Source organism: Nocardiopsis sp. CNR-923 (assembly GCF_001942255.1).
Taxonomy (GTDB): Bacteria; Actinomycetota; Actinomycetes; order Streptosporangiales; family Streptosporangiaceae; genus Nocardiopsis.
The window spans coordinates 1-57,671 of sequence record NZ_MKKC01000055.1 but is presented as its reverse complement, the minus strand read 5'-3'; the positions used below and the strand labels follow the sequence as shown (position 1 = coordinate 57,671).

Sequence of the window (57,671 nt, the reverse complement as noted above, 5' to 3'; positions counted from 1 at the left end):
CGTAGTCGCGGCCGTCGACGAAGCCGAAGAGTTCGCGGGCGAAGGGGTTCCAGTACCTGAGCAGGCTGAATCGGTCGATGACGACGATGGCGATCTGCGCCTGGTCCACCACGGCGGCCGTGGAGAGCGCGTCGCTCTCCCGGAAGGGCTCACCCCACCGTGTCATCTAGCCGCCACCTCGCCGTCATGAGCTGCGCACATGCCCGCTCCCGGTACCCCGAACGACCGCACCTTGGGGCGAGCGTAGCAACACCGTCAACGATCCCGCAGCGCATTGAGACAATCCCGATGTGTCACCCATCCGCCGAATGGTTCACGGCTTGGCGACGAAGATGTGTCCGGCGACATCCGCGGGCAGGTCGGCGGATCCGGCCTCGCCGCCCGTCACGCGCACGCCGTCGTCCGTGGAACGAAGGACCACTTCCTGATCCGGTTGCACCCCGGATTTGCGGAGCGTGAGCATGATGTCGGCGTCGGACTGCAACTGCTCGCTGATGCGTCGGACGGTGACGGTGGTGTCGCCGTTGCCCGCGACCTCGACCATGGGGACGATCGAGTCGTCGGTGAACGGCTCCGGCGCGTAGTCCTCCAGACCCAGTTCGTCCAGGCCGGGGATGGGGTTGCCGTGCGGGCACACCGAGGGGGCGTTGAGCAGGGTGACGAGCCGCTCCTCCACCGCCTCGGAGATGACGTGCTCCCAGCGGCAGGCCTCGATGTGGACGTCCTCCCAGGGGAGGCCGATGACGTCGACGAGCAGCCTCTCGGCGAGGCGGTGCTTGCGCATGACGTGGGTGGCCAGGCGGCGGCCCTCCGCCGTCATGACCAGATGACGGTCGTTCTCGACGCGCAGCAGACCGTCGCGCTCCATCCGGGCCACGGTCTGGCTCACCGTGGGGCCGCTCTGGTGCAGGCGCTCGGCGATCCGGGCCCGAAGCGGGACGATCCCCTCCTCTTCGAGCTCGAAGACCGTCCGGAGGTACATCTCCGTGGTGTCGATCAGCCCGTGTGCGGTCAAGTCTCCCCTCCCAAGGCTCTGTGCCCGTCGCGCGGTCACGGTGGGCACGGCAGGTCTCTCACAACACAGGCCGGGGGTACGTGATTCCCAGAGGCCGAGTGGGGACCGGGACGTCCGCGCGACCGCGGGAGCGACCACCGATACCGCAAGCATATCGCGACGTCGACGACGCGATCCTCCGGTCTTACAGCGCGGACGCCTCGCCCTCGTCGCGGGTTCGGTCGGGACCCGGCGCTGGAGGGCGGTCCGCACCCCCTGCGCCGCGGACCCCGCCGATCGGGGGGCACGGGTACCGCTGGAGGGGGTTGGTTGTCGTGGGGCTCGGACGCGGCCCCGGCTCGACCCACGATATACCGAACGGGCGTACGAAGCGCTCCAGGCGGGGCGAGTCGCGGGGATGCGTGCGGGCCGGACACGGGACGCGGCGTGTCAGGGCGCGAGGCGCTCGACCCGCCACCCGCCGTCCCCGTCCGGCGTGTAGCGGAACCGGTCGTGCATGCGGTCGGCGCCGCCCTGCCAGAACTCCACCTCCTCGGGGACCAGCCGGTAGCCACCCCAGTAGGCCGGCCGGGGGATCTCCTCCTCAGCGGCCCACACGTCGTCGAACTCCCGGTAGAGGCGGTCGAGTTGGGCGCGGTCGGCCACCGGTTGGGACTGCCGCTCGCTCGCCCAGGCGCCGATCTGGGATCCGCGCGGCCGGGACGCGAAGTAGCGGTCGTTCTCGGCGTCCGACAGGCGGGTGACGCGGCCGGCGACGAGGACCTGGCGGCGGACGGCGTGCCAGGGGAAGACGGCGCTGGCGCGCGGGTCGGCGTCCAGGGCCCGCCCCTTGCGGGAGGTGAGGTTGGTGAAGAAGCGCAGCCCCCGGCGGTCGTAGCCCTTCATCAGGACGGTACGCGCGCGCGGCATGCCCGTGGGTTCGACCGAGGCGAGCACCATGGCGTTGGGCTCGGCCAGGTGGGAGGCGTAGGCCTCGTCGAACCACCTGTGGAACTGCGTCATGGGGTGGTCGGCCAGGTCGGCCCGGTGCAGGGGTTCACCCATGTACGGTTTCCGCAGTTCGGCAGGGTTTCGGTGGTCCACGATGTGTATCCTCTCGCGCCGCGGGCCGATCGCGCCACCCGCCCCACGACGCGTCGGCCGGACCCGGGGCTCGGCACGGGCGGCGTGTGAGTCCGCGTGCGTCCGTCACGGATGTTCACGCGGCCAACATGCGCCCTGACCGGCCGTGTCGAGGACCTCACCACTACCCTGGTGACCGTGACCGACGACATTCAGATTCCCTCGAACCTGCTGCCCTCCGACGGCCGTTTCGGCAGCGGCCCGTCCAAAGTCCGCCCGGAGCAACTGGAGGCGCTGGCCTCCTCCGGCGCCCGTTACATGGGCACCTCCCACCGCCAGAAGCCGGTGAAGTCCCTGGTGTCCCGGGTGCGCTCGGGTGTGAGCGAGCTCTTCTCCCTCCCCGAGGGGTACGAGGTCGTGCTCGGCAACGGCGGCACGACCGCCTTCTGGGACGTCGCGGCGCACGGTCTGCTCCGCTCGAAGTCGCAGCACCTGGCGTTCGGCGAGTTCTCCGGCAAGTTCGCGAAGGTCGCCCAGGGCGCTCCGTGGCTGGAGGAGCCCTCCGTCATCAGCACCGAACCGGGCAGCCACGGCGAGCCCGTCGCCGAGGCCGGTGTGGACGTGTACGCGCTCACGCACAACGAGACCTCCACGGGCGTGGCCGCACCGATCCGGCGGGTGGCGGGCGCCGACGAGGACGCGCTCGTGCTCGTGGACGCCACCAGCGGCGCCGGGGGCCTGCCGGTCGACATCGCCGAGACGGACGTGTACTACTTCGCGCCGCAGAAGAGCTTCGCCGCCGACGGCGGGCTGTGGATCGCGGTCATGTCGCCCAGGGCGCTGGCGCGTGTGGCGGAGATCGCGGCGGGCGGCCGGTACGTCCCGGAGTTCTTCTCGCTGACCACGGCGGTGGCCAACTCCCGCAAGGACCAGACCTACAACACCCCGGCCGTGGCCACGCTGCTGCTGCTCGCCGAGCAGCTGGAGTGGATGAACGCTCGGGGCGGTCTGGAGTGGACGGTGGCGCGCACGGCCGAGTCGTCGTCGATCCTCTACAACTGGGCCGAGAAGTCGCCGGTCGCCGAGCCCTTCGTCACCGACCCGGCCAAGCGGTCGCGGGTGGTCGGCACGATCGACTTCAGCGACGACGTGGACGCGGCGGCGGTCGCGAAGGTGCTGCGCGCCAACGGCGTGGTGGACACCGAGCCGTACCGCAAGCTCGGCCGCAACCAGCTGCGGGTCGCCATGTTCCCGGCGGTGGAGCCGGGCGACGTCCAGGCGCTCACCGAGTGCGTGGACTTCGTGCTGTCCCGGCTGTCCTGACGGATGTCGGGTGGCGGGGCCGGTCCGCCGCCCGGCGGGTCCGGCCCCGCCGGGCGCCGGGAGGCGCCCGGCGCGGACGGGTGGCGGCCTCGGGGAGAATGGTTCCTCCGACCCCTCCCGCGGGTCGGCCGTGATCCCCCGAGGACTCTGTCGTCTACTCCGCTTCCCAGGACGGTTCGGCTGTGCGCAGGAACAAGAAGGAACTCCCGATCAAGATCATCTCGCACCGGGGGGCGTCGGGCCACCGCCCGGAGCACACCCTGGCCTCCTACGAGCTGGGGGCACGGCACGGGGGCGACTTCATCGAGATGGACCTGGTCGCCACGATGGACGGCGCGCTGATCTGCCGCCACGAGCAGGAGATCGGCCGGACCACGGACGTGGCCGAGCGGCCGGAGTTCGCCGACCGGCGCACCAGGCGGACGATCGACGGGCACGAGGTCGAGGGGTTCTTCGCCCAGGACTTCACCCTGGCCGAGATCAGGACCCTGCGCGCGGTGGAGCGGCTCCAGGACGTGCGAGCGATGAACGCGATGATGGACGGGACCTACGGGATCCCGACCCTGGACGAGGTCGTCAAGCTCGCGTTCGCGCTCACCGAGGAGCTGAGGCGGCCGATCGGGATCTACCCGGAGACCAAGCACCCCTCCTACCACGTGTCCCAGGGCCTGGAGCTGGAGCCGACCCTGATCGCGGCCCTGCGCGAGGCGGGGCTGACCGGACCTGAGCCGAGGGTCCCGGTGTTCCTCCAGTCCTTCGAGGCGGAGAGCCTGCGCAAGCTCGCCGAGACGGAACTCCCCCTCGTCTACCTCATGGGCTCCGAGGAGCACTGGCTGCGCCACACCACCCCGGACGGCTTGGCGGAGGTCGCCGCCTTCGCGCACGCCATCGGACCGCACAAGGGCCTCGTGATCCCGACCACCGAGGACGGCGGGCTGGGTGAGCCCACCGATCTCGTGGAGAACGCGCACGAGGCGGGCCTGCTGGTGCACCCCTACACGTTCCGCAGCGAGAACAGCTTCCTCCCCGAGCAGCTGCGCTCGGACGGCGAACCGGGCGACTACGGGGGCTTCGCCGCCGAGTACGAGGCGTTCTTCGAGGCCGGCGTGGACGGGGTGTTCACCGACTTCTCCCGCCACGCCTTCCTCGTCCGCGAGCACTTCCTCACTCACGAGGCGTAGCCCCGCACGTCACTGGACGTCGAACTCGTTGCCCTCGGGGTCGAGCATGGTGACGTGCGAGGCGCCGGGCTCCTCGACCGTGCGCACGACCGTCGCGCCGAGTGCCTCCAGGGCCTTCACGGTCTCGGCGCGCCGGTCGTGGCCCACGCGCAGATCGAGGTGGAGGCGGTTCTTCACCGTCTTGCCCTCGGGCACGCGCTGGAAGAGCAGGCGTCGGTCCAGTCCGATCCCGGTGTCCTCCTGCACGGGGTCGTCCGGGTGGCGGATCGCGGCGACGGTGACGAACGCCCTGCGCCCGTCCACGACGGTGTAGTCGTCCTTCCCGACCAGTCCCTGGTCCACCAGGCGTCCGATGAGGGCGTCGTTGTCCTCGGGCTCGTACTCCAGCGCCGTCGCCCAGAACCGGGAGAGCGCGATGGGTTCGGCGCAGTCCACGACGAGTTGTACGTTCACGGCCATCGGTGATCCCCTCGACCTCCGGGGGCTGGTCACCCCCTGCGGATTCCAGTTATACTGGTTACATGATGACGAGCGCAACGGGCATGCCGATGCACCCCGCGGACGGAGCGAGCTTCTTGTTCGACCCGGGGGCGCTGTGCCTGGAACTGCTGACCACGGGCGGGCCCGACGAGCTGGCCCGTTGGGAGGTCCTGCACGCGCCCGGCGACCTGGCCGCGTGGGCGCGGGTGTCGCGGCTGCGTCTGGAGGACGTGCGCGCGTCGGAGGCACACGTGACCGACGCGCGCCGCCTGCGCGACGCCGTCCTGCGGGTGACGCGCGCGGCGGCCCGGGGCCGGACGTTCCCCGAGGAGGACGTGGCCGAGATCAACCGGTGCGCGGCGGAGCCGCCTCTGGTCCCGGTGATGGACGCTGCCGGAACCGCGTCCTGGGCCGCGCCCGCCGACGCGCCGCGGGTGCTGTCCACCGTGGCGCGCGACGCCGTCGACCTGTTCACGGGACCCCATGTCGAGCGCGTCCGCGAGTGCGCGGCGCACGACTGCCTGCTGCTCTTCGCCGACACCTCGCGCCCGGGTCGGCGGCGTTGGTGCTCGATGGAGCGCTGCGGGAACCGCGCGAAGGTGAGGGCGCTGCGCGCCCGCCGTGAGAGCCGAAGGTGAGCGGACGCCGTGGCAGAGGTCGGACTGACCCGGGACGCCGGATACCAGATCGGCGTGTCCCGCACCCTGCCGCTGCCCGCCGAGCGGGTCTGGCGGTTCCTGACGGGCGAGGAGGGACTGGCGCTGTGGCTGGGGCCCTCGCCCGCGATCGAGCTGCGGCGGGGAGGCGTGTACGGCACGGCGGACGGATCCGAGGGGGAGGTCCGCGGATTCGGCGACGGCGCACGCGGACCCGCCGCTACCCCCTGCGGGCGAGCAGGACGATCCCGCCCACGGCCAGCGCGGCGACCACGACCCCGCCCAGGATGAACGGCAGCGCGCCTCCCCCGGCGGTGTCCGCCTCACTCTCCCCGCTCGCCTCCGCCGACCGCTCCGGTTCCTCCTCGGCGGATTCGCCGGACAGGTGCCTCTCCTCCAGTGGCACCCGCCAGACGGGGGCGTTCACCCCCTCCGTCCCGGCCATGAGCGCGGTCCCGTCCGGGGTGAAGGCGATCGACTCCCCCTGGTCGGACTCGGGCAGCTCGATCGACCCCAGGGAGGCGCCGGGCACGCCCTCGGTGGCGTCGTAGACGGTGACCCCCCAGTAGGTGCGGATCACGTAGCGACCGCCGTCTGGCGAGAAGGCCGCGTCGGTGGCGAACAGCGGAGCCGAGTCGATCCGCTCCAGGGTGTTCACACCCGCCGGGTCGAGCTCCTCGGGCGCCGCGTACACGCCGCCGGAGAACTCCTTGGACACCACGTACAGGCGGCCGTCGCGGGGGTCGACCATCATCGCCTCCGCGTCGCGCCCGCCGTCGGCGTAGGCGAGGGTGATGTCCTCGGGTTCGACGGTGGCGTCGGCCAGCGCCGCGGGTTCGGGGAACCGGTAGACCGAGACGTCCGGCCAGCTGCCGCCGAAGTTGTCGCCGACGTCGCCCACCAGGACCCGTGGGGTACCGTCCGCGCCCTCCGTGACGGTGATCGCCTCCCAGTCGCGCAGCGGCACGGCCAGGGTGATCGTCGCGAGGGTCGCTCCGCTCTCGTCCACCGCGTACACCTCGGGCGCGATCGGACCGCTGTCGTTGTGCGTCCACCACACGCCCTCGTGCAGCAGGAGGGTGCGATGCCGCTCGACTCGGCGATCCTCGGGTCCTGGAGAGTGAACGCGGTCTCCGACCCCTCCGGTCCCTCGCCTCCGCGCGGGTAGTCCAGGCCACCGGTGCCGTCGTCGTCCGGTTCGGCCGTCGAGGCGGCGGCCGGGACGGCGGAGGCGCGACGAGGAGGGCGGCCACGGCGAGTGCGAGCGGTCGTGTCATGGTCGCCATCCTGCCAGGGCGATCCGGCCCCGGTGCTTGCACCCGCTGGGGAACGGGCACATTCGGCATACGGAGCGCCGTGAGGAGAGCCAGATGAGGATCGTCGCCTGTCTCAACGGAGACCGCCGTCCTGGCGCGCATCCCGCCCTGCCCGTGTCCGTCGACCAGCTCGTCGCGGACGCGCACGCCGTGGTGGAGGCGGGTGCGACCGCGATCCACGTGCACCCGCGCGACCCAGGCGGCGCCGAGTCGCTCGAACCGCAGGTGATCGCGCCCCTGATGGAGAGGCTGCGCGCCGACGGGCCCGAGGTTCCCGTGTCGCTCACCACCTCCCTGTCCGCCGAGTCCGACCCCTGGCGCCGGTACGACCTGGTGCAGAGATGGGCGTCGTCCGCTCTGCCCGACTCGGTGACGGTGAACCTCCACGAGGCGGGTTCGGTCGACCTCGTGCACCTGTTGGACGACCGCCGGGTCGCGGTGGAGGCCGGGGTGTGGACGGTGGAGGCGGCACGCATCCTGGTCGCGACGGGGATCCCGGCGGCGGCGGTCCTGGTCGAGCCGACCCAGGTCACGGTGGCGGACGCGCGCGCGAACGCGACGCGGTGATCTCGCTCCTGGACCGGGCCCGGGTGAGGACGCCCCGGATGCTGCACGGTTCGGACGCGACCGCATGGCCGATGCTGGAGGACGCGGTCGATGCCGGTTACGACGTCCGGATCGGGCTGGAGGACACGATGCGGTTGCCGGACGGCACGGAGGCCCACGACAACGCGGCGCTCGTGGCGCACGCGGCGGGGCTGGTCTCCACCGGGACGTGAGTGGCGCCACCCGGGGTCCGGCTCAGCCGAGGAGCGCTCCGAGCACCACGATGAGCATGATCGAACCGAGCACCACGGGCAGCAGCCAGCGCTGCTTGCGGTTGTTGGTGAGCATGCTCATGGCGTGTCCAGCTCCGGGGGTCGCTCCGAATCGGCTTCCCAGCCTAACGCCCAGGTCTGGACGGTTCGGTAGTGGTCGGCCGAACCGGGACGACTCTCGATGAGGTGCGCGTACCGCGCCCACCAGCGGTTTCCCCGCAGGTCTCCGAGGGCTTCGACGACCTCGGCGAGGTCGCTGGGCGGACGGCTGCGGGCGACCGTGACATGCGGCACGTAGGGTCTGCGCTCCACGTGGATCCTCGCGGCTCGGGCGGCCGACCGCATGCCGTGGGCGAGGGAGTCCAGGGCGTCGAGGTCCCCCGTGACACCCGCCCACAGCACCGACGAACGCCTGCCCCTCGGCGGGAAGCGGCCCCAGCCCTCCAGGGCGAGCGACAGGGGCCGGTGGGCGCGCGCGATCCCACCGATCGCCTCCGTGAGCAGCGGCAGGCGCTCGTCCGCCACCTCGCCCAGGAAGACGAGGGTGAGGTGCCAGCCGTCGCCGCGGGTCCAGCGCAGGGGTGGTCCGTGCGAGCGCCCCCGGTCGACGGCCTCGCCCAGCCCGCGCAGGACCTCGGTCGAAGGGTTGAGCGCGACGAAGAGTCTCATACCGTCCTCCTTCCCCGTGGCCGTCCCTGGCAGGCGACGGCCGGGTCACACCCGGGCGCCGGTCTCCCGCGCGGGGCGCCGGCACGGAGCCGCGCCGTCCCCGCTCGGCGGCGACGCGGTCGCCCCGGCCCCTGCGGGCTCCTCGGTCTCGTCCGCCCCCGCCGCCGCTCCGTCCTCGGTCTCCTCCCCGGCCCCCGTGGCCGTTTCGGCCCGCACGACCGCTTCCCGCTCCAGTGCCCGTGCGGTCTCCGCCGTCCCGGCCGCCTCAGCCACCACCGAGTGCTCGACCGCCGCGTCGGTCTGCCCGGCTCCGACGGCGGCTCCTGACTGCTCGGACTCGGGCCGCACCTCGGTCTCCTCCGTCACGTGCGGACCCTCCGGGCCCGAAATCCTCCCGGTCACCAGGTCCCACGGGCCCACGCCCCTGGCCCGAGCCAGCAGCGCGCCCAGCGTGGACACGACCGCGATCGTCACCAGGCCGCCCGCGGCCAGGCTGGCGCGCGGGCCGAACGCGTCGGCGAGCAGACCGACCACGGGCGCGCCGATCGGCGCCACACCCATGAACACCAGCATGAACATGCTCATCACCCGACCGCGCATCCGGGGGTCGACGCTCAGCTGGAACGTGGCGTTGAGCGTGGTCACGTAGGTCATGAAGACGATGCCCATCGGCACGAGCACCACCACGAACGAGACATAGCCCGGCATGGCGCCCGCCACCACCTGCGACACCCCGAACCCCAGGGATCCAAGCAGCACCAGGCTCAGCCTCGGCCGCTCCCGGCGGGCGGCGAGCAGCGCGCCCGCCAGCGCCCCGACCGCCAGGGCCGCCGCGGCCACGCCGAAGGCGGCGGCGCCCGTCTCGAACACGTTGTTCACCATCAGGGCGATCTGGTTCTGCACGTTGGCCCCGAAGAACTGCACGCACGCGGCCAGCACGAGCAGCAGCACGAGGTCCCGCCTGCCGCTGACGTAGCGCAGGCCCTCGCGGATCCGCCCCTTGCCGCCGGGCACGGGGTCGGCCCTGTGGAGCTCGCCGGTGCGGATCATCAGCAGCGCGACGATCGTGAAGCCGAACGACAGCCCGTTGACCATGAACACCGGCCCGCTGCCGATCCACGCGATGAGCAGTCCCGCGATCGCGGGGCCGGTGACCCGGCCGAGTTGGAAGCTGGCGCTGTTGAGCGCGATGGCGTTGCTCAGGCGCTCCCGGTCGACCATCTCGGGGACGAACGCCTGGCGGCCCGGGTTGTCCAGCACGGTGATCAGTCCGAGCGCGAAGGCGAACAGGTAGACGTGCCACACCTGGGCGGCGCCCACCGTGGCGAGCACGCCCAGCGCGACGGCCAGCAGGCCCATGGAGCCCTGGGTGAGGACCAGCATCCGCCGTTTGTCCACGCGGTCCACGAGCGCCCCGCCCCACAGACCGAACAGGAGCATCGGCAGGAACTGGAGCGCCGTGGTCATGCCCAGTGCGATGCCGCTGCCACCGCTGAGTTGCAGGACCAGCCAGTCCTGGGCGATGCGCTGCATCCAGGTGCCGGGGTTGGACATGAGCTGGCCGAGCGCGTACAGGCGGTAGTTGCGCACGGCCAGGGATCGGAACATCGCCAGACGCGGCATCAGCCCCTCACCGCCCGTCCGGGCTCGTGGCGCGGGGGCGCGCCGGTCGGGAGGAAGACGGCTCCACGTAAGCGTAAACGCGTTGACTCATCAGTGGAGACAACGCCGTTCACGACCGCGGGCATTCCCGTCACGGGAACGCGGCCCGGATCACCGGATGAGGGCGTAGATCGGAACCTCCGCGAAGTGGATGAGGAAAACCACCGAGATGACCCACAGCAGCGGGTGCACCTGGTTGGCCTTGCCCTGCACCAGGCGGACGAACGCGTATCCGAGCAGCCCGAACCCGATGCCGTTGGCGATGGAGTAGGTGAACGGCATCATGATGATCGCCAGGAACGCCCCGATGCCCAGCGCCGGGTCCCGGAAGTCGATGTTGACCACCTGGGTCATCATCATGAAGCCGACCAGCACCAGCACGGGGGTGGCCGCCTCGAACGGCACCAGGCTCACGAGCGGGGTGAAGAAGGTGGCCAGCAGCATCAGGCCGCCGGTGACGATCGGCGCGACACCGGTCCGGGCGCCCTCGCCGACGCCCGCCGCCGACTCGGCGTAGACGGTGCTCACCGACGCCGAGCCGACTCCGCCGAGGACCGTGCCGAGGGCGTCGGCGACGAGGACGCCGCGCGTGTTCTCCATGTTGCCGTCATCGTCGACCAGCCCCGCCTCGTAGGCGACACCGACCATGGTGCCCATGGTGTCGAAGAAGTCGGCGAGCAGCAGGGTGAAGACGAGCATCAGCACCGTGGCGAAGCCGATCTCCTTCCACCGCGCGAGGACGTCGCCGCCGCCCTCGGTGAAGAGGCCGATGAGGCTGAGGTCCGGCAGGGCCACGAGGTCGCCGACCCCGGTGGGCAGGCTCGGGACGGTCAGGCTCCAGCCGAGGCCGTCCGCCTCGCCGTTGCCGAGCACGGTCTCCACGAGGATCGCGACGACGGTCGCCAGGACGATGCCGATGAGCAGCGCGCCCCTCACCTTGCGGACGTACAGCGCGACGCTCACGAGCAGGCCCAGCACGAAGACCACGATCGGCCAGCCGTTGAGCCCCCCGTCGCCCAGCTGGACCGGAGTCCCCTCGCCCGCCTGGACGAACCCGGCGTTGACCAGGCCGATGAGCGCGAGGAACAGACCCACGCCGACCGCGATCGCGGTCTTGATCCCCGGAGGGATCGCGGCGAAGACGGCGGTCCGGAACCCGGTGACCACGAGGACGAGCAGCAGGACGCCCTCGATGATGACCAGCAGGAAGACGTCGGCCCACGGCATGAGCGGGGCGAGCCCGTAGGCGATGACCGCGTTGAGGCCCATCCCAGCCGCGATGGCGAACGGGTAGCGGCTGACGATGCCCATGAGCAGGCAGGAGATCGCCGCGACCAGGGCGGTGACGGCGGCGACCTGGGGAATGCCCAGGGTCTGGCCGTCGACGTCCTCGGCGGTGCCGATGATCAGCGGGTTGAGGACGACGATGTAGGCCATGGCGAAGAAGGTCGCCAGGCCGCCGCGGATCTCGGTCGAGAGGTTCGAGCCGCGTTCGGTGAGGTGGAAGAAGCGGTCCAGGAAGCCCGAGGGGGCCCTGGGCGGCATGGAGGGGGATGTGCGTGGAGTCTTCACGTCAGCCTGACCTGGTCGCGTTACGGGACAACGAGGATTCTGAGCCAGGTTAGTTGCATCTTTGCACAACAGATGTCACATCTGGCACTCGCGTTTCATAGAAAACGCCATATGACAGGATGATCGGCTGTGGGAATGTGACCGAGCGCACCGTGGCCCCCGCCCCTGACCGAACGCGGCGCACCCGCCCGAAGCGGAGGGGCGCCGCCAGCCGCTAGCCTGGGCACGTGCGCACACCCCGCCAGCCCGACCCCGACGTCCACGAGAGCGACTACCGCGTCCCCGCCGGCCTCGGCACTCTGGCGTGGACGGCCGCGCTCATCGTCCTCGTCTTCCTGGGTGACGGTCTCCCCGACGCCGAACGGTGGTGGATCGGCGTCTGCGTGACCGGGATCGTCCTGGGCGTGTTCGGATTCCTCTACATCCCGCGGCTCCTGCGCAAGCGCGCCGAGGCCGCCGAACGCGCGCTCACCGCCACCGACGGCGACTCCGCCGACCCCTCCTGAACCACCCCGCCGGCCAGCGCGCCACCCTTCCGTCTGACCGATAATGGGCGGGTGTCTGAGACAGAATTCCCCCGAGCGCTCGCCGACCGCCTCCGAGGCATCCTCATCGACGCCGACTACACGGTGTCCGGCGTCCGCGACCGGCTCGGCGACGCAGCGGCACGGGCGCTCGCCCGCGAGGAACCGGTGCCGGCGTTGCGCGCCACCGGCGGGGACGAACGCCTCGGACTGCTGCTGCGGCTGTGGTGGCTCCAGGCGGCCATCCCCGAGCGCGCCGCCCGCGCCATCCTGCCCGTCGACGAGCTGGCCGCGGCCGGGCTCGTCACCGTCGACCCCGACGCCCCCGGCGGCCCCGCCGTGCGTTCCCTCGTCCACCTCGGCCCGTGGGAGCTGGAGGAGGGCCGTCCGGGGTTCGTCGTCTCCGACCCCAAGGTCCGCCCTGGCGCCGGGACCGTGCCCCGGCCCGACCACGTGGTGGGTGCCGGGGGCGCGTCGGCGACGCTCTCCCAGCTCATCGTGGACGGCCCGGTCGACCGCGCCCTGGACCTGGGCACGGGATGCGGTGTGCAGGCGCTGCACCTGGCCTCCCGCGCCCGCGAGGTGGTCGCCACCGACCTCAACCCGCGCGCGGTGCGCCTGGCCGGGATCAGCCTGGCGCTGTCCGGCGTCACCGGCGCCCGCCTGGAGCAGGGCTCGATGTTCGACCCGGTCGCGGGCGAGCGCTTCGACCTGATCGTCTCCAACCCGCCGTTCGTCATCACCCCCGAGTCCGCCCGGTTCACCTACCGCGAGTCCGACCTGCCCGGCGACACCGTCTGCGCCGAGCTGGTCCGACACGCTCCCGAGCACCTGACCGACGGCGGCTGGTGCCAGATCCTCGCCAACTGGACGCACTCGGACGGCGACGACTGGGAGGACCGGGTCGGCGGCTGGGTGACCGGCACCGGGTGTTCGGGCTGGGTGGTCCAGCGGGACGTCCAGGACCCAGCGGAGTACGTGGAGCTGTGGCTGCGCGACTCCTGCGAGCACGGCACGCCCGAGTACACGCGTCGCTACGACGCCTGGCTGGACTACTTCGAGCGCGAGGGCATCAAGGGGATCGGCTTCGGCTGGATCTGCCTGCGCAACGACGTCGCGCAGGACGCCACCGTGCGGGTGGAGGAGCTGCGGCACGAGATCGAGCGGCCAGTCGGCCCGTACCTGCCGGACGTGGTGGACGGCGCGATGACCGCGCACCGGCTCACCGACGCCGCGCTGCTCTCCGCACACGTGGCCCTCGCCCCGAACGTGGTGGAGGAGCGCGTGGGCCGACCTGGTGCCCCGGACCCCGAGAAGATCGTCCTGCGCCAGCGCGGCGGTGCGCACCGGGTCGCGCGCATCGGCACGGTCGAGGCCGCGCTGGCCGGGGTGTGCGACGGCACGATGCCCGTCGGCCCCCTCCTGGACGTGATCGCCGAGCTGATGGGCGAGGACCCCGAGGTCATCCGCGAGCGCACCCCCAGCGCCCTGCGCACCCTGATCTCGGAGGGCTTCTTCCGGGTCGCCCGTTAGGGCGTTCCCCGTGGCTGCCGCCCGTCGCGAGCGGCGCATCCGGCGCGGCCCTGCCCCGTCCGCGCCCCGGCGGGGCCCGAACGCGGCCCGATCAGGTCTGGTCTCCCCCACCCGCGTAGGCGGCGATGGTCCGCCCCGCGGCCGCCTCGGCCGTCGCCGCGTCGGTCCCCGAGGCGACATGCGCCGCGCACCAGGCACGCCCGCTCAGCTCGGTGAACCTGCGCGCCTGCGCCGACCGCGCCCACTCCGAGGCCTCCGGGGGCTCCTGGCCGCCCTGCTCCAGATGCAGGGCGAGGCCGAGGAAGCCCATGTCCCACCCGATCCCGACGGCGCCGGGTCCGTACTCGGTCCAGTGCTCGCCGAGCCGCGCGGAGTGCGACAGTTCGAGCCGGGTACGCGACGCGGACTCGGGGACGAACCGCACCTCGATCTCGCTGTACTCCCCACCGAACTCCCAGCTGGCGCGGAAGGAACGCGGCGGGTCGCAGTCCAACACCCGACCATGCGCGTTCCCCTCCAACCGGTAGGAACCGCCCTGGCGCAGGTCGCCGGTGACCGGCAGGAACCAGCGCGCGAGGCGCTCGGCGTCGGTGCAGGCCTCCCAGAGGTCCGCCGGGGTCGTGTCGAAGCTCCTGGCCACGACCACCGCGCCCTCGCGTCCGCCCTCGACATCCCTCGTGCCCACCGCCCGGCTGACCGATTCGATCTGCGCGTCGACGTCCATCGGGTCCCCCTCGTGGTCGATCCGTCGCTGGTCGGTGTGCCCACGGCCCACGGAGCTCACGCCCACGCGGTACCTTCGGCGCATGGCCCGAATCACCGAACTCGTCCACTACCCCGTCAAGGGCTGCGCCGGCACCGCCGTGACCAGCGCGCGGATGACGCCCGCCGGAATCGCGCACGACCGCGCGTTCATGGTGGTCGGCCCCGGGGGAGCCTTCCGCAGCCAACGCGTCGACCCGCGCATGGCGCTCGTGCGGGCGGGCGTCGACGCCGGCGGCGCGAGCCTGAGCCTGAGTCGGGACGGGCTCGAACCCCTCAACCTCAAGATCGACGCCGAGGGCCCGCGGGTCGACGTGACCCTGCACAAACAGCCCTTCGTCGGCGTCGACCAGGGCGACGAGGCGGCCGCGTGGCTGTCCGAGGCGCTCGGATCGGACAGCCGCCTCGTGCGGGTACCCGACGACCACGACCGCAGGACCGGTGGCCTGACCCCCGGGACCAGCGGGTTCGCGGACAGCACCGCCGTGCTCGTGGCCTCGCTGGCCTCCCTCGACCTGCTCAACGAGCGCGTCCTCGCCCGCGGTGGCGAGGCCGTCCCGATGAACCGCTTCCGCCCCAACGTCGTCGTCTCCGGCTGGTCGGAACCGCACACCGAGGACCGTGTCCGCACCGTACGCCTGGGTGACGCGGAACTGGGCTACGCCAAGGTCTGTGTCCGCTGCGCGGTCACCACCGTGGCCCAGGAGCGCGGCGAGAAGGGCGGGCCCGAGCCCCTGCGGACGCTCGCGGGCTACCGCAGGGCCGACTCGGGCGGTGTGGCCTTCGGCGCCAAGTTCGCGGTCACGCGCCCCGGCACGCTGTCCGTGGGCGACCAGGTCGACGTCACGGCCTGGGGCGACCGGGAGGAGGGCCTGGGCGAGCGGCTCGCCGCGGCGCTGACCTGACCGCCTCGCGCCGAGCCGGGTCGCCCTCAGTCCAGGTCGGACTCGGCGAGCAGGGTCGCGGCCGCGGACGGGTCGCGGAGCACCGCCGACACCACGTGGCGGCGGTCCCACTGCCCCGAACGCCAGCACAGCGCTCGGGCCAGCCCGTCGGTGGTGGCGGCGTGCACCGATCCGTCGCCCACGTACCACTCCACCTCGACGCCGTCCACGGTGAGCGTCTGGTGGTGCAGGTAGGTGCGGTCGGGCTCGCCGTCGGGGTCGAGGAACAGCTCGGCCTCCCCCGGCACCTGGCGGATCTCCCCGCCCGACCCGACCTTGCCGTCGACGGTCTCGCTCGCCAGGTCCAGGTCGAGCACGTCCGCCAGCGCCTCGGCGGCGTCGGCGGGCGCCAGCACCAGCGGGCGGTCGCCGAGCAGCGGCAGCAGGTCCGGTGAGTCCACGACCACGGTGTCCTCCGCGTCCGCGACGACGATCGCGCCGCCGCGCACCGCGCGCACGCGGCTCGGCGGGGTGACCAGATCGGCGTCCACCCCGGCGAGCGCGGTCCACACCCGCCGCAGCGCCGCCCGGTCCACGTGCCGCGCCGGGTCCGCCATCCTGGCCAGCAGGTCGTCCGGCCCGTCGGGGTCGGCCATCAGCTCGGCGAGGGTCGTCCGCACACCCAGGGCGTGGGCGAACTCCAGGTCGATCCCGGCGGGCACCTCGTCGTACAGCCCGACCAGCGCCGCCTCCGCGTCCTCCGTGCGCAGCTCCACCGGCGGGCGCCCGTCCAGGAGGGCACGCGTGCGCAGCCACCAGGCCGTGTAGGAGGGCACGTCGACCACGCGCCCGTCCGGCATCAGCACCCGGGCCGGTGCGGTGACCGCCTCGCGCAGCGGCATCCGCGCGAGCATCGCCAGCGCCGCGGGCCACCGGTCGTCGGCCACGTAGTCGAGGTCCGCCACACACACGAGCTCGGGCGCCACCGGCGGCAGTTCCGGGTCGCCGAGGCGCTCCAGCACCTCGTCCGCCCAGTCCTCCAACCCGTCCGGTCCGCCGTCGCCCGCCGCGCCGTCGAGGACGGACACCAGCTCCTCGCCGAGCGCGACCTCCTCGGCCCGGACCGCGGTCAGCTCCCAGAGGGCGCCGACGGCGCGCAGGGTCTCGGCGCCGTGCCGCTCGACGACGTCGGCGTGCACCGTCCCGAACGGCGCGTCGTCGACGAGCAGGTCCGCCAGGGGCGCGCCCGGCACGAGCAGTTCGGCGGCCACCGAGTAGCCGTCCTCGTCGTCGCGCAGCGCGAGGTCGGCGAGCCAGGGGGCGTCCGCGACGGACATCCCGGAGGCGGCCACCAGGTGCAGGACGGCCTCGGCGATGGGGTCGGGGTCCTCCGCCTCCAAAGAGTCGCGCACGGCGGCCTCGGTGAGGGGGTCGGACAGGACGGCGGCCGGACTGGCCTCCAGGGCGCCGAGGCGGCGCAGGAGCGGGCGCACGGCGTGCGGGTGGACCACCCGCACGCCCAGGGCGGACAGGGTGGCGGGGTCGAGTCGCTCCCCGCGCGCGGCGCCGACGTCGGCCCACTCCTCGGTGGGCAGCAGCAGGGAGCGCGGGCCGCGCACCAGGCGTCCGTCGGCGAGCGGGACCGGCAGGGCGCCCAGTTCGTCGAGGTCGGCGCCGCCGCTGCCCGCGTTCTCCAACGCCGCGTACAGGTCGGCCCACCACGCGGGCCCGCGTTCGGTGTCCCCGAGCAGGTCCGCGAGGTCGGCGAGCCCGACGCGGCGCACGCGCAGGGAGGCCAGTGCGGGGTGCCTCGGGTTCCACGCGCCGGGCAGCAGCCGCGGTGCGAGTTCGGCCAGCACGTCGACCAGCTCGCCCGCGCCGCCGGAGCCGCCGGTGTCGAGGAGCACGGCGTCGCGAGGGGCCACGGGGGAGCCCGCGGCGGTGGTGAGGAACGGGGTGTCCAGGAGCGGTTCGGCGAGGCGGGCGCGAAAGACCGCGTCGATCGCTCCGCCGCCCACGCGGGTGCCCGGGACGAGGTCGAGGGCGGCGCGGGCGTCGAAGCGGCGCAGCAGAGCGCAGTAGGCGCGGGCGGCCTCCACCAGCAGCAGGTCGGTGGCGGCGCCCGGTTGGACGGCACGCCGGTCGGTGCTGAGCGGGAAGGTGCCGATGAGGACGGCGGGGAGGTCGAGTTCGGTGTCGGTGGGCGTGGGCGCGTGCACGACGGGTTCGACGTCGGTGGGCAGGGTCGCCACGAGGCCGTCCTCGTCGACCGGCACCGCCCAGGTCAGCGACCACTCCGTGCGGCTGCGCTCCTCCACCGGGCGGTCGGTGAGCAGGGCGGGGTCGAAGGCGCCCGACCGCGACAGCACCCGCCAGTGCGTCAGCCGGGTGCCGTCGGCGTCGCGCAGCGTGGTGACCGGACCGGACGGGTCGGCGTCGTCGCGGGTGAGGACGCGCTCGGCGCCGTCGACGGTCACCCGGACCTCGGAGAGCCCGGGCAGGGCCAACAGCAGCGCCTCGCCCGAGGCCTCCAGGAGGGCGCGCACGCGGGCGCGCGCGGCCCCGTCGCGCAGGACGAGCGCGACGACGGTGTCGTAGTCCCCGGCGCGACCGGCTCGGCCGGGAAGGGCAGCCGCAGCATCGGCACGTGGCCGGAGCGGTGCTGGACCTCCGCGGACAGGCCGCCGTGGGTCTCCTCGTCGGCCAGGAGCGCGGCGACGGCCGCCCCGGCGCGCTCGGCGCTGAAGCGGACGGCGGAGCCGCCGGAGGAGACGGTGACGTCGTCGCTGATCGCGGCGACCGCGGAGAACCCCACCCCGAAGCGGCCCGCCGTGCCGCGTTCGCCGCGCTTGGTGGAGGCGCGCAGGGTCGAGAGGGACTCAACGCCCTCGGCGGTCAGGCGGGCGCCGGAGTTGGCGGCGGTGAACCGGTCCCCTTCCAGCGTCAGGGCCAACCGGCCGGGGACGTCGGCGCGGCGGGCGGCGTCGGCGGCGTTCTGGGCCAGCTCGACGACGACGCGGTCGCGGTAGCCGCCGAGCGCGAAGTCCTCCTCGGCGTTGGCGTCCTCGCGGAACCGGGCGGGTGCGTCGGCCCACGCCGCGAGCACGCGCCGGCGCAGTTCGGCGGTGTTGAAGGGATCGGCCGCCGAAGCGGTCACCGACTCGGCCATCGTGGGTTCCTCCTGCGGTGCGGACCGGCTCGGCGCGACGCGCCCGCGGATCGCACGCGGACGGCAGAACGACCTTAGGCCATGCCCGCCCGGCGCACACTCCGGTACGCGCCGAACGCGACGAGTGCGGACGGGGCGTGGCCGCCGACGCCCGGACGCAGAAGGCGGGCAGGCCTCAGGAGTCGGCGGAGACGAGCTCCAGCTCGGCCGTGTCCTCGAAGGTGATGTGGTCGTAGCCGACCTCGTCGACGACCGGGGCGACCTTCTCGCCGCGCTCGGCCGGGTGGCGCACCTCGGAGTGCGCGCCGCAGCCGTGGTCGAGCGAGACGACCTTGCCGTCGTCCGGGGCGAACTCGTTCGTGCACACGCCGAACATCTGGCGCAGCTCGCCCGCGAGCGGCGTCAGGAAGCCGCAGGTGGCGCAGCGGGCGGGCGCGGCGGTCGCGATGGGGCTGTGCGGACCGCCCTCGCCGTTGTACCAACGCTCGGCGGCCTGCTCGCGGCCGGTCTCGGACAGCACCTGGCGGCGGCCCAGGCCCATCTCCCACAGCATCTGCCGGTCGGCGCCCTCCTCGTCCAACTCGCCCTCGGGCACCTGCGCGAAGCCGGGGACGAGGCGCTCGTCGTCCTCGTCCGTGGGCAGCAGGTCGCCCACGCCGAGGTCGCCGGGGCGCAGCCGCTCCTTCCAGGGAACCCATTCGGGCGCGACGAGGGCGCCGTCGCCGGGCAGCAGCACGACCTCGTTGACCGTGACCGTCTTGGCGCGCGAGGCGCGGACCACGGTCACCGCGTAGTTCCACCCCGGGTAGGCGGGGTCCAGGCAGGTGAAGTAGTGGGTGACCAGGCGGGTGTCCTCGACCTGGGGGGTGCGGTGCTCTCCGACCCACTCGGGCCGCCCGACCTCGGCGGCCACCGAGCGGGCCAGGTCCACCGCCTCGACACAGGCCTTGTCCGGTACAGGAGAACGTCGAGAAGGGCTCACGTTCCCCATTCTCACTGATCGCGCGCACCGATTTGACCATGCCGACGGTCAAGGTTCGCCCGACTCCTCCCCCGGATCGGGTCTTCTCGCCCGGGGGAGGACGGTGCGGGGCGGCCGGCGCCGGCGCGAACCGGTCAGACGTCGAGGTCGTCCGCGACCACGCGCAGGACGGACGCGATCTTGGACGCGTCGCGGCGCTCGGGGTGTCGGCCCCGACGGTAGCCCTCCGACAATCCCTCCAAGAGCTTGATCAGGTCCTCCGTGATGACCACCATCTCGTCCGGCTTCTTTCGACGGGCCTTGGCGACCGAGTGCTGGCCGTCGAGGAGCTTCACCTGGAGCGCCTGCGCGCCCTTGCGCCCCTCGGCCACGCCGAACTCGACCCGCTGACCGGGCCGGAGGGACGTGGCGCCCGCGGGCAGGGAGGAGGAGTGCACGAACACCTCACCGCCGTCGTCACGGGTGAGAAAACCGAAACCCTTGTCTCCGTCGTACCACTTGACCTTGCCGGTGGGCACGTAGTGACCTCATGCTTTCACTGACGGGCGCCGCGGGACCGGACGACCGGGGAGCGTCCGTTTCCGCCCTCCCACCCGTTCCCTTGGCGCTCCTGGATTGCCGGGGACGAGGACCAAGGTACTGGGAGAGACCCTTCGGGCGCGAGGGCATATCTCACCCCCCGTGGCCGGGTGGACGCGCCCGGGCACGGCCCGTGCGGGCGGGCTTGCGCGGCCCTTCCGGGACACGGTGAGGCCCGGCCGACGGCGTGAATCCGTCACGGCTCGTCCGGGCCTCATGCGTCGGCGGTGGCCCACGCGCCGCTGAGCGCGGAGTGTGGGACGGAGCTCGGCGGGCGCGGGCCACGCGACCTGTGCGGTGCCCGGTCTGGACGCCGGGCCACCCGTGGGGACGCGACCGCCGCCCGTGCGGTCGCGTCGGCGTGGGGACAGGTCTACAGGAACCCGTGGGTTCGGACGGGCCGTCACAGGCGGGACGGAGAAGGCTATTCCGAGCGTTTGCCAAGCGATGACCCGCGTGCCCCGGGCTGGTCGGCCCCCACGGGGCGCGCCCCGGCCAGGGCCGAGCGCAGGGCCCTGGGATACAGGTACAGGAAGGTCGCAAGGCAGGCCAGCCCGAGCCCGATGACGCCGGTGGCGGGCAGGGACTCCTGGATGTACCGGTCGATGAACTTGGCCTCGCCGTTCCACAGGGCCATCGCGACCGCGCAGGACGCCAGCGGCAGTCCCACGCCGACCCACTTGTCGCGCGTGCTCCAGACCTGGCTGAGCACGATCAGCGCCGCGGCGAGCACCCACACGAACGCCAGGTCCCAGTGCCAGGGCACGGTCAGCAGCATGAGTCCGAGCGCGGCGGCCTCCGCCGGGTGCGCGCGGACCACGAGCACGACCCCGCGCACGGCCCCCGCGCGCCGTGCCTGGGGGGATCCACCGCTCTCCGGCCGGTCCCGTCCAGGAGCGACATGAGCCCCCGACTGGGCCCGCCGCGCCACGGCGGCGGCACGCGGTCGGCGTGCGCGGGCTTGGGCGGGATGAGCTCATCGTCCTCGATGTCGAGGTCGCGGCCCTCACACTCGCGGCGCACCAGGTCCCGCGGGGTGCCGAAGCAGCGCAGGACGTCGCGGACGCCGTCGGGCCCGGGGTCGCCCGCGGCCGCCCTGCGGGCGTCGATCCGTGCGCGGAGACCGGCCAGGTAGGCGGTGCGCTCCCTGGCGGTCATGCGACCGGACAGGATCAGGCCGACCTCGGAGAGATAGTCGAGTACCAGTTGTTCCGAGCGCTGGGACATGACCCCATATTGGCCCACAATGACCTGGCTTTTAACCCTGTTTCTTAGTTTCGGCCATCCGAGTGTGTCCGAATTCGGCCTTGCGACCCGTGACGAACGGTGCGGGGAGGCACACGCGCGATGCTTGAGGCCGACATCGCTTAGCGTGGACACGATGAGCGAGAACGCACAGCCCGACCCGCGCCGACCGGGGACGGAGAGCCACCGGGTGGCCTCCCCGGGTCGGCCCCCGACGTTCACGTCCTGGCTACGCGGCCGCTCGGACGACGACCTCACCGCCCTGCTGGCCGCGCGCCCCGACCTGGCCCAACCGGTCCCCGTCGACATCGGCGCGCTGGCCGCCCGCGCGACCAGCCGCAACGCCGTCCTGCGCGTGCTGGAACGGCTCGACCGCTTCGCGCTCCAGGTCCTGGAGTCGGTCGTGGCGCTCGGCGACGACCGGCTCCGCGAACCCGTGGGCGTCCCGCCCGCGGACCTGCCGCCGCGCTCGGCCTGACGCCCGCGCCCGACCCGGCTGACGATCCCCTGGTCCGGGCCCTCGACTCCCTGCACCGCCTGGCCCTGGTCTGGCCCGACCAGGGACGGTTGCGCCCGGTCCAGGTCCTGCGCGACCTGCTCCCCCACCCCGCCCGCCTCGGCCCGCCGGCACGCGCCCTCCTCTCCGCGCTCCCGCACGCGACGGTCAAGCGCCTCGCCGACGACCTCGCGCCCGACAGCACGGCCGCCACACCGGTCGAGACCCTCGCCACGCTCCTGGCCGACCCGGCACGGGTGACCGGGCTGGTCGCCCAGGTGGGCGACCAGTCGCGCAGGCTCCTCGACAGCATGACCTGGGGACCGCCCAACGGCACGGTGTCGGACGCCCGGCGCGAGGTCAGCCTGGCCACGGCCGCGTCCCCGGTCGAGAGCCTCGTCGCGCGCGCCTCCTCATCCCCACCGGGGAGGACACGCTGACGCTGCCGCGCGAGGTCGGGCTGGCGCTGCGTTCGGGGCCGCTGTTCCGCGAGGTCACCACCGACCCGCCGCCGTTCCAGGGCACGGAGAACCCCGGGGACGCCGTCACCCGGGCCGCCGCCGGTCAGGCGTTCACGGTGCTGCGCGCGATCGAGGAGCTGCTGGAGCGGTGGTCGCGGGACCCGGCCGCGGTCCTGCGCAACGGCGGGATGGGGGTCCGGGAACTGCGCCGCGCCGCCCAGACGATGGACACCGACGAGGCCGCCGCCGCCCTGCTCGTGGAGACCGCCCACGCGGCCGGTCTGATCGGGACCGACGACCGGGTCGCGGGCGAGTGGCTGCCCACCCGGGAGTACGACCTGTGGCGCGAGAGCCCTCCCGAGCACCGGTGGCTGCGGCTGGCGTCGGCCTGGCTGGACTCGGACCGTGTGGCCGCGCTCAGCGGGGCTCCGGACTCCGGCGGCCGGGTGCGCAACGTGCTCGGCCCCGATCTGGTCCGCCCGGCCGCTCCGCAGGCACGCCGGGACGTGCTCGGCGAGCTGGGCGGAGCGGCCCCGGGCTTCGCCCCGCTACCGGACTCCCTGGCAGCGCGCCTGGCGTGGCGCCGCCCCCGCCGCCAGTCCCCCGTGTACACCGAGCTCGTGCGGGCGGCTGCGGAGGAGGCCGCGGCGCTCGGGCTGACCGGCCGCGGGGCCCTGGCGGAGTACACACGACCGCTGCTGGACGGCGACGAGGACGCGGCCGCGCGCCTGCTGGCCGCCGAACTGCCGCGCCCTCTGGACCACGTCCTGCTCCAGGGGGACATGACGGCGATCGCGCCGGGGCCGCTGGTGACGGAGCTGGCGCGCGAACTCGCGCTGGTGGCCGACGTGGAGTCGACCGGCGGAGCCACGGTGTACCGGTTCACGGAGGGCTCCGTGCGGCGGGCGCTGGACGCGGGCCGTGGGGTCGCCGACATCACCGCGCTGCTCGAAAGGCACTCGCGCACTCCCATGCCCCAGGCGTTGCGGTACCTGGTGTCGGACGTGGGCCGCCGCCACGGACGGCTGCGCGCGGGATCGGCCGCCAGCTACCTGCGGTGCGACGAACCGGCGGTGCTGGAGGAACTGGTCGCCGACCGCCGGGTGGACGAACTCGGCCTGACCCGCCTGGCTCCCACGGTGGTGGCGAGCCGAGTGAACCGGCCGACGCTGGTGGAACGGTTGCGGCAGCTGGGGTACCACCCGGTGGCCGAGAGAGGCGACGGCAGCATGCGGTTGAGCCGGCCGGAGGTCCGGCGGGCCGAACCGGTGGACGTGCCGCCCCCGACCGAGGCGGGGTCGCCCGCCGATCTCGCGCGGGCCGCGGTCCGGGCCGTGCGAGCGGGGGACGAGGCGGCCACGGCGGCGCGGCGGCCCGTCCCGCTGCCGGAGGACGGGCCGCCGGGTTCGCGCGCCAAAGCGGCGATGGAGGCGCTGGCGCACGCGGCCGAGGAGGGGCGGCGGGTGTGGATCGGGTACACGGACACGGACGGGCGGCAGGTGAGCCGGATCGTCGAACCGTCGAGCGTCGACGGGGGCTTCCTGACCGCCTACGACACGACCCGCGCCGCGGTGCACCGGTTCGCCGTGCACCGCGTCACCGCCGTCGCCGAACTGGAGAGGACCGAGGACTAGGGCCGGATCCTCGGAACGGTCACCCGAGGGGGTGTCCTCCCCACCCGCGACGGAGGGCATTTGGCCCCCTTCCCGCTGGACGGCCCCGGCGGGCCCCGCCCTCGGGCCCCTCGGACGACCGGACCGGGATCCGCACGCCCGGACCTCCCGGACGACCGCGCGGACCACGCATGCGGGCCCACCCGCCACAGGTGCGGCACCCGTGCGCGGGGTGCGGGCTAGGGTGGTCCCGTTGGTCCACCCACCGACGGCGAGGGACTCCCCATGAGCAACGCATCGCTGCCCCCCGGAGCGTCGTCCCCCCGTGACCACGGACGTGACCGCGGGCGTGGCCGCGAGGCGGCGCGGCGGCCCGACGACCGCGACGCGGACCGGGACGACCGCCGCCCCGCCGGCTCGGGCGGGGCCAGTAGCTCCACGATGGCGATGATCCTGCACGCGATCACGTTCGTGTGCTGCGCCAACTGGCTGTTCGGGGTCGCCGGGATCGTGTTCGCCGTGCGGGCGGCGCACGCACGCGATCGCGGACGCGCGGAACAGGCGGAGACGCTGACGCGGTACTCGTGGTACTGCCTCGGGGCAGCGGGGGTGATGTTGTTCGTGATGACGGTGTTGACCTTCGTGATGCTGACGCGGGCCGGATCCTGGATCCAGGGCATCGTCCCGATCGCCAACTTCTGACGTCGGCGAGGCGAACCAGGGCTCCACACGCCGCATCCGAGCGGGAGGGACGACTGTGCGACGGGACACGACGACCGGGGAGGGCGACGAGCGGTGAACGGCCGTGGGGGCCCCAGGGACTTCTGGGAGAGGGAGCGCGGCTCCGCTCTCCGTCCCACCGTGCCCACGGGAGCTCCCGCGCACGGTGCGCGCGCTCCTGGCGGCCCGTCCGGCGCACCGGCCCTCGTGCCCGCGGGCGTTCCCCGCCCCGTCGGCCCGCCCCCGCGGACCGGCGGAGCGGTCGCGGCGCTGGTGGTCGCGCTCCTCACCCTGGCCGTTCCCGTCACGGGGATCGCCCTCGGGCAGTTCTACTTCATCCTGCTGGCGAACGTCCCCGGAATCAGCCTGGGCGTCGCCACCCTGGTGAAGGTCCCCGACACCGCCGAGGTGGAGCGATTCCTCCGGTACACCTGGGCGTGCAACTTCGCCTACATCGCGGTGTCGGCCGTCCTCGCCGCCGCCTTCGCGCTGCTGGTGATGATCGTGCTCGGCCTCCCCGACTGACCCTCCTGTAGCCACGCGCGCCTCCCGTGCGCGCCCCCAACCCCCACGACCACGGAGAACTCCACGATGAAGGACGACTGGCAGTACGGCCAGCCACCCGGAGGCGCCCCCTACGCGCCGGGGCCGGTGGCTACGGTCACCCGCCCGGCGGCTACGGCACACCGGGCTTCGCGGCCCCGGGCGGCTACCCCGGGCATCCCCACGAGCGACGTCCCAGTGAGGGCGGCATCATCGGCGCCCTGGTCATGGCGATCATCCTGATGGTCACCTGCTGCGGCGCGTTCTCCGTCATCGGGGTCATCTTCGCGGCCCTGGCCCTCGGGGAGAAGTACGACATGGAGAAACAGGCGAGGTACACGCGCTACGCCTGGGTCTCCAACTGGATCAACCTCGGCATCGTCCTCCTGGTCGCCCTGTTGTACCTGGTCGCCCTCGTGTTCGCCGTCACCTCGGAGGCCTGACCACCCACGACCGGCGCAATTCCCGCCCCGGCCGCCATCCGGCCGCTCGGACCGGGCATGAACGGGGGGCGGGACGCGTTACACATGGCGCCCGCCGCCCTCCACCACCCTCGTGAGAAGGTCCGTGTGTCCTGCCTGATCGTCCAGTCCGACAAGACCCTCCTCCTGGAGGTCGACCACGAGTCCGCCGAGGAGTGCCGCCGCTCCATCGCCCCCTTCGCCGAACTCGAACGCGCCCCCGAGCACGTCCACACCTACCGGATCACCCCGCTGGCGCTGTGGAACGCGCGGGCGGCCGGTCACGACGCCGAACAGGTCGTGGACGCGCTGATCCGGTTCTCCCGGTTCCCCGTCCCGCACTCGCTGCTGGTGGACATCGCCGAGACGATGGACCGCTACGGGCGGCTGCGGCTCGTCGGCGACCCCGCGCACGGCCTGGTGCTGGAGTCCTCCGACCGGGCGGTGCTGGAGGAGGTCGTGCGCTCCAGCAAGCTCAAGGGCATGCTCGGCGACCGCCTGGGTGAGGACTCCGTCGCGGTGCACCCGAGCGAGCGCGGCAACCTCAAGCAGGCGCTGCTCAAGATCGGCTGGCCGGCCGAGGACCTGGCCGGGTACGTCGACGGAGAGGCGCACCCGATCGAACTCGACCAGGACGGCTGGGAGCTGCGCGGCTACCAGAAGGAGGCCGCGGAGAGCTTCCACGCGGGCGGCTCGGGGGTCGTGGTGCTCCCGTGCGGCGCGGGCAAGACCGTGGTCGGGGCCGCGGCGATGGCGCTGACCGGCGCGACCACCCTGATCCTCGTCACGAACACGGTGTCGGTGCACCAGTGGCGTTCGGAGCTGCTGCGGCGCACGTCGCTGACCGAGGACGAGATCGGCGAGTACTCGGGGGCGCGCAAGGAGATCCGCCCGGTCACGATCGCGACCTACCAGGTGATGGCGGCGCGCCGGAAGGGCGTGTACACGCACCTGGAGCTGTTCGACGCGCGCGACTGGGGCCTGGTCTCTACGACGAGGTGCACCTGCTCCCCGCGCCGATCTTCCGGATGACGGCCGACCTCCAGGCGCGCCGCCGTCTCGGCCTGACCGCGACCCTGGTGCGTGAGGACGGCCGCGAGGGCGACGTGTTCTCCCTCATCGGCCCCAAGCGCTACGACGCGCCGTGGAAGGACATGGAGCACCAGGGGTGGATCGCCCCGGCGGACTGCGTCGAGGTGCGGGTGGACCTGTCGGAGTCCGAACGCCTGGCGTACGCGACCGCCGAGCCGGAGGACCGCTACCGTTTCTGCGCCTCGTCGGACGCCAAGACGACGGTGGTGCGGGAGATCGTGCGGCGCCACTCGGAGGAGCAGGTCCTGGTGATCGGGTCCTACATCGACCAGCTGGACGAGCTCGGCGAGTCGTTGGACGCCCCCGTGATCAAGGGTGAGACGCGCAACAAGGAGCGGGAGCGACTGTTCGACGCCTTCCGCGCGGGCGAACTGCGGACGCTGGTGGTGTCCAAGGTCGCGAACTTCTCGATCGACCTGCCGGAGGCGGGGGTGGCCGTCCAGGTGTCGGGTTCGTTCGGCTCCCGCCAGGAGGAGGCGCAGCGGCTCGGCCGGGTGCTGCGGCCCAAGTCGGACGGTCGGGCGGCCCGGTTCTACGCCGTGGTGGCCCGGGACACGCTGGACCAGGACTACGCCGCGCACCGGCAGCGGTTCCTCGCCGAGCAGGGCTACGCGTACCGGATCACGGACGCGGGGGACCTGATTCCGGGAGACGAGGCCTGACCCGTCCGGAGCGGCCGGGCCGCCCGGTCACAGCGACGGCAGTCCGCCCATGACGTAGGTGCCCACGGCGATCCCCCAGGCGATGAGGGAGTAGGTCAGGGTGCGGGTGCGCAGCAGACGGTCGCCTCGGACCGAGGGGGCCGTGAACGCGGCGACGAGCAGGGCCATGCCGAGGAGCGCGGGCACCGCGGAGGCCAGCGCGAAGAGCTGGCCCTGGGTCGCGCAGGCCGAGTAGCCCTCGCTGCCGGGATCACCACAGAACACGTCGTCCCCCGATCGATGCGGTCAGTCTGGGCGGTACTCCCTGACCGTACCGTTTCGGAAGGGGGTGATCGCCGCTGAGGACGACCGATTCCAGGCGGAGGGCGGACCCCCACCAGCCAAACCGAACCATATTCTGTTTTTTCGTGACGGACACCACGTTCTCTCTTTACACGGGAGGTTGCCGTGTCCAATCATGAGGGCAGTACGCCCCACGGAGGTCACCCTTATGTCCGACACCCCAGCCACGGCGGCGGCCACAGGCGAGCGCCGGTCCGGCTTCCACTCGCTCCGCAGCGGAGGCCTGAACTGGGACTCCCTCCCGCTTCGACTGTTCACCAAGGGCAACGCCCGTTTCTGGAACCCGACCGACATCGACCTGAGCCAGGACGCCGAGGACTGGAAGCGGCTCGACGACGCGGCGCGCACGCGCATCCTGCGCCTGTGCGCGCTCTTCGTGGCGGGCGAGGAGGCGGTCACCGAGGACCTCCAGCCGTTCATCCGCGCGATGGCTGCGGAGGGCCGGCTCGGCGACGAGATGTACCTGACGCAGTTCGCCTTCGAGGAGGCCAAGCACGTCCAGGCGTTCCGGCTGTGGCTGGACGCGCTGGGCGTCTTCGACGACCTGCACAAGCACGTCGACACCAACCCCGGGTACCGCACGCTGTTCTACGAGGAGCTGCCCGGGTCCCTGGACGCGCTGCTGCACGACCCCAGCCCGCGCAACCAGGTGCGGGCGTCGGTGACGTACAACCACGTCATCGAGGGGTCACTCGCCCTGACCGGCTACTACGCCTGGAACCACCTGTGCACCGTGCGGGACGTCTTCCCCGGCATGCGGGAGATCGTGCGGCGGATCGGCGACGACGAGCGCCGCCACATGGCGTGGGGCACCTTCACCTGCCGCAGACACGTCGCCGACGACGACGCCAACTGGGAGGTGGTGCGCGAGCGCCTGGACGAACTCCTGCCGCACGTGACGACCACGGTCGAGAGCGGGGAGACTCCCTCCGATGACCCGGCCGAACAGCGCTACGAGCTGCCGCGGGGCGAACTGGTCCGGTACGCGGGCGACCGGGCGCTGCGCCGCCTGGGCGCGATCGAGTCCGCGCGCGGGGTCCCCGTGGCCCAGATCGACGTCGACGCCTCCCCGGAACAGCTGGAGGAGCGGTTCGGCGAGGAGGACCGGGAGGTCATGGCACGGGTCGCCCCCCGGGACTGACCCGCACCGCCCGACTGGGATCGAAATTCACCCCCGATCCCCACAAAGCACACAAAGAAAAATAAAAACCAAAAAGCGTTCGCAAAAAACGAGTTTGCCTATGCTTTGCACCTGCTTTACCTGATGCGTTTCTATGATCGACCCGGGTCGGCAGCCGCGTCCCGGCGCGACCCTCTTCGTCCCACTGCCTGGGCGAGCGGTCCTGCGCGTCCCGGGCTCTCGATCGAGGTGGTACATGAAACTCACCAGGGCACTCGCCGTCGTCGCTCTGACGGCCGCCGCCACGCTCGGATCGGCCGCGCCCGCCGCGGCGTCGAGCCGACTCCGCAGTGCGAGAGCAACGGCAACAAGCCGCCGTGCTGGGAGTACTACTCCTGGTACTGGACCTACGAGCGCTGCCACGAGGTGGGCAAACAGCAGGTGTCCGCGCACGCCAGGTACAACGACTACACGTGCGACGGCGGCGCGACGGTCTACCTCTGGCTGCACCGCGTCTGACCCGACGGCGCCCCGCCCGCGCCCCGAAGAATGCCGCACGGGGCGGCCCGCACCGCCCGGGAGGGAGGCGCGGGCCGCCCCGCTCCTGGGAAGACGTCGACGGCCGCACCCCTTCAGAGAACCTTCCCCGGCCGACCGCACTCGCCATTCCATCGAGTTCACCCAGAAATTCCCTTCGCGGTGAACTCGAATCCCGAGAAATTCTCCCTTTTCTCCGCAGACGCACGGAGATCCGATCCGCGGGGTGGACGCACGGAGACCTCGCGTCAGTTCGCTCCCTCGACGCGCCACAGTTCACGTCGCCCTCGTTCGGCCTCCAGGGCGATCCGGCCGAACGGCTCGCTCCGCCAGTCGCCCTCCCCGGTGAGGTGGTTGGCGTACAGCACCTCACCGAGCCGGGACAGCACGAACAACGAGTCCACCAGCCGGTGCGTCTCCAGGAACTCGACCGTGTTCGGCACCCCCAGGTAGGACCGGTCGTGGTCCCGCGGGGTGATCCACCGGCCGAACCCCTGGTCGCGGCGGGCCCGCGCGTGGCGGTCGACGATCCCGAACGCGCTGTTGCTGCTGTGCGTGGCCACGAACGCCACCTCCACGCGGTAGCCGGCCGACCGGAACCCCTCCACCCAGGCGGCGGCCCAGTCCGCGCGCCCGAGCGGGTGGCTGCACACGACGTCCACCCGGCCCTGGCGAACGTGCTCCATCGCGAGTTGGTGCAGGCCGCCGACGCGCCGCCCCAGGGACCCCGACGCGACGCGGTCGTCCGCGCTCATCGCCCACTCGTAGTCCGGCGCCAGGCGCAGCAGGTCGTCCCCGTCGTAGCCGACCGTGCCCTCGGGCAGCACCGGCAGGAGCAGGCGCTGGAGCGTCGACTTGCCCGAGCCCGGCTGGCCGCCGAGGAGGAGCACCCGGGGCCGCTCCCGGGACCGGCCGGAGAGGCGGGAGCGCAACGCCAGGTCGAACAGGGCCTCCAGTTCGTCCCAGTCCAGGTCCGGCCCCGGGTCCTCGGGCGTGGCGCCCTCGGGCGCCAGGACGGGTTCGCGGCGCAGTTCGGCCACGGTCACGGGGAGTTCGGCGTTGATCAGGTCGATCCGGTCGGGCGTGTGGAACGGCAGCTGGGCCTCCTCGTCGAGCAGGACGCGGGCGCGCGCCGTCTCGCCCCGGGACAGACACGCGCCGATCGCCGCGCAGTAGAGGTTGTAGGCGCGCTCCCGGGCCTCGCGTTGGGCGTCGGTCTGGGGCGGGACACCGCCGCTGGAGGTCTCGGACAGGAGTGGCGGCACGCCACCCGCCTCCTCGGGTGCTCTCCCTCGCCCACTGCCCGTCGTCGTCATGTCCCTCGCCCTTCCCCTCGGTCCGGTCGCCGGAGCCGGTCGGTCGCCGCGGTTGGGGATGCTAGTCCCTCGCGCCCACCCGTGCGGGGGATTCGCGGAGACGGGGGTGGCCTAGAGTGGCCAGCATGACAGCGAGTCCCGCCACCCCCGCCGGGGTACCCGCCGTGATCGACGCCCTGGCCTGGGTCCACGTGCGCGACGGTCGCCTCCTGTGCGTCCGGTCCCAGGACAAGGACCTGCTCTACGTTCCCGGTGGGAAGCGTGAACCGGGCGAGAGTGACGAGGACGCGGTGACTCGGGAGGCCCGTGAGGAGGTCAGCGTCGAGCTGCGCCCGGGGACCCTCCGCCGGGTGGCGGTGATCGACGAGGCCGCGCACGCGCAGGCCCCGGGGACCCGCGTCCGGTTGAGCTGCTACACGGCGGAGCACGACGGGGACGTCGCGGCGGACAACGAGATCTCCGACCTGGAGTGGATCGCTTCGCCGAGCGCGACCGCTGCGCCCCGGCCGTGCGCAGGCTCGTCGAACTCCTGCACACGAAGGGCGCCGTCCGTTAGGGCGTGTGCCGCGGACACTCGCCCCGCCGCGCGACGGGCGGCAGCCACGGAACACGCCCCGGGTCGGCGGCCTCAGCGCGGACGGCCCTCGGGGGCGATCGGGTCGGGCTCGCGCCGCCGCCACCGGCCCGCGCTGGGCGTCAACAGCATCGCGGTCGGAACGCCGAACACGAACGGGGCGAGGAAGGCCGTCGCCGTGACCGCGTCGACCCCCTGGACCTGCATGTAGTCGCTGTTCAGCAGGGTCTGGGCGACCGTCTGGAACACCAGGTGGAAGCCCACGCACGCCCACACGTTCCCGGTGACCACGCGGACACAGCCCAGCACGATCCCCATGACGAGGAACAGCGGCAGCCGCTCCACGAGCACGCCCCAGCCCTGGGACAGCACCCACAGCGTGCTGCCGAACAGGGCGAACAGCGCCGCCTGCGCCAGGACCGCGAGCCAGGCGGGCATGGCCGCGTTGAGGTTCCGGAACAGGTAGCCGCGGAAGATCAGCTCCTCCGGCACCGCCTCGAACACCAGGACCAGCACCGCCAACAGCGCGATCCGGGGCACCAGTTCGGCCCAGGGGGCGGCGGCCCCCATCGACGACCATCCCAGCACGAGACACACGGCGATCGCCGCCGCACCGGGCAGCCCCCAGGCCGCAGCCCCGACCAGGAACGGCCGCCAGCCCTCCCGGACACCGGTCAGCCCGAGCCCGCCCCACGGCCGCCGGTCGAGGAAGCGCCGGGCGGCCCACACCATGGGCACGGCCAGGACGAAGACGACCAGTGCGTTGACCACGTGGTTCGCCGTGGTCAGCTCCTCGCCCGGGAACAGGGCGCCGTCCAGCCACCCCATCAACTGCCAGATCAGCTGTGCGGCCACCACGACCACCGCGATCCGGACGAACAGGTGCGGTCGCTCCGGTCGTGCGCTCACCGTCGAACGCTCGTGAAAACCATTCATGCGGATGACGATTCCGCGCCGGAGCCCGGTCCTGCATCCGGAACCACCCTGGATCGTCCCTGAGGCAGACCCCGCGCCCCGGAAGGGGGCGCCGGAAAATGAGTGGCCCCGGCGGACCCCCCTGGCTAGGTCCGAAGTCGTGCGCCACCTTCCCGAACCTCCGGGGGTCCCCGACCACCGATCCGCCCGCCGCTTCCTGCTGTGGCTCGCCCGCCGCCAGTGGCGCTCCCTCACGTGGGCGTCGCTGACCACGGGGGCCTTCACCGCCTGCACCGTGCTCAGCGCGGCGGCGCTCGGCGCGGCGATCGACTCCGGTCTCGCCGACGGGGACGTCCAGGCGCTCCTGTTCTGGTTCGGAGTCCTCACCGCCCTCGTCCTGACCGGCGTCGGGCTCCTCCACCTGCTCCACCGCGCCCAGGCGTTCAACTGGTACGCCTCCAGCTACCGGACCGTGCAGTCGGTGACCGACCGCTCCGTCGACCTGGGGCCCACCCTCACCCGGCGGCTGCCCTCCGGCGAGGTGGTCGCGGTCGGCACGGACGACATCGACCAGATCGGCGACTTCTACGAGATGAGCGCATGGTGCCGGGGTCGGTGGTCTCCATCGTGGTGGCCAGCGCCCTGATGCTCACCTCCCACGTCACCTTCGGACTGGTCGTGCTGGTGGCGGTGCCGCTGATCATGCTCTCGACGCTGCCGCTGCTGAACGCGCTCTCCGACCGCCAGGAGCGCCAGCGGGACCGCCAGGCCGAGCTGACCACGATCGCCAGCGACCTGGTGGCGGGCCTGAGGGTCCTGCGCGGTGTGGGCGGGGAACGCACCGTCGGCCGCCGCTACCGGGAGGAGTCCCAGCGCGTCCGCGCGGCCGGGGTTCGGGTCGGGTGGACCGACGCGGCCCTGCAGGCCGTGCGCGAACTGCTGCCCGGACTGCTGCTGGTGGGGATCGTCTGGTACGGGGCGCGGCTCGCGCTCGCGGACGAGCTCACCGTCGGCGAGCTGGTCGCCTTCTACGGATACACCACGACCCTGGGCACGGCCGTGCGCTACCTGAGCGTGACGGCGACCGCCTACGTCTCGGCCCGGGTCGCCGCTGGCCGGGTGGTCGGCGTCCTGTCCCTGACCACGACCACCCCGACCCCGCGGACCCGGCCCCGCCTCCGGAGGCGCCGTGCGACCTGCGCGACCCGGTCAGCGGGGTCACGGTCACGGCGGAGCGGGCGACCGGAATCGCGTGCGCGGACCCCGCCGACGCGACGGCGATCGCCGAACGGCTCGGCCGCTACCGCGAGGACACGGAAGCCGAGCTGGTCGAACGCTCCACGGGTCGCGCCGTGCGGCTGCGGGACCTGCCGCGCCGCACGGTGCGCGGCCGCGTGCTCGTCGCGACCAACGACGCGCACCTGCTCTCCGGCAGGCTGCGGGACGAGTTGTCGCCCGACGGCGGCCTGTCCGAAGAGCGGCTGGCGCGGGTGATCGACGCGGCGCACGCCGACGACGTCGTGCGGCAGTCGCCGGGAGGGCTCGACACGGTGGTCACCGAGCGCGGACGCGAGTATTCCGGCGGTCAGCAGCAGCGGCTGCGGCTCGCCCGGGCGCTGGGGCTCGACCCGGAGATCCTCGTCCTGGTGGAACCGGCCTCCGCGGTGGACGCCCACTCCGAGGCCGCTATCGCGGAACGGCTCACCGCGGAACGCACCGGGCGGACGACCGCCGTGCTCACCACCAGCCCCCTCCTGCTCGCCCACACCGACCACGTGCTCTTCGTCCACGAGGGACGGGTGACCGCACAGGGAACGCACGCGGAGCTGCTCGCGAACGTCCCGGACTACGCCGCCACCGTCCTGCGGACGATGGCCACCGAGGAGATCCCGTGACCCGGACCGCCGAGCACTCCCGGCCGCACCTGCCCGAACTCGCCGAGTGCCAACCCGTCGACGGCCTCCCGGTCGCCCCGCCCGCCATGGTGTGGCGGCGGCTGCGGCGCGCGGGCCGCGAGCACGGGTGGACGCTCGCCGGGGTCGTCGGGCTGTACGGGGTCGCCGCGCTGAGCGCGCTGGTCGCCCCGTGGGCGCTCGGCCGCATCATCGACACCGTGCGGGCCGGCGGCTCGTTGGGGAGCGTCGACCTGTCGGCGCTCGCGATCGTCGGCGCGCTGCTGGTCAACGCCGTGTTCGTCCTGGTGTCGGTGGCGCTGTCGATCCGCTTCGGCGAAGGGGTCCTGGCCGAGCTGCGCGAGGAGTTCGTGCGCGACGTCCTGCGCCTGCCGCTGGCAGTGGTGGAGCGGGCGGGGACGGGCGACCTGGTGGCGCGCACGGGACGTGACATCGGCCACCTGAGCCACACCGTGCGCAACTCGGTCCCCGTCATGGTGGTGAGCGCGGTGACCGTGGTGGTCGTGGTGATCGCGATCGGCGTGGTGCACCCCCTGCTGCTGCTCGCCCTGGTGCCCTCGGTCGTGGTGCTGTGGGTGTCCACCCGCTGGTACGTCCGGCGCGCGCCGGACGGGTACGTACGCGAACTGGCGACCTACTCCGACCTGACCCAGGGTGTGACGGACACCGTGGAGGGGGCGCGCACGATCGAGGCCCTCGGGCGGCAGGCGCGCCAGATCGCGCTCAACGACCAACGGGTGCACCGGGCCTATCTCGCCGAGCGGTACACGCTGTGGCTGCGCACCGTGTGGTATCCGCCGCTGGAGTTCTCCTACCAGTTCCTCACCGCGATGACGCTGCTGGTGGCGGGTGCGCTGTACATGAACGGCGCCATCAGCGTGGGCGCGATCGCGACGGCGGTGTTCCTCAGCGCGCAACTGTCGCGACCGCTGGACCGGCTGATCGACGAGATCGACAACGTGATGATGGGGTTCACCAGCCTCCGTCGGCTGCTGGGCGTCGGACTGGCCGAGGACGGGCGAACCGCTCCGGCGGACGCCGAGCCGACCGCCCCGGGCACGGTCCAGGTACGCGACGTCCGGTTCGCGTACACCGACACCGAGGTGCTGCGCGGTGTGGACCTGGTGGTGCGCCCGGGTGAACGGCTGGCCGTGGTCGGGCCGAGCGGGGCGGGCAAGTCCACGCTCGGAAAGCTGATCGCGGGGATCCACCCGCCGACCTCGGGCGGTGTCCGGGTGGGCGGCGCGGAGCTGTGGGGGCTGCCGCCGCAGGACCGGCGGCGCCGGGCGATCCTGCTGAGTCAGGAGAGCCACGTGTTCCGCGGGACGGTCGCGCAGAACCTGTCGATCGCACTGGACGGGGAGGAGGCCGACGAGGACGCGCTGTGGAAGGCCCTGGCCGCCGTGGACGCCGACGCCTGGGTCCGCGCGCTGCCCGACGGGCTGGCCACGCGGGTCGCTCCGGCCAGCTCACACTCGATCCCGCTCACGTGCAGCAGTTGGCGCTGGCCCGCCTGGTGCTGGCCGACCCGGAGGTGCTGGTCCTGGACGAGGCGACGTCGCTGATCGACCCGCGCTCCGCCCGCCATATGGAGCGCTCGCTGGGCGGCGTGCTCGCGGGCCGCACCGTCGTGGCGATCGCCCACCGCCTGCACACCGCGCACGACGCCGACCGGATCGCGGTGGTGGAGGACGGCAGGATCGGCGAGTTGGGCACGCACGACGAACTGCTCGCGCGCGGCGGGGCCTACGCGAGGCTCTGGCGCGCTGGCACGGGGGCTGAGCCCGGCTCCGCGGGGTGGGCTCGGCGCTGGTCCAGCCGATGCACCACGTGTCGGGGCCGGGGAACCCGGAGGTGTCCATTCCGAGGTCGAAAAGCTCCGGCAGGCGAACCATCTCACCGAAGTCGACGGTGGTCGCGCGGTTGTAGCGTCCGTTGCCGGGCCCATCCGGACAGCCCCGTCTGTGCGGGGGATTCAGTCACGGCAGGACTCGTTTCGCGTTGCACCTGCGGACCGGAACACCAACGCTCCGTGTCCGCCCGACACTGCGCAGAACAGCTTCCGAGATTCTCCTGGAACAGTGCCCATACCGCCCGTCGCCCCCCGGAGACAGCGAAACCGGGCGGCCCCGAAGGGCCGCCCGGTCGTCGCGGGCGAGGTCGCGTACCGACCTCGGACTCCAGGCGGGGCCTAGAAGTCCATGCCGCCCATGCCACCGGTCGGGTCGCCGACGGGAGCCGCGGCCTTCTCCGGCTTCTCGGCGATGACGGCCTCGGTGGTCAGGAACAGACCAGCGATGGACGCGGCGTTCTGGAGAGCGGAACGCGTGACCTTGGTCGGGTCGATCACGCCCTCCTTGAACAGGTCGGCGTACTCGCCGGTCGCGGCGTTGAGGCCGAACCCGGGCTCCAGGTTCTTGACCTTGTCCGCCACGACGCCGCCTTCGAGGCCGGCGTTGACCGCGATCTGCTTCAGCGGAGCGGCGATGGCGCGGCGGACGATGTCGGCGCCGATGGCCTCGTCGCCGTCGAGGTCGAGCTTGTCGAAGGCCGGGACGCTGGCCTGGAGCAGGGCGACACCGCCGCCGGGCAGGATGCCCTCCTCGACCGCGGCCTTGGCGTTGCGCACGGCGTCCTCGATGCGGTGCTTGCGCTCCTTGAGCTCCACCTCGGTGGCGGCACCGGCCTTGATGACGGCCACGCCGCCGGCCAGGCGGGCGAGACGCTCCTGGAGCTTCTCGCGGTCGTAGTCGGAGTCGGTGCGCTCGATCTCGTTGCGGATCTCGTTCACGCGACCGGCGATCGCGGTGGCGTCACCGGCGCCGTCCACGATGGTGGTCTCGTCCTTGGTGACGACGACCTTGCGGGCGCGGCCGAGCATGTCGAGCTCGGTGTTCTCCAGCTTGAGGCCGACCTCCTCGGTGATGACCTGGCCGCCGGTCAGCACGGCGATGTCGCCGAGCTGGGCCTTGCGGCGGTCACCGAAGCCCGGCGCCTTGACGGCGACGGACTTGAAGGTGCCGCGGATCTTGTTGACGACCAGGGTCTGCAGAGCGCCCTGCTCGACGTCCTCGGCGATGACCATCAGCGGACGGCCGGCCTGGAGGACCTTCTCCACGACGGGAAGGAACTCGTTGTTGTTGGAGATCTTGGAGTTGACGATGAGGATGTAGGGGTCCTCAAGGACCGTCTCCATGCGCTCCAGGTCGGTGGCGAAGTAGGGCGAGATGTAGCCCTTGTCGAAGCGCATGCCCTCGGCGAGCTCCAGTTCGAGCCCGAAGGTCTGCCCCTCCTCGACGGTGATGACGCCTTCCTTGCCGACCTTGTCCATCGCCTCGGCGATGGTCTCGCCGATCTGGGTGTCGCCGGCGGAGATCGAGGCGGTGGAGGCGATCTGCTCCTTGGTCTCGACGTCCTTGGAGAGTTTGCCGAGCTCCTCGTTGATACGGGCCACGGCGGCCTCGATGCCGCGCTTGAGACCGATCGGGTTGGCCCCGGCGGCGACGTTGCGCAGACCCTCGGACACGAGCGCCTGGGCGAGCACGGTGGCGGTGGTGGTGCCGTCACCCGCGACGTCGTCGGTCTTCTTCGCGACCTCCTTGACCAGCTCGGCCCCGATCTTCTCCCACGGGTCCTCTAGCTCGATCTCCTTGGCGATGGAGACACCGTCGTTGGTGATCGTGGGGGCGCCCCACTTCTTCTCCAGAACGACGTTGCGGCCCTTGGGGCCGAGCGTGACCTTGACGGCGTCAGCGAGCTGGTTCATGCCGCGTTCGAGGCCGCGACGGGCCTCCTCGTCGAACGCGATGAGTTTGGCTGCCATTGGGTTCTTGTCCTCCCGTGACCGGGCTGGTACGCGATGGGACCAGGCGTGCGCCCGCGACGGACGACCGCGGCCGCACCGGCAACCCTTCTGCCGGCCGCCACGATCTCGCAGCCTCGATCCGGGTTAGCACTCCAGAATGGCGAGTGCTAACCCGGTCCCTTTTTAGCACTCGCCCCGGGAGAGTGCAAACGATGTGGTCACGATTTCAGCGGGGCCCCCACCGGTGTTCACCTGGGGAGATCCGGCGCGAGCTGCGGATTTCGCGTTCAGAGGACACACCGGGCACATGGTGCCCGGCTCACCGCGCCGACCAACGGGTCGCGCGGGCGCCGATCGCGAGCGCGACCACCGCCAGGCCGAGCGCCACGGCCCAGCCCACGCCCGCCGTCGCACCCCACTCACCGGCGAACAGGGCGCGTTCGGCGTCCACGACGTAGGCGATCGGGTTGACCCGGGACAGCGCGTACAGCCACCCCGGTGCCAGGTAGAGCACCGGTTGCAGCATCCCGAACAGGATCATCACCGGGCGCCGCAGCAGCGGCCGGGTCTGCCTCTGGAACACGACCCAGGCGTCGGCGCCCCACGACATGAGTTCGCGCCCCACCCGGTACCCGTGTGCCCGCCCGTGCATCCGCACCACGCCCAGGACCAACAGCCGCGTCGCCGACATCTCCACCCTCGTCCGTCTCGGTCTCCCCAGCCTACGAGCGGCGCCGACCGGCCCCGGACGCGACGAACGGGGCGGCGCCGACCCCTTCCACCCGGGGGGACGGCGCCGCCCCGCTCCGGAACGGCGGCGCGCGGCGGCGGTTCAGCAGCCTCCCGCGACCGCCGGGATGATCGAGATCTGGGCGCCGTCGGCCACATCGGTCTGGAGGCCCTTCTCGAACCGCACGTCCTCGTCGCCCACGTACACGTTGACGAAACGGCGGACCTTGCCCGCGTCGTCGAGGATCCGGGCCCGGATGCCCGGGTAGTTGGCCTCCAGGTCGTCGATGACCTCGGCGAGGGTCGTGCCCTCGGCGGACACCTCGGAGGCGTCGTCGGTGTAGGTGCGCAAAATAGTGGGAACGCGGACGCTGGCGCTCATGTCGTGTCTCTTCCTTCGTCGGGTGGGGTGCGGGGTCCGGGACGCGTCACCGGGCGCCGCGGGGTCGTCGGGGTGGCCGACGCGGCCCTCAGACCAGGCCGGCCTCGGTGAACGCGGTCAGGGACGGCGCGATGGTGGCGGTCACGCCCGCGTCCACGGCGCTCAGGGTCTTGAGCCCGTCACCGGTGTTGAGCACGACCGTCTCGGCCTTCGGGTCGAGCCTGCCCTCGCGCACGAGCTTGCGCAGGACGCCGGTGGTGACGCCGCCCGCGGTCTCGGCGAAGATGCCCTCGGTGCGGGCGAGGAGGTTGATCGAGTCGACCACCTCGGCGTCGCTCACGTGCTCCACGGAGCCCCCGGTGCGCCTGGCGATGTCGAGGACGTAGGGCCCGTCGGCTGGGTTGCCGATGGCCAGCGACTTGGCGATGGTGTCGGGCTTGACCGGCTGGATGACGTCGTGACCGGCCTCCCACGCCTGGGCGACCGGTGAGCAGCCGGTGGCCTGTGCGCCGAAGATCCTGTACGGGCGGTCCTGGACCAGGCCGAGCTTGACCAGCTCCTGGAAGCCCTTGTCGATCTTGGTGAGCTGGGAGCCGGAGGCGATCGGGACGACGATCTGCTCGGGCAGCCGCCAGCCGAGCTGCTCGGCGATCTCGTAGGCCAGCGTCTTGGAGCCCTCACCGTAGTAGGGGCGCAGGTTGACGTTGACGAAGCCCCAGCCCTCTCCGGCCGGGTCGCCGATGAGCTCGGAGCAGAAACGGTTGACGTCGTCGTAGTTGCCGTCGATGGCCACGACCCTGCCGCCGTAGACGGCCGCCATGACCACCTTGCCCTCCTCCAGGCCCGCGGGGATGAACACGCAGGACTCGAAACCGGCGCGGGCGGCGGCCGCGCCCACGGCGCCGGCGAGGTTGCCGGTGGAGGAGCAGGAAAGGGTGGTGAAGCCGAACGTGCGGGCGGCCTCGACGGCGATCGCGACCACGCGGTCCTTGAAGGAGTGGGTGGGGTTGCCGGAGTCGTCCTTGACGTGGAGGGAGTCGAGGCCGAGTTCGGCGGCGAGGCGGTCGGCGCGGACCAGCGGAGTCAGGCCGGGGTTCATGTTGGGGAGTTCGGCGACGTCGGCCGGCACCGGGAGGAGGGAGCGGTAGCGCCAGATGTTGCCCGGACCGCTCTCGATGTCGGCGCGGGTGACGGTCCCGAAGTCGTAGGCGACCTCAAGGGGGCCGAAGCAGAACTCGCACGCGAAGCGGGGGGTGAGTTCGTAGCGCTGGCCGCACTCGCGACAGGACAGCGCGGTCGCGGGGCCGAAGGAGCGGACGGAGGTGGGTTCGGTGGCGGCAATCGCCATGGCGAGGCGTCTCCCCTCATCTTTCCTGGTGGCCACCTTGACCCCAGGCCGGAGTTGGCACCTGCCCCAGCAGCCTCGCGAGGAGCGCGAGTATCGCATGCTGAGATGGTTGCCGGGGCTTCGTAGGGCCGGTCCCTCCACCCCTCTGGATGAGCAATATGAAATTGTGCGCCGACCCTGTCGGATCCGCACCGTCACTGTAACGGACACGTCGACCGGCTTTCCACACCGGGTGACCCGGAACACACGAACCCGCTCGTATGGTGAGACGCCCTGGTCGGCGGCCCAGCCCGGAGCCGCCGCGTCTGGCCGGTGTGACGTTCGCAGGCGTTGGCCGGGCACGGGTTTGGGGACCCGGTCCACAGGCGAGACATTAGGGAACGCCCCGCCCCGCACCCACACCCCGCGCACGGGCGGCGGATCCGATCCGCTCCACCGAGAGGACGAGTACGTGGACAAGGCGCAGATCCTCATCGCCTCCAACCGGGGACCCGTGTCCTTCGCGACCGCCGACGACGGCTCCTTGGCGTTCCGCAGGGGCGGCGGCGGACTCGTGTCGGGGATGATCTCGGTCGCCTCGGAGATCGACGGCCTCTGGGTGTGCGCCGCCCTGTCCGCCGCCGACCGGCGCGCCGCCGCCGAGGCCCCCGGGGCCCGCCTGGACCGGTCCCACGATCTGGACGGCATGCGCGTCCACATGCTGGACATCCCCGAGGACACGTTCGCGGGAGCCTACACCGGCATCGCCAACTCGACGCTGTGGTTCACGCAGCACATGCTGTACGACACCCCCAACAAGCCCTCCTTCGGCTCCGGTTTCCGCCGGCGCTGGGAGGACTACGCCGCCTACAACAACGCGTTCGCCGAGGCCCTGGTGGCGGGAGCGGCCGACAACGCGCGCGTGGCCGTGCAGGACTACCACCTGGCGCTGGTGCCGCGCATCCTGCGCGCCCGCCGCCCCGACCTGCGGATCGCGCACTTCTCGCACACGCCCTGGGCGCCGCCGGAGTACTTCCGGACGCTGCCCGACCAGGTCGCCCGCGACCTGCTGGAGGGCATGCTCGGCGCGACCACCTCGGGTTCCTCAGCCCGCGCTGGGCCGACGCCTTCCTGCGGTGCTGCGCGGAGATCCTGCGCGCCGACGTGGACACGGCCAACCGCACGGTCGGGCACGGCGGCCGGGTGGTCGACGTGGGCGTGCACGCGTTGGGCGCGACGAGGAGGGGCTGCGCGAGAGCGCGGCTGACCCCGCGGTCGCGGCTCGCCGGGAGACTTTGGAGGAGGTCGTCGGCGACACGCGGCTCATCGTGCGGGTGGACCGCACGGAGCTGTCCAAGAACATCGTGCGCGGGCTGGAGGCGTACCGAGAACTGCTCACCGCGCACCCGGAGTGGCGCGGGCGCGTCACCCACCTGGCGTTCGCCTACCCGAGCCGGGGCGACGTGCCCGAGTACCGGGAGTACACCGACGCGGTCCTGCGCGTGGCCAAGGAGATCAACGAGGAGTTCGGCACTGCCGAGTGGGCGCCACTGGTGTTGGAGGTCAACGACGACTACCCGCGGTCGCTGGCGTCCTTCCAGCTGGCCGACGTGCTGCTGGTCAACCCGATCCGCGACGGCATGAACCTGGTCGCCAAGGAGGGACCGGTGCTGTCGGAGCGCGACTCGGTGCTGGTGCTGTCGCGTGAGGCGGGCGCGGCCGACGAGCTGGGGAAGCACGCGCTGACGGTCAACCCGTACGACACGGTGGAGACGGCGGAGGCGCTGCACCGGGCGCTGTCGATGGGGCCGGACGAGCGCCGGAGGCGGCGTGAGCGGCTGCGGGAGGCGGCCGTGGCGCTGCCGCCGCGCCGGTGGTTCCAGGAGCAGCTGCGGGCTCTGGGCTGAGGCCGCGGTCAGGGCACGACCGGCGTGCGGCTGGAGCGCGGAGCGGGGCCGTCGACCGGGGTCAGGCGCCCGGGGACGTGTCCGTGCTGGGGCGCGCCCGCCGCGGGGCGGGGAGCGCCCCGGTCGCGGTGTCGCCGTCGGCGGACCGCGGCCGTGCGAGGAGCCGCGCGGCGTGTCGGGGGCCGGCGGGGCGCAGGGCTCAGGGCGCGTGGGGTTCGGCCCGTTCGCCCCTTCCGTGCAGGTCGGCGCGCGGGGCTCCGGCCGCGGCGAGGATCTCCTCGATGACCTCGGACTTGGCGTCCGCGTAGTCCTGGACGCGGTCCCAGGTCCGTTCGGCCAGTTCGCGCTTGTGCGCCTCGTAGCGCGTGCGGCGCCCGCGTCGGTCGCGAGGCGGTCGCGGAACGTGCGCATCCGCTCGGCCTCGACGCAGCCCTGGGAGAAGACGTGCAGGTTGAGGTTGACGTCGGGGCCCTTCAGGACCCGGTGCTCGTACCAGTGGGGTTCGCGGGTGACGAGGCCGTAGCCCGCCGCCTCCAGGTCGGGGAGGTAGGCGGATTCGTCCGAGGAGTCGGCGACGACGAGCAGGAGGTCGACACAGGGTTTGGCGGCCAGGCCCGGCACGGCGGTCGAGCCGACGTGCTCGAAGAGCAGGACGCGGTCGCCGAGCGCCGCGCGACCCGCTCGGACTCACGTCTGAACAGGTAGGGCCACTTGGGATCGTACTGGGACAGGTGCACACGCCCGCTGGCGAGATTGCGGTGATCGGGACGGATCCCGGCTACCGATGCGCCTCGCGAGGGCAACGGTGACGCTTCGAGGGGTGACATTCCACAAAGCCTTGTCCCCTGCGGGGTCCACGTCAAGACGGCCAGGCGTGCTTACATATGCACGCGACCAGAAGCACACCCACCGTGCTCGACCTGGAACGACGGGCGATCACGGGGAGGTCGGCGGGGCCGGGGGCGTCGCACGCGGCGTGAGCGGCGTGAGCGGCGCCGCGTGTGTCGGCCGGCTCCGGTCGGCTCGGCGGGCGGCCGGCTACCTCCCGCGCGGCTTGCGGCGCCGCCCGCCCCTGCGCCCGGGCCGGGCGGGTTCCTCGGCCCGCTCCGCGCCCCTCTCGGCGGCGATCGTCTCCTCCTCCTGCTGGCGTTCCTCGCGCACGCCGTAGGGGTCCGCGGTGGAGCGGCGCACCCACACCACGGCCAGCAGGACGCCCAGGACCAGCACGGCGCCGACGCTGACGAACCACGCCCAGACCGGCACGCGCGGGCCCTCGTCGGCGCGGTCGAGCAGGTCCTGGTCGATCAGCGGGTTCTCCTCGGCGACCCCCGCCGCCAAGCCGTTGGCCGTGGGCACGTGGAGGGTGGGCAGTCCGTTCGGCCCCTCCTGGGAGCCGTCGACCAGGACCTGGCGGAGCCGGTCACCGTCCAGCTGCGGGTACTCCGAGCTCAGCAGCGCGGCGGCTCCGGCGACCATGGCCGCCGCGTAGCGCGCCCCGGTCACCTGGGCCTCCCCGCCATCGGGCGCGCTGGCGGAGAGGTCCGCGCCGGGCGCGGTGAGCTCGATCGCGTCGGGGGCGGGCGAGCCGGGAATCAGGGCGCCGTCGGCGTCGACGCCGGCGACGGAGAGCACGTTGGGGTCGTCGCCCCCGGCCGGACCCACGACCAGCACCCCGGCCTCGGTCGCCGCCTCGGTCGCGGCGCCCAGCCCGTCGACGTCCGCGCCGTTCGCACCGTTCCCGTCTGTCGCCGTGGCCCCGTTCTGCGCGGGAGGCTCAGCGATGACGGAGACATCGGGCAACAGGACGATCTGGACGCCCTCGTCGACCGCGCGGCGGACGGCGTCGGGCAGGGCGTCGTCGGTGGGCAGGACGAGCAGACGGGCCTCGGGCGCCACACCGAGGACGCCGCCCTCGGCGTCGCGTCCGTGTCCGTGGCTCGCGACCAGGGCCGCCAGGGCGGTTCCCTCGTCGAAGTCCCCGTCGTTGGCGCCGAACTCGGTGTCGACACTGACGTTGTCGACGAGGTCGGGGTGGTCCTCGGGCACGGTGACACCCGGAAGCGCCACGGTGGTGCTCAGTCCCTGCGTGAGCGCCCACACCTCCGGCGCTCCGATGGAGACCAGTCCCCACTGTTCGGGGCGTAGGTCGGGCAGGCCGTCGGCCGCCGCCGGGGCCGACACCAGCGCGAGCACGGCGACGGCCGCGCAGACCACCCCGGTTCCGAAGCGACGCTTGCGTGTCCTGTTACGGTTGTTACCCCCGAGCACGACAGGCTCCCTCGAACGTTGCGGTCGGCGTTCCACGGCCCTCCCCCGGCCCACCGCGATTCTGTCACGAGCACAGGATTCAGACTCGGACAAGTGGCCTCACGGTGAGGAAACGCAACTGTATCCCCGATGCCACTCCTCACTTCCGCGCTCCTCATCCGGCATGTCGAGTCGCTAGCATGAGTCGCGCCGATCAGGACCATCCAATTTCCCGTCCAGGGGGTGTCCCATGCCGAATACCGGTCCGACCGGGGACGGTCAGTCGGCCCTCGCCGAACGCGAACAGCGCATCCTCGCCTTCGAACGCCAGTGGTGGAAGTTCGAGGGCTCCAAGGAACAGGCGATCCGTGACGAGTTCGGGTTCTCCGCCACCCGCTACTACCAACTGCTCAACGGGCTGGTGGAACGACCCGAGGCACTCGCCTTCGACCCCATGACCGTCAAACGCCTGCGCCGGCTCCGTGCCGACCGCCGACGCCAACGCAACGCACGTCTCCTCGGCATCCAGCTCTGACCCCGCTCACGCCCTTCGGTCACCCCGGCACACCCTCCGCCGCGGGTGACCGCCTCCCCACTCCGCTGACGACCCCGGGCGTGTCGCCGGGCTACCCCCGGACGCACCGCCCTCGAAGCGGGCCTCCGCGCGCCGAAGGCGTCCCTGGCGGGTCGCCGGAGCCGCGGGCCTCCCCGTGCGGGAGCGCCCGGAGCCGGAGGCCCCGTCGAGGGCGCCGCCGGGCAACGGGCGCCCGCCGGATAGCCTGACGGCGCGGACGGTCCGCCCACCGCGACCCGAAAGGCACCCGCATGTCCCTGCCCCGACCGAGCACGGACGCCGGACGCGCCGCGCTCGCCGCCCTCCTCGCCGAGCCCGCCGGGGCCCTGGCCGCCTTCGACTTCGACGGCACCCTCGCCCCGATCGTCGACGACCCGCGCGCCTGCGCCCCCTTCCCCGGGATCGTTGACCGGCTGGCGACCTCGCCGGTCGGATCGGCTCCGTCGCCGTGGTGACGGGACGGCCCGCCGCCACCGCCGTCCGCTTGGGAGGGCTCGACCGGGTGCCCGGCATCACCGTCCTGGGCCACTACGGTGCCGAGCGCTGGACGGACGGCCGCGTGCTGTCCGAGGACCCGCCGCCGGGGGTGGCGCTGGTGCGGCGCGAACTCCCCGGCCTGCTCGACCGCGTCGGCGCGCCCGAGGGAACGTGGATCGAGGACAAGGACCGCTCCCTGGCCGTCCACACCCGCCGCACCGCCGACCCCGACGGCGCGCTCGCGCTCCTGGCCCGGCCGTTGGCGGCCCTGGCCGAGCGGGCGGAGCTGCGGGTGGAGCCGGGGCGGATGGTGATCGAACTCCGCCCACGGGGTGTGGACAAGGGTGCGGCGCTGACCGGCCTCGCCCGGTCGGCGCGGGCGCGCACGGTGCTCTACGCGGGTGACGACCTGGGCGACCTGCCCGCCTTCGAGGCTGTGGCCGACCTGCGCGCGCACGGCGTCGCAGGGCTGACCGTGTGCTCGTCCTCCGACGAGGTCACGGCCGTGGCCGACGCCGCGGACCTCGTGGTCCCCGGCCCCTCCGGACTGTGCGGCCTGCTCACCGACCTCACGGCGTCGATCCGTGCGCCTGGGGCGTGAGCGCCGCCCGCGCCGCCGCCCGCAGCTCGCCCAGCCCCGTCCGGTCACGCCCGAAGTGCACGGCGTTGGTGAGCACACCGACGTAGCGCCCACTGGCCGGGTGCATGAACAGGCTGGTCCCGGTGTAGCCGTTGTGGTAGACGACGCCCTCCGGGGTGACCAGCCACCCCAGCCCCCGCCAACGGCGCTGCCCCGCGTCCACGTGCGGCTGCCAACTCTCGCGCACGTACGACGACGGGACGGGGCCGCCGCTGCCCTCCGCGAGCCGCAGCGTCTCGCGGGCGAACGCGCCCAGGTCGATCGCGGTCGTGAACGCCCCGGCGTGCCCGGCCACCCCGCCCATGAGGGCCGCCGCCTCGTCGTGCACGACGCCCCAGGTCGGAGCGGCCCCGGTGAGGCGCCCTTCGGTCGGCGCCACGGAGGGCGAACGGGGGAGCGGACCGAAAGCCGTGGACCGCATCCCCAGCTCGTCCCACAGGTCACCCGCCAGAACGTCCAGGCGTACGCCGTAACGGCGTTCCAGGAGCAGCCCGAGCAGGACGAAGCCGCGGTCGATGTAGTGGTGGCGCCCGCGGTCCTCCAGCGGGTCGGCCAGGATCGCCTCCGCCAGGTCCTGGTCGGTGCCGACGTAGCGTTCCAACCAGGTCACGGGGTTGAGACCGCTCGTGTGCGTGAGGATCTCACGGGTGGTCACGACCCCGCCGGGAAGGTCGTCGGCGGGAAGGTATTCGGACATCGGCGCGTCGAGGTCGAGTACCCCCTCGGCCACCGCCTGGCCCACCAGCGGCCAGGTGGCCATGACCTTCGTCAGGCTCGCGACGTCGTAGGACACGTCCGGCGCGGTCTCGGTCTCGCCGTCGATCCGCCCGACGGCCACGAACTCCCACATCCCCCCGGTCCCGATGACCGCGGACCCCCCCGGCAGCCACCCGGCGTCCACCATCACCTTCAGGACTCCGCGGATCCGCCCTCCGGTCTCCGTGAGCCAGTCACCGTCACGCACGACACGCCTCCCCCGTGGTGGTCACACACTCGGCGGATACCCCGTCACCAGCGCGTTCTCACACCGGACTCCGGTGACGCGCGGTACGAAACCCCCATGGGCAACGCCCGTAATGCCCCCAGGCCAGAGCACGAAGTAAGGTGTTGCCACGAGCTCGGAGGAGGACGATGAGCAGCCATACCCCCGTACCCGCCGGATTCCGTGGCGTCGCAGGCAACATAGGTATCAAGGACCCCAAGGACGACTTCTTCACCGTGGTCTCCGAGGTCCCCGCGCACGTGTCGGCCGTGTTCACCAGGTCCCGGTTCGCCGGATCGAGCGTGGTGATCAGCCGCCAGGCGGCGGCCGACGGCCGCGCGCGCGGCGTCACGGTCATCGCCCGCAACGCCAACGTGGCCACGATGACCGGCGAGGCCAACGCCCGCGAGGTGCGCGAGCGCGTGCGCGCGCGGCGGGAGTGGAGCCCGACGACCTCCTGATCGCCTCCACCGGAGTGATCGGGCAGCCGTATCCGATGGACAGGATCCGGTCGTACCTGGACACGCTGCCCGCGGAGTTTCCCCCCGCCGACCTGGACCGGGCGGCGGCGGCGATGATGACCACCGACACCCGCCCCAAGACCGCCTCGGCCCGTATCGGCGCGGCCACGCTGACCGGCATCGCCAAGGGCGTCGGCATGATCCAGCCGAACATGTCGACCATGCTGGCCTGGTTCTTCACCGACACCGACATCGACCAGTCGGTGCTGGACGCGGTGTTTCGCCGCGTCGTGGACCGCACGTTCAACGCCCTGAGCATCGACACGGACACCTCCACCAGCGACTCGGCGGCGATCCTCGCCAACGGGCTCGCCGGTCCGGTGGACGTCGCCGAGTTCGAGAAGGCCCTGCACGGGGTGGCCCTCGACCTCGTGCGGATGATCGCCTCCGACGGCGAGGGCGCCAGCAAGCTCATCGAGGTGCGCGTCACCGGCGCACGCGACGCCGACCAGGCCAAGCGGATCGGCAAGGCGGTCGTGAACTCGCCGCTCGTGAAGACGGCGGTGCACGGCGCCGACCCCAACTGGGGACGGGTGGCGATGGCGGTCGGCAAGTGCGAGGACGAGGCCGACGTCGAGCCCGACCGCGTGCGGATTTGCTTCGGCGACGTGGAGACGTTCCCGACCGAGGCCACCGACGAGGTCCTGGCGCGCGCCGCCGAGCAGATGAAGGGCGACGAGGTGGTGATCTCCGTGGACCTGGGGATCGCGGACGGGGTCTTCACCGTGTACGGCTGCGACCTGACCGAGGGCTACATCCGGATCAACGCCGACTACACGACCTGACCTGACGCGATCGGTAGCCCTCCCCTCCGGGCGGCTCCCGCCCGGGAGCTGAGCCACCGTGCTGGACGCCCACCGCATCGACGACGAGGCCGCCTTCGCCGACGTCGCCGAACGTCACCGCCACGAACTGCGCGTGCACTGCTACCGCATGACGGGTTCCTTCACCGAGGCCGAGGACATGGTGCAGGAGGCGCTGCTCCGCGCCTGGCGCAACCGCGCCACCTTCGAGGGACGGTCCACCTTCCGGGCCTGGCTGTACAGGATCGCGACCAACGTGTGCCTGGACGCGCTGAGCCGACGGCGCCCGAACCCGGACGGCGCGACGCCGCACGGCTCGCCCTTCCGCGAGGTCACCTGGCTCCAGCCCTACCCCGACGAGCTGCTGGACCGGGCCGGCTCCGAGGAGGAGGGGCCGGAGGCACGGGCGATCTCCCGCGAGACCGTCGAACTCGCCTTCCTGGCCACCCTCCAGCACCTGCCTCCGCGACAGCGCGCCGTGCTCATCCTGCGCGACGTCGTCGGCTGGCCGGCCGAGCAGACCGCGGGCGCGCTGGAGATGACCGTCCCCTCGGTCAAGAGCGCGCTGCAACGGGCCCGTGCCACCCTCAGACGGGTCCTGCCGCCGCGCCGGTCGGACTGGAGCCCGGCCACGGCGCCCACCGAGAACGAGCGACGCGTCCTGCGCCGGTTCGTGGAGGCGTCGCAGAACGCCGACCTGGACGCGCTGGCCGACCTGCTGCGCCAGGACGCGCGGCAGACCATGCCTCCGGCCTCGCTCGTCTACGACGGGCGCGCGGCGATCCTCGACCTGTGGCGTCCGGTGCTCACCGGGGACCGCGCCTGGGGCGCGTGGATCTCGGTGCCGTTGGCCGCCAACCGCCAACCGGGCGTCGCCAACTACACACGCGCCCCAGGTGAACGGGAGTTCACGGCGGTCAACGTCGACGTGCTGCGGATCGAGGACGGCCTGGTCGCGGAGATCACCACGTTCGGTCCGCAGATCCTGCCCGCCTTCGGCCTGCCGCCGACCCGCGAGCGGTGACCCGAGAATTCCTCGTCCGGGACCGATTCCTTTTCCCGGGACCCGCGGTCATACGGGTGACAGCACGGCGGCACCACGCCGCCGCGCCCAGACCCCAGGAGAGGCGACAGCCATGACCGAGTACACGACGGCCGCGACCCCCGACCCCGCCCTGAACGCTCTGGACCGCCTGGTGGGCACCTGGCGGGTCAGCGGCGGCGCCGAGGGCACCGTCACGTTCCGCTGGATGCCGGGCCGACGCTTCCTCGTCCAGGACATCAGCCTGGCCCAGCACGGCGCCGACATCATCGGGATGGAGGTCATCGGGCGCGAGAAGCCGTTCGGCGCCGAGGAGCCGAGCGCCGACGTCAGATCGCGCTTCTACGACAACCAGGGGAACACCTTCGACTACGTCTACGAGCTGGAGGGCGACACACTCACCATCTGGGCCGGAGAGAAGGGGTCCCCCGCGTTCTACCGCGGCGCGTTCAGCGCGGACGGCGACACCGTGAGCGGCCCGTGGACCTACCCGGGCGGGGGCGGTTACGAGTCCACCATGACCCGGATCGGCTGAGGACGGTCCGGCGCCGGGCCCGTGCCGGGACCGTTACCCCGTCGCGGGGCCCGGCCCGTGCGAGGCGAGGGGCCCGCCGGAGCGCGAACGTCGTGTCGCGCGCCCGGTGGGCCCCTCGGCCGGTCTCTACACGTGGACGGCCGGCGCCCCTCCGGCGGGCTCGCCCTCACCGATCGCGTCGCCGGTCGGCCGGCCGGGCCGCATGAACAGCGCCAACACGGCCGACGCCAGCATCAGCGCGGCGGCGATCCCGAACGCCAGGTGCATCCCGTCCATGAACGCCAGGTGGCTGGCCTCGGTGACCGCGCGCACGGTCTGCGCCGACGCCCCCTCGGGCGCCACGGCGCCGCCCTGCGCCACGGCGCTCTGCATACTCGTCAGCTCGGCCTCGGCCGGTTCGGCCAGCCCGCCCGCGGCGAAGTGGCCGGGCAGGGTCGCCATGATGCTCAACGACATCACCGCGCCCAGCACCGCCGTGCCCAGCGAACCGCCCAGCTGCATGGCGGCCTGCTGCACCGCCGAGGCCACCCCCGCGAAGCGCAGCGGCGCGTTGCCGATGATCGCGGCCGTCGCGCCGGTCATGACCAGGCTCAACCCCATGCCCACCAGGACGAACGCGACCGAGATGTAGGGGACCCCCGTCCCACCGTCCAGTCTGGACAGCATGAACATCCCGGTTCCGGCCATCAGCAGGCCGACCGTCGTCGGCGGGCGCGATCCCATCCGGTCCAGCACCCGTCCGGCGATCGGCGAGGTCAGGCCCATGGTGGCCGTCATCGGCAGCAGCTGGAGCCCGGTCTCGGCCGGGGACATGCCGCGCACGCCCTGGAGATAGAAGGCCACGAAGAACAGCCCGCCCATGAGGCTGATCGCCATGCACGCGGTGAGCACCGTGCCGATGGCGATCGATGGGTGGGCGAAGAGCCCCAGGGGGATGAGCGGGTCCCGGGGCCTGCGCTCCCACAGGACGAAGGCCGCGCCCACCACGAGGGCGACGGCGAGCGATCCCAGGGTGACCGGGGAGGCCCATCCCGCGGTCGGCGCCTCCACCAGGCCCCACACCAGCGCGAACATCGCCACGCTGAGCAGCGCGATGCCGGGGACGTCCATGCGGGCGCCGGGGTCGGTGGGCTGGTTCGGGCCCAGCAGCCACAGCGCCAGGGCGACGGACACCACGCCCACCGGCAGATTGATGAAGAACACCGCCTGCCAGCCGAGGACGCCGACCAGGATCCCGCCGACGATGGGGCCGCCCGCGGTCGCGGCGCCGATGAGGCTGCCGAAGACGCCGAACGCCCGGCCGAGCTGGTCCGGCGGGAAGGTGGCGCGCAGCAGGCCCATGGTGGCGGGCAGCAGCAGGGCTCCGAAGATCCCCTGGAGCATGCGGAAGGCGATGAGCATGACCATGCCCGCCGACAGTCCGATCGCCACCGAGGAGAGCACGAACCCGACCACGCCCACCAGGTAGGCGCGGCGGTAGCCGAAGCGGTCGCCGAGCTTGCCCGCGGTGATGAGGAAGACCGCCAGGCCCAGCAGATACCCGTGGGTCACCCACTGGAGTTCGGCCAGGGACGCCCCCAGGCTCTGGCCGATGGCGGGGTTGGCGACGGCCACGATCGTGCCGTCCAGGGCCACCATCATCACGCCGAACGCGATGGCGACCAGTGTCGACCACGGACTCCGCCGTAGTCGTGCCGCCCCCGACGTGGGCGGAGCGTCCCCGATTGTCATATCTTCCCCCAGAATCTAGATCAACCGTGAGAGAGTCTGGCAGCGGCTGACAGTTTGCATCAAGTGCTTTTTGTGTGTGACTGACGTAACATCGTCCGCGCGGAACGTCACGGGAAGGAGGAACGGAAGAGACACCGACCACGGGAGGCGCCATGACCGAAACCCGCACGTCCGGGGAGCAGGGGCTACGCGAACGCAAGAAGGCACGGCTGCGGGAGAGCCTGGTCGAGTCGGGACTCCGGCTGTTCCTCGAACAGGGGTACCACGGGACCACGACAGAGGAGATCGCCGCCAGCGTCGGCGTCTCCCAGCGAACCTTCTTCCGGTACTTCGCCACCAAGGAGGACCTCATCCTGGCGGCGGTGGCCGGAATCGACGAGCGCTTCCTGGCGTCCCTGCGCGCCCGGCCCGCCCACGAGCCCCCGCTGACCGCGCTGCGCGAGGCCACCCGTGACCACTGGAGCCGCCTCGACCCGCGGTCGCACCGCTCCCTGAGCGGCGCCGCCACCGTCCTGCGGGACAACCCCGAGGTGGTCGACGCGGTCATGAGCCACTGCCGAAGCCACCAGGAGCGGATCGCGGCGGTCATCGCCGAGCACACCGGCGTCCACCGCGCGAGCGACCCGCGCCCAGACGTCCTCACCGCGGTGTTCGTCGCCGTGATCGGCACGGCCCACGAGGCCTGGGGCGCGTCCGGCTCCACCGACACCGACGACCTGCTCGCCGCCGTCCTGGACCGGCTCGACCTGGTGCCCGGGACCGTCGCCGGGGACTGGGGGGCAAGGGGAGCCTGACCCGCCCCGGGCGGGCCGGAGGTCCGCCACCGCTGCCCCGCGGACGCCCGCCCACAGGGCAGTGGCCGACTACCAGAGCGCGGTCCGCGGGTTCGCGGCCGCCCGCGCCGCCTGCCTGGCCCGCTCAGCGCCGGGCTCGGCCAGGGCGGCCTCCGCCAGACGCACACAGTCCGACCGCGTGTGGCGGGCCAGCGCGTGGCGGACGGCCGGCAGCGCGGGCCCCGACATGGACAGGCTGCTCGCACCCGCCCCCACCAGCACCAACGCGAGCAGCGGGTCGGCGGCGGCCTCACCGCACACGCCCACCGGACGGCCCAGTCGCTCCCCCGACCGCCCCACGGACGCCACCAACGACAGCAGCGCGGGCTGCCACGGGTCGAGCAGCTCCGGCAGGGAGCCGAGCGTACGGTCGGCGGCCATCGTGTACTGGGCGAGGTCGTTGGTGCCGATCGACACGAAGTCGACGTGCGGCAGCAGCCGGTCGGCCAGCAGCGCGGCGCCGGGGACCTCGACCATCACGCCCACCTCGCCGATGCCCGCCGCGCGGGCCAGCGCGGCGAAGTCCGCCGCCTCGGCGGGGGTGGACACCATGGGCGCCATCACCCGGGTGCGCGTACCCGTCGCGCGGACGGCACGGGAGATCGCGGTCAGCTGGTCGGTCAGCAGACCGGGCTGGTCGCGCGCGGTCCGGTAACCGCGCACGCCCAGGGCGGGGTTGTCCTCGGGGCCGGTCCGCACGAACGGCAACGGCTTGTCGGACCCGGCGTCCAGGGTGCGGACGGTGACCACGCGGCCGGAGAAGGCGTCGAGCAGCCGCGTGTAGACGGCGGTCTGCTCGTCGACCGTCGGCGGCTCGGCCCGGTCCAGGAACAGGAACTCGGTCCGCAGCAGCCCCACGCCCTCGCCGTCGAGCGCCGCCGCCTCGCCGGGGTCGCCCTCGCCCACGTTGAGCAGCAGCGCGACGGGGAACCCGTCGCGGGTACGGCCCGGCCCCGTCGACTCGGCGAGCAGGGATCGGCGGTGCTCCGCCCGGTGGCGGATCCGCTCGACCAGGTCCGCGCCGGGATCGACGTCGACCGTCCCCGCGTCCCCGTCGACGGCCACGGCCGTCCCGTCCCGCAGACCGTCCGCGCCCGCGCACCCGACGACCGCCGGGATGCCGAGCGAGCGGGCCAGGATCACGGTGTGGCTGGTGGGACCGCCCCGCCGGGTGACGATCGCCAGGACGCGGTCCGCGTCGAGCTGGACGGTGTCGGCGGGCGCGAGGTCGTCGGCGACCAGGACGTGGTCGTGCCCCGGGTCGGGCAGGCCCGGCATCGGCTCGTCGAGCAGGACCGCGACGGCACGGTCGCGGACGTCGGCGAGGTCGGCGGCGCGTTCGGCCAGGTAGCCCCCGGCCGCGAGCAGCAGCTCCTGGTAGGCGCCGACCGCGGAGTGCACCGCCCGGGCCGCGGCCTGGCCCGCCTCCGTCCGCTCCCCGATCCGGCGGGCCAGCTCGGGGTCGCGGGCCATGAGCGCCTGGGCGGTGAGCACCGCGGCCCCGTCACCGGTCAGTCCGGCGGCACGGGCGTCGAGCCACCGGGCCACGCTCTCCAGCGCGGCGCGCGCCCGGTCCGCCTCGGCCGCGGGGTCCTCGGCCGCGGGGGCGCGCTCCGGCGGCGTCGGCGGGGCCGCCATACGCGCCACGGGGCCGACGGCCGCTCCGGGGCTGGCGGGGACACCCGCCAGGCGGGACGCGCCCGGGGGCGCCGTCCCTCCCGCGGCGGTCCCCGGGCGGGCCACCGCCCACGGGGTCGGTGTGTCTGGGCACGGGTGGCCGGTCTTCGGCATCATCGCTCCTGGATCGGTTCGTCGATCGGTCTCGGCTCACCCCGGCCCCGGATCGCGCCCGACGGGGCGTGTGCGAACGCCTCGTGCACAGCCAACCGCGAGCGGCGTCGGAACGCCAGAGGATCACCTTCTGGCGTTCTTCCGCGCACATGTGGGATCACCGGTGTTTCAGTGTGGTTTTCAGTGCGTTTAGCTGCGTTGTCCCGAACACACAAGAGGCGCCTGCTGCACATATCCCACAACCACAACAAGGAGGAGGACTTGCCGCCGTCATCGCCCCTGACGCCGTCATCGTGGAGGCGACCTGGAGCGACGCACGACGCCAGGGCCCGTTCACCCGCCGGCCACACCCCGCCCCGGCCCGTGGCCTCCGGGTGGCACTCTTGACATACGCAACCAAACACACATAATCAAAGGTATATCCACAAGCCGCACGAGGCCGGGCACGGACACCGGAGGGAGACATGATCCTGACCCTCACGCCGAACCCGAGCGTGGACCACACCCTGGAAGTGGACGGCCTCGTCCGCGGCGAGGTCCTGCGGGTGAGCGCCACCCACGCGCAACCCGGGGGCAAGGGCGTGAATGTCGCGCGTGCGCTGCTCGAAGCGGGCGTCTCCGCCCGGGCGGTTTTCCCCGTCGGCGGAGGCGGCGGCGCCGAGCTCACCGCCCTCCTCGACGATCTCCCCCGCGTCACCGTGCCCATCGCGGGCGAGACGCGCGCCAACATCGCCGTCACCGAGGCCGACGGCACCACCACCAAGTTCAACGCTCCCGGCCCGGTCCTGTCGACCGGCGAGACCGACGCCCTCCTCGACACCCTGGAACAGGAACTGGCCCAGGAGCCGGACTGGATCGTGGCCTGCGGCAGCCTCCCCTCCGGCGTTCCCACCGACCTGTACGTCCGCGTCGCCGAACTGGCCTCCTCCTACGGGGTCCCGCTCGCCCTGGACACCTCCGGAGAGCCGCTCGCGAAGGCGGCGCACGCGGGCAGGGTGACCCTGCTCAAGCCCAACCTGGCGGAACTGGCCGAGCTGACCGGCCGCGACCTGCCCACCGTCGGAGCGGTCGTCCGGGCCGCCCGCGAGGTCCTCTCCTGGGGGAACGAGACGGCCCTCGTGACTCTGGGCGGCCATGGGGCCATACTCGTGGACGCCGAGCGCGCCTGGTGGGCGCGCGGTCCCCGGGTACGCACCCGCAGCACGGTGGGTGCGGGCGACTGCGCTCTGGCGGGCTACCTCAGCGAGAACGGCCCGCCCGACGAGGGGCTGGGCCGCGCCGTGGCCTGGGGGACGGCCGCCGTCTCCCTCCCCGGCACGGGCATCCCGACACCCGACGTCGTGGCCGCGCACGAGGCCACGGTCGTGGCCGATCCCGAACAGCGTCGGCGGATCGACGAACTGTGACCCGCCGCCCCTCGACCAGAGAAGGACTGACATGCCCCAGCGCACCGTGACCGTCGGCTCCCACCTCGGACTGCACGCCCGGCCCGCGGCCCTCTTCGTGCGGGCCGTCAACGAGACGGGCCTGCCCGTCACCATCACGCGCGACGGCCAGGACCCCGTGGACGCGCGCAGCGTCCTGGCGGTCATGGCCATGGGCGCGGGCCACAACGAGTCCGTCACCCTGTCCTGCGACGCCGACGACGGCGCCGAGGCCGCCCTCGACACGTTGGCGGAGCTGCTGGCCTCCGACATGGACACCGCGCCCACCGAGGCCTGACCGCGCGACGGGGTCCGCGCCGTCGCGCATGTGCGTCCACGCCATGAGCTCCTCGCCGTACTTCTCGTCGGGGACCCCGATGACCTGCGCGTCCAGAATGTCGGGGTGGGTGTGCAGGAGCTCCTCGATCTCGCGCGGGTCGACGTTCTCACCGCCGCGGATCACCATGTCCTCGATCCGACCGGTGATGCTGACGTAGCCCTGGCCGTCCATGACCGCGAGGTCGCCGGTGCGCATCCAGCGGCCCGCGTCGATCGCCTCGGCCGTCCGCCCCGGCATGTCCCAGTATCCGAGCATGACCGAGTAGCCCCGGGTGCACGGCCGCCTACGGGCCTCTGCGGGTCACCAACCTCTGACCACAGCCCCGTCTTCCCAGGTGGGAGGCGGGGCGGCATTCGTGTGTTCGCGATGTCTCGATATCGAGGCAAATAGGATTTTTAGGTAGAAGCCTCAACGAACCGGTTCCTGTCTGTCAGAATGCGACCCTGACCCCAGCAGATGACAGGGGCGCTCATGGACCACGACTCCCCCAAGGACCACCACAGAACCGAAACTGAGCGGCTCGAAGCAGACGCCGCGTGGCTTGAGGACGCGCTCCAACTACTGTCGGCCGAGGGCTCCGCGACCGCCTTCGAGGCGCTCCAGGTGTCCTACGGCATCCGGTTCCTCACCGTCACCCACCCGAACGCGGAACCCTCCGCGGCGCTGCGAGCATGGCGGGCGGTGTGCTCACTCTTATCCGCGCGCGAGCACCTGGTGGTGCGCGCGTTGGCACCGGACCAGGACATTTTCCTGATCCCGCCGCCGAAGGCGGACGAGTTGGTGAGCCTCCTGGCGTGTATCGCGCGGGCGGTCTCAGCAGGCGAGTGGGAGATCGTTGAGGGGTACCGGCCTCTTCCTGCTGACGAGGCCTAGCCGCTGGCACTCCGTCGCCCCACTCTCCCTTGCGCGGGAGAGTGGGGTTTTCGTCGTGTTCAGGATCACCGCACCTCGGCGAGCCACACGCCGTCGATCTCCCCGATGCCCTCGATCTCGTTTGTGAGGTGGGTGACGACCGCGGCCCGGATCTTGTCAGTCAGGCACAGCGATCGGAGCGCCTGGTACCGGTCGACGTGCTCGGCGGTCCGCCAGATGTGCACGGTGATGATGTGGTGCTGGACGTGCTCCTCGGCCTCCGTGGTGTCCGCCATGGTGAATCCCCCCGTAGGCGAGGCGTAACTCTCAGTGCTTGGTGTGGGGGCGAGGGTGGGGCCACCAGCCTGGACTCCGGCAGCCCCACGGCCCGGACCCCTATTCGGGCTCAGCCGTCCCCCGCACCCCACGTGCGGGGGTCATGTCCCTTGGAGTGGTGTAACTTCACAACCGCACTAACCCCCGGGATGTGACCCGGGACCGATCTCGCTGGGGCCCCTCTGCCGCCCTGGTC

41 protein-coding genes, 14 pseudogenes and 1 riboswitch (1 of these 56 running past the window's edge) are annotated in these 57,671 nt (G+C 72.7%); of the genes and pseudogenes, 27 read left to right on the top strand and 28 right to left on the bottom strand.

The genetic code is table 11. The annotated features are described in order from the left end of the window. The 3 genes and pseudogenes from BJF83_RS03495 to pdxH all read right to left on the bottom strand — a co-directional run. A pseudogene (locus BJF83_RS03495) lies at positions 1-166 on the bottom strand (SpoIIE family protein phosphatase); it reaches 2,134 nt to the left of the window's first position. Between the two features lie 147 nt (positions 167-313). Continuing rightward, positions 314-1,015, bottom strand: a complete 702-nt coding sequence (locus BJF83_RS03490) for a metal-dependent transcriptional regulator (RefSeq protein ID WP_075925145.1) — start codon at positions 1,013-1,015, stop codon at positions 314-316. 429 nt (positions 1,016-1,444) lie between these two features. Continuing rightward, positions 1,445-2,098 carry a pyridoxamine 5'-phosphate oxidase gene (gene pdxH, locus BJF83_RS03485; RefSeq protein WP_075925144.1) on the bottom strand — a complete coding sequence of 218 codons (654 nt, stop codon included), beginning with the start codon at positions 2,096-2,098 and terminating at the stop codon, positions 1,445-1,447. Between the two features lie 171 nt (positions 2,099-2,269). Between pdxH and serC the strand changes: the two genes are divergently transcribed. Both serC and BJF83_RS03475 read left to right on the top strand, forming a co-directional pair. Next, positions 2,270-3,400, top strand: coding sequence for a phosphoserine transaminase (serC, locus tag BJF83_RS03480; protein WP_075925185.1), 1,131 nt, complete (start codon positions 2,270-2,272; stop codon positions 3,398-3,400). Between the two features lie 182 nt (positions 3,401-3,582). Then, complete coding sequence (locus tag BJF83_RS03475) at positions 3,583-4,581, top strand: glycerophosphodiester phosphodiesterase family protein (protein ID WP_075925143.1); 999 nt, start codon at positions 3,583-3,585, stop codon at positions 4,579-4,581. A gap of 9 nt (positions 4,582-4,590) precedes the next feature. On the opposite strand, the gene BJF83_RS03470 is transcribed toward BJF83_RS03475, so the two are convergent. Then, on the bottom strand, positions 4,591-5,040 hold the full coding sequence (locus BJF83_RS03470; protein ID WP_075925142.1) for a VOC family protein: 450 nt from the start codon (positions 5,038-5,040) through the stop codon (positions 4,591-4,593). A gap of 62 nt (positions 5,041-5,102) precedes the next feature. Here BJF83_RS03470 and BJF83_RS03465 point away from each other — a divergent pair, with 62 nt between their 5' ends. After that, positions 5,103-5,699: an ABATE domain-containing protein gene (locus BJF83_RS03465; protein ID WP_075925141.1), complete on the top strand. Its 597-nt coding sequence runs from the start codon at positions 5,103-5,105 to the stop codon at positions 5,697-5,699. 238 nt (positions 5,700-5,937) lie between these two features. On the opposite strand, the pseudogene BJF83_RS03455 reads toward BJF83_RS03465, so the two are convergent. Further along, positions 5,938-6,994 (bottom strand): annotated as a pseudogene (locus BJF83_RS03455) (hypothetical protein). Positions 6,995-7,087: 93 nt separating this feature from the next. Between BJF83_RS03455 and BJF83_RS03450 the strand changes: the two are divergent. Further along, positions 7,088-7,812, top strand: a pseudogene (locus BJF83_RS03450) (3-keto-5-aminohexanoate cleavage protein). Between the two features lie 117 nt (positions 7,813-7,929). Here the strand turns inward: BJF83_RS03450 and thpR are convergent. The 3 genes from thpR to BJF83_RS03435 form a co-directional block, all read right to left on the bottom strand. After that, the gene (gene thpR, locus BJF83_RS03445) at positions 7,930-8,520 is read right to left on the bottom strand and encodes an RNA 2',3'-cyclic phosphodiesterase (protein ID WP_075925140.1); all 591 of its coding nucleotides are present in this window, start codon (positions 8,518-8,520) and stop codon (positions 7,930-7,932) included. A gap of 45 nt (positions 8,521-8,565) precedes the next feature. Next, entirely contained in the window at positions 8,566-10,143 is a 1,578-nt protein-coding gene (locus BJF83_RS03440) for an MFS transporter (RefSeq protein ID WP_262391279.1), read from the bottom strand. 150 nt (positions 10,144-10,293) lie between these two features. Then, a complete protein-coding gene (locus BJF83_RS03435) occupies positions 10,294-11,727 on the bottom strand; it encodes an NCS2 family permease (protein WP_075925139.1) in 1,434 nt (477 codons plus the stop codon). A gap of 254 nt (positions 11,728-11,981) precedes the next feature. On the opposite strand from BJF83_RS03435, the gene BJF83_RS03430 reads away from it, so the two are divergent. Continuing rightward, entirely contained in the window at positions 11,982-12,260 is a 279-nt protein-coding gene (locus tag BJF83_RS03430) for a DUF2530 domain-containing protein (RefSeq protein WP_075925138.1), read from the top strand. A gap of 51 nt (positions 12,261-12,311) precedes the next feature. Continuing rightward, on the top strand, positions 12,312-13,811 hold the full coding sequence (locus tag BJF83_RS03425) for a methyltransferase (RefSeq protein ID WP_075925137.1): 1,500 nt from the start codon (positions 12,312-12,314) through the stop codon (positions 13,809-13,811). A gap of 91 nt (positions 13,812-13,902) precedes the next feature. On the opposite strand, the gene BJF83_RS03420 is transcribed toward BJF83_RS03425, so the two are convergent. Continuing rightward, the gene (locus BJF83_RS03420; protein WP_262391278.1) at positions 13,903-14,595 is read right to left on the bottom strand and encodes an SRPBCC family protein; all 693 of its coding nucleotides are present in this window, start codon (positions 14,593-14,595) and stop codon (positions 13,903-13,905) included. Positions 14,596-14,617: 22 nt separating this feature from the next. On the opposite strand from BJF83_RS03420, the gene BJF83_RS03415 reads away from it, so the two are divergent. Then, a complete protein-coding gene (locus BJF83_RS03415) occupies positions 14,618-15,478 on the top strand; it encodes an MOSC domain-containing protein (protein ID WP_075925136.1) in 861 nt (286 codons plus the stop codon). A 26-nt stretch (positions 15,479-15,504) separates the two neighbouring features. Here BJF83_RS03415 and BJF83_RS03410 read toward each other — a convergent pair. The 5 genes and pseudogenes from BJF83_RS03410 to BJF83_RS30285 all read right to left on the bottom strand — a co-directional run bounded on the left by BJF83_RS03410 (position 15,505) and on the right by BJF83_RS30285 (position 21,414). Beyond that, positions 15,505-18,626 (bottom strand): annotated as a pseudogene (locus tag BJF83_RS03410) (sacsin N-terminal ATP-binding-like domain-containing protein). A 175-nt stretch (positions 18,627-18,801) separates the two neighbouring features. Then, a complete protein-coding gene (locus tag BJF83_RS03405) occupies positions 18,802-19,557 on the bottom strand; it encodes a DUF3027 domain-containing protein (RefSeq protein ID WP_075925135.1) in 756 nt (251 codons plus the stop codon). 185 nt (positions 19,558-19,742) lie between these two features. Beyond that, positions 19,743-20,126: a cold-shock protein gene (locus BJF83_RS03400; protein ID WP_075925134.1), complete on the bottom strand. Its 384-nt coding sequence runs from the start codon at positions 20,124-20,126 to the stop codon at positions 19,743-19,745. A gap of 485 nt (positions 20,127-20,611) precedes the next feature. Continuing rightward, positions 20,612-20,965 carry a hypothetical protein gene (locus tag BJF83_RS30290; protein WP_316042190.1) on the bottom strand — a complete coding sequence of 118 codons (354 nt, stop codon included), beginning with the start codon at positions 20,963-20,965 and terminating at the stop codon, positions 20,612-20,614. Further along, positions 20,956-21,414, bottom strand: coding sequence for a hypothetical protein (locus tag BJF83_RS30285; protein WP_075925132.1), 459 nt, complete (start codon positions 21,412-21,414; stop codon positions 20,956-20,958). The genes BJF83_RS30290 and BJF83_RS30285 overlap by 10 nt, the downstream gene beginning before the upstream one ends. Positions 21,415-21,568: 154 nt before the next feature. On the opposite strand from BJF83_RS30285, the pseudogene BJF83_RS03385 reads away from it, so the two are divergent. The 5 genes and pseudogenes from BJF83_RS03385 (at position 21,569) to BJF83_RS03365 (ending at position 27,480) form a co-directional block, all read left to right on the top strand. Then, a pseudogene (locus BJF83_RS03385) lies at positions 21,569-24,023 on the top strand (helicase-associated domain-containing protein). 264 nt (positions 24,024-24,287) lie between these two features. Further along, complete coding sequence (locus tag BJF83_RS03380) at positions 24,288-24,704, top strand: hypothetical protein (RefSeq protein WP_075925131.1); 417 nt, start codon at positions 24,288-24,290, stop codon at positions 24,702-24,704. A gap of 225 nt (positions 24,705-24,929) precedes the next feature. Continuing rightward, complete coding sequence (locus tag BJF83_RS03375; protein WP_075925183.1) at positions 24,930-25,247, top strand: hypothetical protein; 318 nt, start codon at positions 24,930-24,932, stop codon at positions 25,245-25,247. 26 nt (positions 25,248-25,273) lie between these two features. Next, complete coding sequence (locus BJF83_RS26500; protein ID WP_143831771.1) at positions 25,274-25,708, top strand: hypothetical protein; 435 nt, start codon at positions 25,274-25,276, stop codon at positions 25,706-25,708. 126 nt (positions 25,709-25,834) lie between these two features. Next, a pseudogene (locus tag BJF83_RS03365) lies at positions 25,835-27,480 on the top strand (DNA repair helicase XPB). A gap of 27 nt (positions 27,481-27,507) precedes the next feature. On the opposite strand, the gene BJF83_RS03360 reads toward BJF83_RS03365, so the two are convergent. Beyond that, positions 27,508-27,744 (bottom strand): hypothetical protein, encoded by a 237-nt coding sequence (locus BJF83_RS03360; protein WP_075925130.1) that lies wholly within the window; start codon positions 27,742-27,744, stop codon positions 27,508-27,510. A gap of 226 nt (positions 27,745-27,970) precedes the next feature. On the opposite strand from BJF83_RS03360, the gene BJF83_RS03355 reads away from it, so the two are divergent. Beyond that, positions 27,971-28,963 carry a R2-like ligand-binding oxidase gene (locus BJF83_RS03355; RefSeq protein WP_075925129.1) on the top strand — a complete coding sequence of 331 codons (993 nt, stop codon included), beginning with the start codon at positions 27,971-27,973 and terminating at the stop codon, positions 28,961-28,963. A 228-nt stretch (positions 28,964-29,191) separates the two neighbouring features. Further along, positions 29,192-29,461 (top strand): hypothetical protein, encoded by a 270-nt coding sequence (locus BJF83_RS03350; protein ID WP_075925128.1) that lies wholly within the window; start codon positions 29,192-29,194, stop codon positions 29,459-29,461. A gap of 266 nt (positions 29,462-29,727) precedes the next feature. Here the strand turns inward: BJF83_RS03350 and BJF83_RS03345 are convergent, their stop codons facing one another. Beyond that, positions 29,728-30,795, bottom strand: coding sequence for a zeta toxin family protein (locus tag BJF83_RS03345; protein WP_075925127.1), 1,068 nt, complete (start codon positions 30,793-30,795; stop codon positions 29,728-29,730). Positions 30,796-30,920: 125 nt separating this feature from the next. Between BJF83_RS03345 and BJF83_RS03340 the strand changes: the two are divergent. Then, positions 30,921-31,351 (top strand): annotated as a pseudogene (locus BJF83_RS03340) (NUDIX domain-containing protein). Between the two features lie 72 nt (positions 31,352-31,423). Here the strand turns inward: BJF83_RS03340 and BJF83_RS03335 are convergent. After that, positions 31,424-32,278 carry a CPBP family intramembrane glutamic endopeptidase gene (locus BJF83_RS03335; RefSeq protein ID WP_262391277.1) on the bottom strand — a complete coding sequence of 285 codons (855 nt, stop codon included), beginning with the start codon at positions 32,276-32,278 and terminating at the stop codon, positions 31,424-31,426. Between the two features lie 166 nt (positions 32,279-32,444). Here BJF83_RS03335 and BJF83_RS03330 point away from each other — a divergent pair. Both BJF83_RS03330 and BJF83_RS03325 read left to right on the top strand, forming a co-directional pair. Next, positions 32,445-34,179 (top strand): annotated as a pseudogene (locus BJF83_RS03330) (ABC transporter ATP-binding protein). Then, entirely contained in the window at positions 34,176-35,762 is a 1,587-nt protein-coding gene (locus BJF83_RS03325; RefSeq protein WP_394329289.1) for an ABC transporter ATP-binding protein, read from the top strand. Before BJF83_RS03330 ends, BJF83_RS03325 begins: the two are co-directional and overlap by 4 nt. A gap of 626 nt (positions 35,763-36,388) precedes the next feature. On the opposite strand, the gene groL is transcribed toward BJF83_RS03325, so the two are convergent. The 4 genes and pseudogenes from groL to thrC form a co-directional block, all read right to left on the bottom strand. Then, positions 36,389-38,020 (bottom strand): chaperonin GroEL, encoded by a 1,632-nt coding sequence (groL, locus tag BJF83_RS03315; protein ID WP_075925125.1) that lies wholly within the window; start codon positions 38,018-38,020, stop codon positions 36,389-36,391. Positions 38,021-38,588: 568 nt separating this feature from the next. Continuing rightward, positions 38,589-38,693, bottom strand: a pseudogene (locus BJF83_RS25875) (PadR family transcriptional regulator); the annotation flags it as partial. Between the two features lie 141 nt (positions 38,694-38,834). Further along, positions 38,835-39,113 carry a ubiquitin-like small modifier protein 1 gene (locus tag BJF83_RS03305; RefSeq protein ID WP_075925124.1) on the bottom strand — a complete coding sequence of 93 codons (279 nt, stop codon included), beginning with the start codon at positions 39,111-39,113 and terminating at the stop codon, positions 38,835-38,837. Positions 39,114-39,201: 88 nt separating this feature from the next. Next, entirely contained in the window at positions 39,202-40,461 is a 1,260-nt protein-coding gene (gene thrC / locus BJF83_RS03300) for a threonine synthase (RefSeq protein WP_075925123.1), read from the bottom strand. A gap of 13 nt (positions 40,462-40,474) precedes the next feature. Next, positions 40,475-40,617, bottom strand: a riboswitch (SAM riboswitch). 295 nt (positions 40,618-40,912) lie between these two features. Between thrC and BJF83_RS03295 the strand changes: the two are divergent. Then, a pseudogene (locus tag BJF83_RS03295) lies at positions 40,913-42,347 on the top strand (trehalose-6-phosphate synthase). Positions 42,348-42,546: 199 nt separating this feature from the next. Here BJF83_RS03295 and BJF83_RS03290 read toward each other — a convergent pair. Both BJF83_RS03290 and BJF83_RS03285 read right to left on the bottom strand, forming a co-directional pair. Further along, positions 42,547-43,174, bottom strand: a pseudogene (locus tag BJF83_RS03290) (GrpB family protein). A 211-nt stretch (positions 43,175-43,385) separates the two neighbouring features. Continuing rightward, complete coding sequence (locus BJF83_RS03285) at positions 43,386-44,615, bottom strand: S8 family serine peptidase (RefSeq protein ID WP_075925122.1); 1,230 nt, start codon at positions 44,613-44,615, stop codon at positions 43,386-43,388. A gap of 229 nt (positions 44,616-44,844) precedes the next feature. Between BJF83_RS03285 and BJF83_RS03280 the strand changes: the two genes are divergently transcribed. Continuing rightward, positions 44,845-45,129, top strand: a complete 285-nt coding sequence (locus BJF83_RS03280) for a DUF3263 domain-containing protein (RefSeq protein WP_075925121.1) — start codon at positions 44,845-44,847, stop codon at positions 45,127-45,129. Positions 45,130-45,419: 290 nt separating this feature from the next. After that, positions 45,420-46,246: pseudogene (gene otsB, locus BJF83_RS03275) on the top strand (trehalose-phosphatase). Here the strand turns inward: otsB and BJF83_RS03270 are convergent. Continuing rightward, positions 46,215-47,249 (bottom strand): serine hydrolase, encoded by a 1,035-nt coding sequence (locus BJF83_RS03270; RefSeq protein WP_075925120.1) that lies wholly within the window; start codon positions 47,247-47,249, stop codon positions 46,215-46,217. The pseudogene otsB and the gene BJF83_RS03270 overlap by 32 nt on opposite strands. A gap of 167 nt (positions 47,250-47,416) precedes the next feature. On the opposite strand from BJF83_RS03270, the pseudogene argJ reads away from it, so the two are divergent. The 3 genes and pseudogenes from argJ to BJF83_RS03255 all read left to right on the top strand — a co-directional run bounded on the left by argJ (position 47,417) and on the right by BJF83_RS03255 (position 50,168). After that, positions 47,417-48,573 (top strand): annotated as a pseudogene (gene argJ, locus BJF83_RS03265) (bifunctional glutamate N-acetyltransferase/amino-acid acetyltransferase ArgJ). A 58-nt stretch (positions 48,574-48,631) separates the two neighbouring features. Continuing rightward, positions 48,632-49,615, top strand: a complete 984-nt coding sequence (locus BJF83_RS03260; protein WP_075925119.1) for an RNA polymerase subunit sigma-70 — start codon at positions 48,632-48,634, stop codon at positions 49,613-49,615. Positions 49,616-49,727: 112 nt separating this feature from the next. After that, on the top strand, positions 49,728-50,168 hold the full coding sequence (locus tag BJF83_RS03255) for a hypothetical protein (RefSeq protein WP_075925118.1): 441 nt from the start codon (positions 49,728-49,730) through the stop codon (positions 50,166-50,168). A gap of 126 nt (positions 50,169-50,294) precedes the next feature. On the opposite strand, the gene BJF83_RS03250 is transcribed toward BJF83_RS03255, so the two are convergent. Continuing rightward, positions 50,295-51,899 carry a DHA2 family efflux MFS transporter permease subunit gene (locus BJF83_RS03250; protein ID WP_075925117.1) on the bottom strand — a complete coding sequence of 535 codons (1,605 nt, stop codon included), beginning with the start codon at positions 51,897-51,899 and terminating at the stop codon, positions 50,295-50,297. Positions 51,900-52,051: 152 nt separating this feature from the next. Here BJF83_RS03250 and BJF83_RS03245 point away from each other — a divergent pair, with 152 nt between their 5' ends. Beyond that, positions 52,052-52,693, top strand: a complete 642-nt coding sequence (locus BJF83_RS03245; protein ID WP_075925116.1) for a TetR/AcrR family transcriptional regulator — start codon at positions 52,052-52,054, stop codon at positions 52,691-52,693. Positions 52,694-52,762: 69 nt separating this feature from the next. Here the strand turns inward: BJF83_RS03245 and ptsP are convergent, their stop codons facing one another. Then, positions 52,763-54,526 (bottom strand): phosphoenolpyruvate--protein phosphotransferase, encoded by a 1,764-nt coding sequence (ptsP, locus tag BJF83_RS03240; protein ID WP_262391276.1) that lies wholly within the window; start codon positions 54,524-54,526, stop codon positions 52,763-52,765. A 461-nt stretch (positions 54,527-54,987) separates the two neighbouring features. On the opposite strand from ptsP, the gene pfkB reads away from it, so the two are divergent. Both pfkB and BJF83_RS03230 read left to right on the top strand, forming a co-directional pair. Next, on the top strand, positions 54,988-55,929 hold the full coding sequence (gene pfkB, locus BJF83_RS03235; protein ID WP_075925115.1) for a 1-phosphofructokinase: 942 nt from the start codon (positions 54,988-54,990) through the stop codon (positions 55,927-55,929). A 31-nt stretch (positions 55,930-55,960) separates the two neighbouring features. Next, positions 55,961-56,245: an HPr family phosphocarrier protein gene (locus tag BJF83_RS03230; protein WP_075925114.1), complete on the top strand. Its 285-nt coding sequence runs from the start codon at positions 55,961-55,963 to the stop codon at positions 56,243-56,245. Here the strand turns inward: BJF83_RS03230 and BJF83_RS03225 are convergent. Continuing rightward, positions 56,237-56,563, bottom strand: a pseudogene (locus BJF83_RS03225) (AMP-binding protein); the annotation flags it as partial. The gene BJF83_RS03230 and the pseudogene BJF83_RS03225 sit on opposite strands and share 9 nt — an antisense overlap. Positions 56,564-56,743: 180 nt before the next feature. On the opposite strand from BJF83_RS03225, the gene BJF83_RS03220 reads away from it, so the two are divergent. Further along, complete coding sequence (locus BJF83_RS03220) at positions 56,744-57,160, top strand: hypothetical protein (protein ID WP_158070329.1); 417 nt, start codon at positions 56,744-56,746, stop codon at positions 57,158-57,160. 65 nt (positions 57,161-57,225) lie between these two features. Here BJF83_RS03220 and BJF83_RS03215 read toward each other — a convergent pair whose 3' ends face one another. Next, positions 57,226-57,435, bottom strand: a complete 210-nt coding sequence (locus tag BJF83_RS03215; RefSeq protein ID WP_075925112.1) for a hypothetical protein — start codon at positions 57,433-57,435, stop codon at positions 57,226-57,228. Between the last annotated feature and the right edge of the window lie 236 nt (positions 57,436-57,671).

Excerpts from the sequence above, each read along its gene's own strand:
- BJF83_RS03470 (WP_075925142.1), bottom strand. The coding sequence starts at position 5,040 with ATGGCCGTGAACGTACAACTCGTCGTGGACTGCGCCGAACCCATCGCG.
- BJF83_RS03465 (WP_075925141.1), top strand. The coding sequence starts at position 5,103 with ATGATGACGAGCGCAACGGGCATGCCGATGCACCCCGCGGACGGAGCG.
- thpR (WP_075925140.1), bottom strand. The coding sequence starts at position 8,520 with ATGAGACTCTTCGTCGCGCTCAACCCTTCGACCGAGGTCCTGCGCGGG.
- BJF83_RS03440 (WP_262391279.1), bottom strand. The coding sequence starts at position 10,143 with ATGCCGCGTCTGGCGATGTTCCGATCCCTGGCCGTGCGCAACTACCGC.
- BJF83_RS03435 (WP_075925139.1), bottom strand. The coding sequence starts at position 11,727 with ATGCCGCCCAGGGCCCCCTCGGGCTTCCTGGACCGCTTCTTCCACCTC.
- BJF83_RS03415 (WP_075925136.1), top strand. The coding sequence starts at position 14,618 with ATGGCCCGAATCACCGAACTCGTCCACTACCCCGTCAAGGGCTGCGCC.
- BJF83_RS30290 (WP_316042190.1), bottom strand. The coding sequence starts at position 20,965 with ATGCTGCTGACCGTGCCCTGGCACTGGGACCTGGCGTTCGTGTGGGTG.
- BJF83_RS30285 (WP_075925132.1), bottom strand. The coding sequence starts at position 21,414 with ATGTCCCAGCGCTCGGAACAACTGGTACTCGACTATCTCTCCGAGGTC.
- BJF83_RS03380 (WP_075925131.1), top strand. The coding sequence starts at position 24,288 with ATGAGCAACGCATCGCTGCCCCCCGGAGCGTCGTCCCCCCGTGACCAC.
- BJF83_RS03355 (WP_075925129.1), top strand. The coding sequence starts at position 27,971 with ATGTCCGACACCCCAGCCACGGCGGCGGCCACAGGCGAGCGCCGGTCC.
- BJF83_RS03345 (WP_075925127.1), bottom strand. The coding sequence starts at position 30,795 with ATGACGACGACGGGCAGTGGGCGAGGGAGAGCACCCGAGGAGGCGGGT.
- groL (WP_075925125.1), bottom strand. The coding sequence starts at position 38,020 with ATGGCAGCCAAACTCATCGCGTTCGACGAGGAGGCCCGTCGCGGCCTC.
- BJF83_RS03305 (WP_075925124.1), bottom strand. The coding sequence starts at position 39,113 with ATGAGCGCCAGCGTCCGCGTTCCCACTATTTTGCGCACCTACACCGAC.
- thrC (WP_075925123.1), bottom strand. The coding sequence starts at position 40,461 with ATGGCGATTGCCGCCACCGAACCCACCTCCGTCCGCTCCTTCGGCCCC.
- BJF83_RS03280 (WP_075925121.1), top strand. The coding sequence starts at position 44,845 with ATGCCGAATACCGGTCCGACCGGGGACGGTCAGTCGGCCCTCGCCGAA.
- BJF83_RS03255 (WP_075925118.1), top strand. The coding sequence starts at position 49,728 with ATGACCGAGTACACGACGGCCGCGACCCCCGACCCCGCCCTGAACGCT.
- BJF83_RS03250 (WP_075925117.1), bottom strand. The coding sequence starts at position 51,899 with ATGACAATCGGGGACGCTCCGCCCACGTCGGGGGCGGCACGACTACGG.
- BJF83_RS03245 (WP_075925116.1), top strand. The coding sequence starts at position 52,052 with ATGACCGAAACCCGCACGTCCGGGGAGCAGGGGCTACGCGAACGCAAG.
- ptsP (WP_262391276.1), bottom strand. The coding sequence starts at position 54,526 with ATGATGCCGAAGACCGGCCACCCGTGCCCAGACACACCGACCCCGTGG.
- pfkB (WP_075925115.1), top strand. The coding sequence starts at position 54,988 with ATGATCCTGACCCTCACGCCGAACCCGAGCGTGGACCACACCCTGGAA.
- BJF83_RS03230 (WP_075925114.1), top strand. The coding sequence starts at position 55,961 with ATGCCCCAGCGCACCGTGACCGTCGGCTCCCACCTCGGACTGCACGCC.
- BJF83_RS03220 (WP_158070329.1), top strand. The coding sequence starts at position 56,744 with ATGACAGGGGCGCTCATGGACCACGACTCCCCCAAGGACCACCACAGA.
- BJF83_RS03215 (WP_075925112.1), bottom strand. The coding sequence starts at position 57,435 with ATGGCGGACACCACGGAGGCCGAGGAGCACGTCCAGCACCACATCATC.